Source organism: Paenibacillus chartarius (assembly GCF_042432825.1).
GTDB classification, from domain to species: domain Bacteria; phylum Bacillota; class Bacilli; order Paenibacillales; family NBRC-103111; genus Gordoniibacillus; species Gordoniibacillus chartarius.
In genome coordinates, this window is sequence record NZ_JBHLWN010000004.1 from 1 (window position 1) to 50,389 (window position 50,389).

58 protein-coding genes, 1 tRNA gene and 1 pseudogene are annotated in these 50,389 nt (G+C 52.4%); 46 read left to right on the top strand and 14 right to left on the bottom strand.

Annotated features, from left to right (window positions below; genetic code table 11):
• Positions 1–199 precede the first annotated feature (199 nt).
• The 12 genes from rpmH to ACFFK0_RS00495 all read left to right on the top strand — a co-directional run bounded on the left by rpmH (position 200) and on the right by ACFFK0_RS00495 (position 11,034).
• Complete coding sequence (gene rpmH / locus ACFFK0_RS00440) at positions 200–334, top strand: 50S ribosomal protein L34 (protein ID WP_377467513.1); 135 nt, start codon at positions 200–202, stop codon at positions 332–334.
• Between the two features lie 96 nt (positions 335–430).
• A complete protein-coding gene (gene rnpA / locus ACFFK0_RS00445; protein ID WP_377467515.1) occupies positions 431–775 on the top strand; it encodes a ribonuclease P protein component in 345 nt (114 codons plus the stop codon).
• Between the two features lie 107 nt (positions 776–882).
• The gene (gene yidC / locus ACFFK0_RS00450) at positions 883–1,644 is read left to right on the top strand and encodes a membrane protein insertase YidC (RefSeq protein ID WP_377467517.1); all 762 of its coding nucleotides are present in this window, start codon (positions 883–885) and stop codon (positions 1,642–1,644) included.
• Positions 1,641–2,258, top strand: coding sequence for an RNA-binding cell elongation regulator Jag/EloR (gene jag, locus ACFFK0_RS00455; protein ID WP_377467519.1), 618 nt, complete (start codon positions 1,641–1,643; stop codon positions 2,256–2,258). Before yidC ends, jag begins: the two co-directional genes overlap by 4 nt.
• 78 nt (positions 2,259–2,336) lie before the next feature.
• Positions 2,337–3,713, top strand: coding sequence for a tRNA uridine-5-carboxymethylaminomethyl(34) synthesis GTPase MnmE (gene mnmE, locus ACFFK0_RS00460; protein ID WP_377467521.1), 1,377 nt, complete (start codon positions 2,337–2,339; stop codon positions 3,711–3,713).
• A 10-nt stretch (positions 3,714–3,723) separates the two neighbouring features.
• Complete coding sequence (gene mnmG / locus ACFFK0_RS00465; protein WP_377467523.1) at positions 3,724–5,625, top strand: tRNA uridine-5-carboxymethylaminomethyl(34) synthesis enzyme MnmG; 1,902 nt, start codon at positions 3,724–3,726, stop codon at positions 5,623–5,625.
• The gene (rsmG, locus tag ACFFK0_RS00470) at positions 5,625–6,359 is read left to right on the top strand and encodes a 16S rRNA (guanine(527)-N(7))-methyltransferase RsmG (protein WP_377467525.1); all 735 of its coding nucleotides are present in this window, start codon (positions 5,625–5,627) and stop codon (positions 6,357–6,359) included. The genes mnmG and rsmG overlap by 1 nt, the downstream gene beginning before the upstream one ends.
• Positions 6,360–6,612: 253 nt before the next feature.
• Complete coding sequence (noc, locus tag ACFFK0_RS00475) at positions 6,613–7,440, top strand: nucleoid occlusion protein (protein ID WP_377467528.1); 828 nt, start codon at positions 6,613–6,615, stop codon at positions 7,438–7,440.
• A gap of 162 nt (positions 7,441–7,602) precedes the next feature.
• Complete coding sequence (locus ACFFK0_RS00480; RefSeq protein ID WP_377467530.1) at positions 7,603–8,361, top strand: ParA family protein; 759 nt, start codon at positions 7,603–7,605, stop codon at positions 8,359–8,361.
• Positions 8,358–9,221: a ParB/RepB/Spo0J family partition protein gene (locus ACFFK0_RS00485; protein ID WP_377467532.1), complete on the top strand. Its 864-nt coding sequence runs from the start codon at positions 8,358–8,360 to the stop codon at positions 9,219–9,221. The genes ACFFK0_RS00480 and ACFFK0_RS00485 overlap by 4 nt, the downstream gene beginning before the upstream one ends.
• Before the next feature lie 118 nt (positions 9,222–9,339).
• Entirely contained in the window at positions 9,340–10,515 is a 1,176-nt protein-coding gene (locus ACFFK0_RS00490) for an aminotransferase class V-fold PLP-dependent enzyme (RefSeq protein ID WP_377467534.1), read from the top strand.
• 18 nt (positions 10,516–10,533) lie between these two features.
• Entirely contained in the window at positions 10,534–11,034 is a 501-nt protein-coding gene (locus ACFFK0_RS00495; RefSeq protein WP_377467536.1) for a DUF4446 family protein, read from the top strand.
• On the opposite strand, the gene yyaC is transcribed toward ACFFK0_RS00495, so the two are convergent.
• Positions 11,003–11,620: a spore protease YyaC gene (gene yyaC / locus ACFFK0_RS00500; protein WP_377467538.1), complete on the bottom strand. Its 618-nt coding sequence runs from the start codon at positions 11,618–11,620 to the stop codon at positions 11,003–11,005. The genes ACFFK0_RS00495 and yyaC overlap by 32 nt on opposite strands.
• A gap of 184 nt (positions 11,621–11,804) precedes the next feature.
• Between yyaC and ACFFK0_RS00505 the strand changes: the two genes are divergently transcribed.
• The 5 genes from ACFFK0_RS00505 (at position 11,805) to ACFFK0_RS00525 (ending at position 14,848) form a co-directional block, all read left to right on the top strand.
• Positions 11,805–12,059 (top strand): putative Se/S carrier protein, encoded by a 255-nt coding sequence (locus tag ACFFK0_RS00505; RefSeq protein WP_377467540.1) that lies wholly within the window; start codon positions 11,805–11,807, stop codon positions 12,057–12,059.
• A 35-nt stretch (positions 12,060–12,094) separates the two neighbouring features.
• Entirely contained in the window at positions 12,095–12,970 is an 876-nt protein-coding gene (locus ACFFK0_RS00510; RefSeq protein WP_377467542.1) for a mechanosensitive ion channel family protein, read from the top strand.
• Positions 12,960–13,181 (top strand): DUF951 domain-containing protein, encoded by a 222-nt coding sequence (locus tag ACFFK0_RS00515; RefSeq protein WP_377467544.1) that lies wholly within the window; start codon positions 12,960–12,962, stop codon positions 13,179–13,181. The genes ACFFK0_RS00510 and ACFFK0_RS00515 overlap by 11 nt, the downstream gene beginning before the upstream one ends.
• 113 nt (positions 13,182–13,294) lie before the next feature.
• A tRNA-Ser gene (locus ACFFK0_RS00520) sits at positions 13,295–13,385 on the top strand.
• Between the two features lie 125 nt (positions 13,386–13,510).
• A complete protein-coding gene (locus tag ACFFK0_RS00525; RefSeq protein WP_377467546.1) occupies positions 13,511–14,848 on the top strand; it encodes a DUF2252 domain-containing protein in 1,338 nt (445 codons plus the stop codon).
• Positions 14,849–14,893: 45 nt separating this feature from the next.
• Here the strand turns inward: ACFFK0_RS00525 and ACFFK0_RS00530 are convergent, their stop codons facing one another.
• Both ACFFK0_RS00530 and ACFFK0_RS00535 read right to left on the bottom strand, forming a co-directional pair.
• On the bottom strand, positions 14,894–15,157 hold the full coding sequence (locus tag ACFFK0_RS00530) for a hypothetical protein (protein WP_377467548.1): 264 nt from the start codon (positions 15,155–15,157) through the stop codon (positions 14,894–14,896).
• 1 nt (position 15,158) lies between these two features.
• On the bottom strand, positions 15,159–15,341 hold the full coding sequence (locus ACFFK0_RS00535) for a YjzC family protein (protein ID WP_377467550.1): 183 nt from the start codon (positions 15,339–15,341) through the stop codon (positions 15,159–15,161).
• Positions 15,342–15,547: 206 nt separating this feature from the next.
• On the opposite strand from ACFFK0_RS00535, the gene rpsF reads away from it, so the two are divergent.
• The 13 genes from rpsF to ACFFK0_RS00600 all read left to right on the top strand — a co-directional run bounded on the left by rpsF (position 15,548) and on the right by ACFFK0_RS00600 (position 26,112).
• Positions 15,548–15,835: a 30S ribosomal protein S6 gene (gene rpsF / locus ACFFK0_RS00540; RefSeq protein ID WP_377467552.1), complete on the top strand. Its 288-nt coding sequence runs from the start codon at positions 15,548–15,550 to the stop codon at positions 15,833–15,835.
• A 52-nt stretch (positions 15,836–15,887) separates the two neighbouring features.
• The gene (ssb, locus tag ACFFK0_RS00545; protein ID WP_377467554.1) at positions 15,888–16,376 is read left to right on the top strand and encodes a single-stranded DNA-binding protein; all 489 of its coding nucleotides are present in this window, start codon (positions 15,888–15,890) and stop codon (positions 16,374–16,376) included.
• Between the two features lie 19 nt (positions 16,377–16,395).
• Entirely contained in the window at positions 16,396–16,677 is a 282-nt protein-coding gene (gene rpsR, locus ACFFK0_RS00550) for a 30S ribosomal protein S18 (RefSeq protein WP_377467556.1), read from the top strand.
• 67 nt (positions 16,678–16,744) lie between these two features.
• Positions 16,745–17,641 carry an alpha/beta fold hydrolase gene (locus tag ACFFK0_RS00555; protein WP_377467558.1) on the top strand — a complete coding sequence of 299 codons (897 nt, stop codon included), beginning with the start codon at positions 16,745–16,747 and terminating at the stop codon, positions 17,639–17,641.
• Positions 17,642–17,662: 21 nt separating this feature from the next.
• On the top strand, positions 17,663–17,785 hold the full coding sequence (locus ACFFK0_RS00560; RefSeq protein ID WP_377467560.1) for a hypothetical protein: 123 nt from the start codon (positions 17,663–17,665) through the stop codon (positions 17,783–17,785).
• A gap of 124 nt (positions 17,786–17,909) precedes the next feature.
• A complete protein-coding gene (locus ACFFK0_RS00565) occupies positions 17,910–18,212 on the top strand; it encodes a MazG-like family protein (protein ID WP_377467630.1) in 303 nt (100 codons plus the stop codon).
• A gap of 6 nt (positions 18,213–18,218) precedes the next feature.
• A complete protein-coding gene (locus ACFFK0_RS00570) occupies positions 18,219–19,142 on the top strand; it encodes a DUF2232 domain-containing protein (protein WP_377467562.1) in 924 nt (307 codons plus the stop codon).
• Positions 19,143–19,160: 18 nt separating this feature from the next.
• The gene (locus ACFFK0_RS00575; RefSeq protein WP_377467564.1) at positions 19,161–21,122 is read left to right on the top strand and encodes a DHH family phosphoesterase; all 1,962 of its coding nucleotides are present in this window, start codon (positions 19,161–19,163) and stop codon (positions 21,120–21,122) included.
• Positions 21,119–21,568 (top strand): 50S ribosomal protein L9, encoded by a 450-nt coding sequence (rplI, locus tag ACFFK0_RS00580; protein WP_377467566.1) that lies wholly within the window; start codon positions 21,119–21,121, stop codon positions 21,566–21,568. The genes ACFFK0_RS00575 and rplI overlap by 4 nt, the downstream gene beginning before the upstream one ends.
• A 110-nt stretch (positions 21,569–21,678) precedes the next feature.
• Positions 21,679–23,046 carry a replicative DNA helicase gene (gene dnaB / locus ACFFK0_RS00585; RefSeq protein ID WP_377467568.1) on the top strand — a complete coding sequence of 456 codons (1,368 nt, stop codon included), beginning with the start codon at positions 21,679–21,681 and terminating at the stop codon, positions 23,044–23,046.
• Positions 23,047–23,302: 256 nt separating this feature from the next.
• The gene (locus ACFFK0_RS00590) at positions 23,303–23,683 is read left to right on the top strand and encodes a hypothetical protein (RefSeq protein ID WP_377467570.1); all 381 of its coding nucleotides are present in this window, start codon (positions 23,303–23,305) and stop codon (positions 23,681–23,683) included.
• A gap of 182 nt (positions 23,684–23,865) precedes the next feature.
• The gene (locus ACFFK0_RS00595) at positions 23,866–25,152 is read left to right on the top strand and encodes an adenylosuccinate synthase (protein ID WP_377467572.1); all 1,287 of its coding nucleotides are present in this window, start codon (positions 23,866–23,868) and stop codon (positions 25,150–25,152) included.
• Positions 25,153–25,437: 285 nt separating this feature from the next.
• Positions 25,438–26,112 (top strand): hypothetical protein, encoded by a 675-nt coding sequence (locus ACFFK0_RS00600; RefSeq protein ID WP_377467574.1) that lies wholly within the window; start codon positions 25,438–25,440, stop codon positions 26,110–26,112.
• On the opposite strand, the gene ACFFK0_RS00605 is transcribed toward ACFFK0_RS00600, so the two are convergent.
• Positions 26,109–26,393, bottom strand: a complete 285-nt coding sequence (locus tag ACFFK0_RS00605; RefSeq protein ID WP_377467576.1) for a hypothetical protein — start codon at positions 26,391–26,393, stop codon at positions 26,109–26,111. The genes ACFFK0_RS00600 and ACFFK0_RS00605 overlap by 4 nt on opposite strands.
• Positions 26,394–26,600: 207 nt before the next feature.
• Between ACFFK0_RS00605 and ACFFK0_RS00610 the strand changes: the two genes are divergently transcribed.
• The 11 genes from ACFFK0_RS00610 (at position 26,601) to rlmH (ending at position 37,653) form a co-directional block, all read left to right on the top strand.
• Entirely contained in the window at positions 26,601–28,151 is a 1,551-nt protein-coding gene (locus ACFFK0_RS00610; protein WP_377467578.1) for a peptidoglycan DD-metalloendopeptidase family protein, read from the top strand.
• 273 nt (positions 28,152–28,424) lie between these two features.
• Entirely contained in the window at positions 28,425–29,165 is a 741-nt protein-coding gene (gene yycF, locus ACFFK0_RS00615; protein WP_377467580.1) for a response regulator YycF, read from the top strand.
• Positions 29,165–31,009, top strand: a complete 1,845-nt coding sequence (gene walK / locus ACFFK0_RS00620; protein WP_377467582.1) for a cell wall metabolism sensor histidine kinase WalK — start codon at positions 29,165–29,167, stop codon at positions 31,007–31,009. The genes yycF and walK overlap by 1 nt, the downstream gene beginning before the upstream one ends.
• Positions 31,006–32,298, top strand: a complete 1,293-nt coding sequence (locus tag ACFFK0_RS00625) for a YycH family regulatory protein (protein ID WP_377467584.1) — start codon at positions 31,006–31,008, stop codon at positions 32,296–32,298. Before walK ends, ACFFK0_RS00625 begins: the two co-directional genes overlap by 4 nt.
• 18 nt (positions 32,299–32,316) lie before the next feature.
• Complete coding sequence (yycI, locus tag ACFFK0_RS00630; RefSeq protein WP_377467586.1) at positions 32,317–33,072, top strand: two-component system regulatory protein YycI; 756 nt, start codon at positions 32,317–32,319, stop codon at positions 33,070–33,072.
• 54 nt (positions 33,073–33,126) lie between these two features.
• Positions 33,127–33,933 carry an MBL fold metallo-hydrolase gene (locus ACFFK0_RS00635; RefSeq protein ID WP_377467588.1) on the top strand — a complete coding sequence of 269 codons (807 nt, stop codon included), beginning with the start codon at positions 33,127–33,129 and terminating at the stop codon, positions 33,931–33,933.
• A gap of 112 nt (positions 33,934–34,045) precedes the next feature.
• Positions 34,046–34,288, top strand: coding sequence for a hypothetical protein (locus tag ACFFK0_RS00640; protein WP_377467591.1), 243 nt, complete (start codon positions 34,046–34,048; stop codon positions 34,286–34,288).
• Entirely contained in the window at positions 34,245–34,649 is a 405-nt protein-coding gene (locus ACFFK0_RS00645; protein ID WP_377467593.1) for a hypothetical protein, read from the top strand. Before ACFFK0_RS00640 ends, ACFFK0_RS00645 begins: the two co-directional genes overlap by 44 nt.
• 160 nt (positions 34,650–34,809) lie before the next feature.
• Entirely contained in the window at positions 34,810–36,114 is a 1,305-nt protein-coding gene (locus tag ACFFK0_RS00650) for a S1C family serine protease (protein ID WP_377467595.1), read from the top strand.
• A 422-nt stretch (positions 36,115–36,536) separates the two neighbouring features.
• Complete coding sequence (locus ACFFK0_RS00655) at positions 36,537–36,704, top strand: CxxH/CxxC protein (RefSeq protein WP_377467597.1); 168 nt, start codon at positions 36,537–36,539, stop codon at positions 36,702–36,704.
• Between the two features lie 469 nt (positions 36,705–37,173).
• Entirely contained in the window at positions 37,174–37,653 is a 480-nt protein-coding gene (rlmH, locus tag ACFFK0_RS00660; protein WP_377467599.1) for a 23S rRNA (pseudouridine(1915)-N(3))-methyltransferase RlmH, read from the top strand.
• Between the two features lie 642 nt (positions 37,654–38,295).
• Here rlmH and ACFFK0_RS00665 read toward each other — a convergent pair.
• A pseudogene (locus ACFFK0_RS00665) lies at positions 38,296–39,330 on the bottom strand (recombinase family protein); the annotation flags it as partial.
• A gap of 2 nt (positions 39,331–39,332) precedes the next feature.
• Complete coding sequence (locus ACFFK0_RS00670) at positions 39,333–39,986, bottom strand: helix-turn-helix transcriptional regulator (RefSeq protein ID WP_377467601.1); 654 nt, start codon at positions 39,984–39,986, stop codon at positions 39,333–39,335.
• A 111-nt stretch (positions 39,987–40,097) separates the two neighbouring features.
• Here ACFFK0_RS00670 and ACFFK0_RS00675 point away from each other — a divergent pair, with 111 nt between their 5' ends.
• Together ACFFK0_RS00675 and ACFFK0_RS00680 are read left to right on the top strand one after the other, a co-directional pair.
• Positions 40,098–40,241 (top strand): hypothetical protein, encoded by a 144-nt coding sequence (locus ACFFK0_RS00675; protein WP_377467604.1) that lies wholly within the window; start codon positions 40,098–40,100, stop codon positions 40,239–40,241.
• 95 nt (positions 40,242–40,336) lie between these two features.
• Positions 40,337–41,482: a hypothetical protein gene (locus ACFFK0_RS00680; RefSeq protein WP_377467606.1), complete on the top strand. Its 1,146-nt coding sequence runs from the start codon at positions 40,337–40,339 to the stop codon at positions 41,480–41,482.
• A 404-nt stretch (positions 41,483–41,886) separates the two neighbouring features.
• On the opposite strand, the gene ACFFK0_RS00685 is transcribed toward ACFFK0_RS00680, so the two are convergent.
• The 8 genes from ACFFK0_RS00685 to ACFFK0_RS00720 all read right to left on the bottom strand — a co-directional run bounded on the left by ACFFK0_RS00685 (position 41,887) and on the right by ACFFK0_RS00720 (position 45,972).
• Positions 41,887–42,594 carry a hypothetical protein gene (locus ACFFK0_RS00685; RefSeq protein WP_377467608.1) on the bottom strand — a complete coding sequence of 236 codons (708 nt, stop codon included), beginning with the start codon at positions 42,592–42,594 and terminating at the stop codon, positions 41,887–41,889.
• 34 nt (positions 42,595–42,628) lie between these two features.
• Positions 42,629–42,889 (bottom strand): hypothetical protein, encoded by a 261-nt coding sequence (locus ACFFK0_RS00690; protein WP_377467610.1) that lies wholly within the window; start codon positions 42,887–42,889, stop codon positions 42,629–42,631.
• Between the two features lie 104 nt (positions 42,890–42,993).
• Positions 42,994–43,599 (bottom strand): RadC family protein, encoded by a 606-nt coding sequence (radC, locus tag ACFFK0_RS00695; protein WP_124332268.1) that lies wholly within the window; start codon positions 43,597–43,599, stop codon positions 42,994–42,996.
• 143 nt (positions 43,600–43,742) lie between these two features.
• Positions 43,743–43,928, bottom strand: a complete 186-nt coding sequence (locus ACFFK0_RS00700; protein ID WP_377467612.1) for a hypothetical protein — start codon at positions 43,926–43,928, stop codon at positions 43,743–43,745.
• A gap of 60 nt (positions 43,929–43,988) precedes the next feature.
• On the bottom strand, positions 43,989–44,165 hold the full coding sequence (locus ACFFK0_RS00705) for a hypothetical protein (protein ID WP_377467614.1): 177 nt from the start codon (positions 44,163–44,165) through the stop codon (positions 43,989–43,991).
• Between the two features lie 384 nt (positions 44,166–44,549).
• Positions 44,550–45,044 carry an antirestriction protein ArdA gene (locus ACFFK0_RS00710; RefSeq protein ID WP_377467616.1) on the bottom strand — a complete coding sequence of 165 codons (495 nt, stop codon included), beginning with the start codon at positions 45,042–45,044 and terminating at the stop codon, positions 44,550–44,552.
• Positions 45,045–45,102: 58 nt separating this feature from the next.
• Positions 45,103–45,357, bottom strand: coding sequence for a hypothetical protein (locus ACFFK0_RS00715; RefSeq protein ID WP_377467618.1), 255 nt, complete (start codon positions 45,355–45,357; stop codon positions 45,103–45,105).
• Positions 45,358–45,609: 252 nt separating this feature from the next.
• Positions 45,610–45,972, bottom strand: coding sequence for a helix-turn-helix domain-containing protein (locus ACFFK0_RS00720; protein ID WP_377467620.1), 363 nt, complete (start codon positions 45,970–45,972; stop codon positions 45,610–45,612).
• Between the two features lie 240 nt (positions 45,973–46,212).
• On the opposite strand from ACFFK0_RS00720, the gene ACFFK0_RS00725 reads away from it, so the two are divergent.
• Genes ACFFK0_RS00725 through ACFFK0_RS00735 form a run of 3 tightly spaced genes read left to right on the top strand, consistent with a single transcriptional unit; the run spans position 46,213 to position 49,845 of the window.
• Complete coding sequence (locus ACFFK0_RS00725) at positions 46,213–47,937, top strand: S-layer homology domain-containing protein (protein ID WP_377467623.1); 1,725 nt, start codon at positions 46,213–46,215, stop codon at positions 47,935–47,937.
• 58 nt (positions 47,938–47,995) lie between these two features.
• A complete protein-coding gene (locus tag ACFFK0_RS00730) occupies positions 47,996–49,318 on the top strand; it encodes a hypothetical protein (protein ID WP_377467625.1) in 1,323 nt (440 codons plus the stop codon).
• Positions 49,315–49,845: a hypothetical protein gene (locus ACFFK0_RS00735; protein ID WP_377467627.1), complete on the top strand. Its 531-nt coding sequence runs from the start codon at positions 49,315–49,317 to the stop codon at positions 49,843–49,845. Before ACFFK0_RS00730 ends, ACFFK0_RS00735 begins: the two co-directional genes overlap by 4 nt.
• Positions 49,846–50,389 lie beyond the last annotated feature (544 nt).

The following is a 50,389-nucleotide window of genomic DNA, read 5'->3' on the forward strand; positions in this document are numbered from 1 at the left end:
TTCCTTCGGGGTTCGCGTTCCAGGCATCTTAAATGACTGCCCACGCTAGCTTGACACTGACGGATGTTGCTAGAGTGTTGACTTTTGTACTTCGAAGTGATTTAATATATGGGTACGAAATTGACCATTTGCCTATGCCGATGGACGGCTGTCCGTGCGGACAGCTTCTTTATAAGGAACGCAAGGAGGTGCTACGTTAATGAAACCGTCTTACAATCCGAATACGCGCAAGCATAAGAAAGTTCATGGCTTCCGCGCAAGAATGAGCACAAAGAACGGCCGCAAGGTATTGGCCGCTCGCCGTCAGAAGGGCCGCAAAGTCATCAGCGCGTAAAGCTCTAGACCACTTAGAGAAGTGGTCTTTTTTTTGTTTGAAATCCGCCGAAATGGTGAAAGCTAGCAGGTATTGAGCGGCAAGGAAGTGCCCGTCATGGAAAAAGAATATCGTCTCGCGAAGCGCGAGGATTTCAATAAAATATACCGGTATGGGAAATCGGCGGCGAATCATCAGTTCGTTCTCTATTATTATCCGCAGAAGGAGCTCGGCCACTTTCGGCTGGGCATTTCGACGAGCAAGAAAGTAGGGAACGCCGTCGTACGCAATTCGCTGCGGCGAAGGCTGAAGGAGATCGTGCGGCTGAACGCGGACAAGTTCCCGCCGAATTACGATTATATCCTCATAGTTAGGAAGCCAGCCGTCGAGATGGAATATGCCGAGCTGGAAAAGAGTCTGTTTCATGTCGTTCGGAAGGCCGGACTGCTTCCCAGAAAATAGCGCCCCGTGCATTTCCTTGTTATGCAGAGTTGTGGTATAGTTTTAGATGGAAAACACTGCTTGTCAGATGACCGTTCCCGCTGCGGGAACGATGGGAGGACTTCATTTTGAATCGTCGTTTATGGAAGCTTGCTCCGTTAGCCCTAATGCCGCTGCTGCTCGCCGCGTGTGGTAACACTACGCCTCAGCCGATCGATTTGGAAACGGCGGACTTCTTTACGAAATATTTCGTCTATCCGCTTTCGTTCACGCTCGATTGGTTCGCACAGCATCTGTGGGGGCAGTACGGACTTTCTATTTTAGTAGTAACGATCATCATTCGTTTCTTGATCCTGCCGCTGACGTTGAAGCAGTATAAGAGCTCCAAGCGTATGCAAGAGCTTCAGCCGGAGCTGAAGAAGATCAAGGATAAGTATAAGGACGATGCGAAGAAGCAGCAGGAAGAAACGATGAAGCTGTTCCAGGCGAACAACGTGAATCCGCTGGCCGGTTGTCTGCCGCTGATCGTGCAGATGCCGATTCTGATCGCCTTGTATCAAGCGATTATGCGGAATCCCGATATTCATACCCATACCTTCTTATGGTTGAATCTCGGCAAAGCCGATCCGTTCTATATTTTGCCGCTGCTTGCAGCCGCTACGACGTGGCTCCAGCAGAAGGTAATGTCTTCGCAAATGAACAATCCGCAGATGCAGAGCTTGATGTTTATCTTCCCGGTGCTGATTTTCGTCATGTCGATGAACTTCGCCGCTGCACTGCCGCTGTACTGGGTGTTCAGCAATATTTTCACCGTGGTGCAGTCGTATTTCATGTATGGCAGAAACAATAACCAGCCTAAACCTGCGGCCAAGGGGAGTTCATCTAAATGAACAAGGTCATCGTAACCGGTAAATCCATAGAAGACGCGGTTCAATCAGGGCTTCGGCAGCTGGGCGCGACGGAGGACCGGGTGCGTGTGACCGTGTTGGAGCAGCCCTCCAAAGGACTGTTCGGTATATTTGGCGTGAAGGAAGCGAAGGTCGAGCTGGAGCTGATTCCGGATCCGGTTGAAGAAGCGGCGTCTTTCCTAACGGAGATGTTCGGGGCGATGCAGCTGACGGTGAAGCTGGACATTGTGAGGACCAAAGAGGGAGCGGACATCAATCTGTCCGGTCCGGAGCTCGGGATCCTGATCGGTAAGCGCGGACAGACGCTGGATTCGATTCAGTATTTGGCGAACATTGTTGCGAACCGGTATTCGGATTCGCACTTGAAGATTAGCTTGGATGCAGAGCAGTTCCGCGAGCGGAGAAAGAAGACGCTGGCGGAGCTGGCCCACCGGCTTGCGGCACGTGTCGTGAAGACTCGTAAGGAAGTCGTGCTCGAGCCGATGCCTGCACCGGAGCGTAAGATAATTCATGCTGAGCTGCAAAACCATCCGAGCGTGAAGACGTTCAGCAAGGGCGATGACCCGAACCGGCGTATCGTCATTGCGCCCAAATGAACTATGCTGCAATGATCCGCTTATCCTGCGGTGTCATTGCTTTTTCTTTAGAATCGAAGGAATGGAGGTGCACACCGCATGTTGAATGATACGATTGCTGCGATTTCGACGCCGCTTGGCGAAGGGGGGATTGCGGTCATCCGCGTGAGCGGAGATGAAGCTGTCGCTCTGGCGGGCCGGTTGTTCCGCGGCCGGACGAAGCTGACGGATATGCCGACACATACGGTTCAATACGGTTCGATTGTTGATCCCGGTACCGGGGAGAAGCTGGAGGAAGCGCTCGTTACCGTGATGCGGGCGCCGCGCTCGTTCACTCGCGAGGATGTTGTCGAGGTTGGCTGTCACGGCGGTATTGTCGCAGTTAAGCGAGTGCTGGATGCACTGCTTGAGCAAGGAGTCCGGCTCGCCGAGCCCGGGGAATTTACGAAGCGGGCGTTCCTGAACGGGAGAATCGACTTGACGCAAGCCGAAGCGGTGATCGATTTGATCCGGGCGAAGTCCGACCGGGCGTTCAAGGTTGCGATGAAGCAGGTGGACGGCAAGCTGTCGAAGCGGATCGGTGCGCTGCGTTATCGTCTTATTGAGCTGATGGCGCACATTGAGGTGAATATCGACTACCCGGAGCATGACGTGGCGGAAATGACAAGCTCGATGATTGCCGATGTCGGCACATCGGTATCGGCGGAAATCGATGAACTGCTGCGGACGGCGGAACAGGGAAAGATTTTGCGGGAAGGGATATCGACGGCCATTATCGGGAAGCCCAATGTTGGGAAGTCGTCGCTGCTTAATGCACTGGCTCAGGATGAGAGAGCGATTGTGACGGATATCCCGGGAACGACGCGGGACGTGATCGAGGAGTATGTGAACGTCGGCGGCATTCCGCTCCGGCTGCTGGATACAGCCGGCATTCGCGAGACGACGGATGTAGTGGAGCAGATCGGTGTGGAGCGATCGAGGTCCGCTTTGGCGGATGCCGATCTGATCCTGCTCGTGCTGAATCGGAGCGAGACGCTGTCGGAGGAGGAGCGGGAGCTGCTTGCAGCGGTGAAGGACCGGCAGACGGTCGTCGTGCTGAACAAGACGGATTTGCCGCAGCGTCTGGAAATCGAAGAAGTACGGGAGCTGTTCTCTTCCGAGCGCATTGTAGAGACGTCGCTGCTTGAGGAGCGCGGGCTCGCCGATTTGGAGAAGGCGATTACGGCGTTATTTTTCCAGGGCGGTATCGATGCGAATGAAATGACGTATGTAAGTAATGCGCGGCATATTCATCTGTTTAAGCAGGCGAAGCGGTCGCTGCGGGATGCGCTTGACGCCAATGAGCAGGGTGTGCCGATCGATATGATTCAGATTGACCTGCGGGCTGCCTGGGAGCAGCTCGGCGAGATTATCGGCGATTCGGTAGCCGAGTCGTTGATCGATCAAATATTTTCGCAATTTTGCTTAGGGAAATGAGGGAAAGCGGATGACAGGATATACAGCTGGAGAATTTGAAGTCATCGTCATTGGAGCCGGTCATGCCGGCTGTGAGGCGGCGCTGGCTTCGGCGCGAATGGGCTGCAATACGCTGCTGCTCACGATTAACCTGGATATGGTGGCGTTCATGCCGTGCAACCCGTCTATCGGAGGGCCGGCGAAAGGGCACGTGGTACGGGAGATCGACGCATTAGGCGGCGAAATGGGACGCAATATCGATAAAACGTTCATCCAGATGCGGATGCTGAATACGGGCAAAGGTCCGGCCGTGCATGCGCTGCGTGCACAAGCGGATAAGTTCATGTACCAGCATACAATGAAGGAGACGATTGAGAGTACGCCGAATTTGACGCTCCGTCAAGGGATGGCGGAGGAGCTGATCGTGGAGGATGGCGTGGTTCGCGGCGTCATTACAAAGACGGGTGCCCGGTACATGGCCTCCGCTGTTGTGTTAACGACAGGGACATACCTGCGCGGCAAAATCATTATGGGCGAACTGATGTACGAGTCCGGCCCTAACAATCAGCAGCCTTCGGTGAAGCTGTCGGAGAGCCTGCGCGCACTCGGCTTCGAGCTCGTTCGTTTCAAGACCGGCACGCCGCCGCGGGTGCATAAGGATACGATCGATTTCTCGAAGACGGAAATTCAGCCTGGCGATGCGGAGCCGAAGTATTTCTCTTACGAAACCGGGAAGAGCGAGCGGGCGAACCAGCAGCTGCCTTGCTGGCTTACTTATACCTCGGAGAATACCCATCAAATCATTAACGACAATCTGCATCGCGCGCCGATGTTCTCGGGTGCGATCGAAGGAACGGGGCCGCGTTATTGCCCATCCATCGAGGATAAAATCGTGCGTTTCAGCGACAAGCCGAAGCACCAGATTTTCCTTGAGCCGGAAGGCCGTTACACGTCGGAATACTACGTGCAGGGGCTGTCGACAAGCATGCCTGAGGATGTGCAGCTGCAAATTTTGCGCTCGATTCCGGGCCTGGAGCAGGTGGAGATGATGCGCACCGGCTATGCCATTGAGTATGATGCGGTTGTGCCTACACAGCTGAAGCCTTCTCTTGAGACGAAGCTGGTGTCCGGATTGTTTACGGCAGGGCAAATTAACGGAACTTCCGGTTACGAAGAAGCGGCCGGTCAAGGGATTATGGCCGGTATTAATGCGGCTCGTAAGGTACAAGGTAAGGAACCTGTTATTTTGGATCGTTCTGAAGGGTATATCGGGGTGTTGATCGACGATCTGGTGACCAAAGGAACGAGTGAGCCTTACCGCCTGCTGACGTCGCGCGCCGAGTACCGGCTGCTGCTCCGTCATGATAATGCGGATCTCCGTTTGACCCCGATCGGCTATGACATCGGGTTGATTCCGGAGGAGAGATACCAGCTCTTCTTGCGGAAGAAGGAGCTGGTTGCCGAGGAGCTGCAGCGACTGAAAGCGACGAAGGTGAAGGCTGAGGAGCATGTGCAGGCTCTGCTGACCGAAGCCGGTACCGTAACGCTGACACAATCGACGGATCTGATTACGCTGCTGCGCCGCCCGGAGATTACTTACGCTCATATCGAGCGGCTTGCGCCACCTCCTCCGGAGCTGACGGAAGAGATGAAGGAGCAGGTGGAAATTCAAATTAAATACGAGGGATATATCGAGAAGCAGCTTGCTCAAGTAGAGCGTTTGCGTAAGATGGAGAAAAAGAAAATTCCGGACGACATTCGATATGAAGAGGTTCACGGGCTTGCTTCCGAAGCGAAGCAAAAGCTGGCGAAAATCCGTCCGGTGTCGATCGGGCAGGCGTCGCGTATTTCCGGCGTTACTCCGGCTGACATCTCGATCCTTCTTGTTTATTTGGAGCATTATAATCAAGTCACAGCGGCCAGAGGTTCCTGATGAGCACCGATGCACAACAACTGCTGGTGGATCTGCTCTCCGCGCAAGGCATTGTCTTGACGGAGAAGCAGCTCCTGCAATTTGATATTTATTATCGCACGCTGGTCGAGTGGAACGAGAAGATGAACTTGACCGGTATTACCGATCGCGAGCAAGTGTATTTGAAGCATTTTTACGATTCGCTTTCGCTTGCCTTCTTCCTGCCGATGGAGGAGGTTTCTAGACTTGCGGATATTGGCTCCGGCGCAGGCTTTCCCGGAATTCCGCTTAAAATCGTGTACCCGCATTTGAAGCTGACCATCGTAGATTCTCTTCAGAAGCGGATTCATTTCTTGGAACACTTGTCGAGTGAGTTAGGACTTACGGATGCGGCTTTTATTCATGGACGAGCAGAGGACATCGCCAGACTTCCGGACCATCGAGATCAATACGACCTCGTCACCGCAAGGGCGGTTGCACGACTCGCTGTTTTGAATGAATTTTGCTTGCCATTCGTTAAAACCAACGGCTTGTTTGTAGCGATGAAAGGGGCAAGCGGGGAAGAGGAGCTGTCGGAAGCTCGTTATAGCATGGACCAGTTGAAGGGAAGCCTGGAGCGGGCAGAAAAGTTCACCCTACCGATGGAAGAGTCCAGCCGCCAGCTTTTCTTTGTTCGAAAGAAGTCTCCGACTCCGCCGAAGTACCCGCGAAAGGCCGGTTTACCACTCAAGGAACCGTTGCTGCCACGGACTTAATGTTCCACGTGAAACATAATTCTCCAGCCAGTCACATGCTGAATGCTAAACAGCTGTCAATAGATTTACATAGTCTGTTGCACTGTTCAAGCAGGAAAATGACGTTCTTTGGAGAATATGTTTAGTAAGGGAATCCGATAATCGTGCAGCTTGATAGACAACACAGAAGGAGTCATTATCGGCACATCGTATCGGGGAACATTCACATATACATCTACAAATTCGGATGGAAGAGTTAGGTGGTATCGTTCCTATGAAAGAGCAATTATCGAAGTTCTTTGGGTTTAACGAGACACAGAGAAACAGTCCGGACGAAGTGAAAAACTTACCGGTACACGAAATCGTACCTAGTCCGTATCAACCTAGAACGGTGTTCGATGATGATCGAATTGAAGAGCTTATGCAGACAATCCGTACGCACGGTGTCATTCAACCGATTGTCGTTCGAGTCCGAAACAACAAATTCGAACTTATTGCAGGGGAACGGCGTCTCCGGGCAACTCGCAAATTAGGATTAGAAACGATCCCGGCGATCATTCGTGACTTTAATGATTCACAAGCAGCTTCAATCGCTCTCATTGAAAATCTTCAGCGTGAAGGACTGACTGCGATAGAAGAAGCTGCGGCTTATCAACAGCTGATTGAAATGCATGATCTAACCCAAGAAAGCTTGGCACAGCGACTTGGTAAGAGCCAATCTACGATTGCCAATAAAATCCGATTGCTGCATCTCAGCGAGCCTGTAAAGACAGCTTTGATGGAGCGCAAAATTACGGAACGGCATGCAAGAGCGCTCCTTTCTCTGGACCAGGAAGAACTGCAGCAGCAGGTGCTTGGAGAGATTATATCGAAGGAATTGAACGTGAAGCAAACGGAAGCGCGTGTTCAGTTCTTAAAAGAATCGACCAAGCTGAAGAAGGCTAGAAGGGTATCGTTTACGAAGGATGTTCGACTTGCGCTGAATACGATTCGGCAATCCGTTGAGATGGTTACGAATTCCGGTCTGAATATCGATACGCATGAACAAGATTATGAAGACCGATACGAAATCGTTATTCGAATTCCGAAAAACAAAGCTTGATATGGCTTGGCGAAAAGCGTTCACCGTCCCCGATGCGCATCGGGGTCTTTTTTCTTGTCAAGACAGGTAACGCATCTCGATTTGTGATATGATAGTCATACGACATTTTTTTCGTCTAGGAATGGATAGTTTTTAGTGATGCTAACACGAGGTGAAACGGATTTGTCTAAAATAATCGCCATTACGAACCAGAAGGGCGGCGTCGGGAAGACGACGACATCCGTCAATCTGGGCGCTTCTCTAGCATCTTTAGGGAAGAAAGTGCTGCTCATTGACATTGATCCCCAAGGAAATACAACTAGCGGCATAGGGATTAATAAGGCCGATGTTCAATATTGCATTTACGACGTACTGATCAACGATGTGCATCCGAAGGATGCGACAATGGATACGGCGCTGCCGAATCTGAAAATTATTCCGGCGACGATTCAACTGGCTGGAGCGGAAATTGAGTTGGTTCCGACGATCTCTCGCGAAGTGCGGCTGAAGAAGTCGCTTCAGCTTGTTAAAGACCAGTACGATTATGTGCTGATTGATTGCCCTCCTTCGCTCGGCATCCTGACCGTCAATTCATTAACCGCATCGGATTCCGTTATCATTCCTATTCAATGTGAATATTACGCTCTGGAAGGGTTGAGCCAGCTGCTCAACACTGTACGATTGGTTCAGAAGCATTTGAATACATCGCTGCAAATTGAAGGCGTACTTCTTACGATGTTTGATGCAAGGACGAATCTGGGAATTCAAGTCATCGAAGAAGTGAAAAAATACTTCCAACAAAAGGTGTACCAGACGATCATTCCGCGTAATGTGCGCTTGAGCGAGGCGCCGAGCCATGGCCAATCGATCATTACGTATGATCCGAAGTCGAAAGGCGCTGAGGTATATCTGGAGTTGGCGAAGGAAGTGATCTCACTATGACGAAGCGTTTAGGAAGAGGATTGGATGCGCTGATTCCATCGCTGCAAGTGAGTGAAGATGACAAGGTCGTTGAAATTCCATTAGCTCAGCTGCGGCCGAATCCGTATCAACCAAGAAAGCAGTTTAACGAAGAGAGCATTCAAGAGCTGGCCACTTCCATTAAGGAATATGGCGTCGTACAACCGATTATAGTTAGAACTGTGCTTAAAGGCTATGAGATTATCGCCGGGGAGAGACGCTTCCGCGCATCCCAGGTATGCGGCTTGGCAACGATTCCTGCCGTTGTCCGTAAGTTCTCAGATCAGCAAGTAATGGAGATCGCTCTTGTAGAAAACCTGCAGCGCGAGGACTTGAATGCCATGGAAGTTGCGGTAGCTTACCAGGCGATTATGGACCAGTTCTCTTTAACTCAAGAGGAGCTTTCGGCTAAGGTAGGGAAGAGTCGCTCGCATATCGCGAACTTTTTGCGGCTGCTTCAGCTGCCGGAGCAAATTAAACAATATGTTTCACGTGGAACATTATCAATGGGTCACGCAAGAGCAATCGCAGGCATTAAGGACGATAATGTGAAGAAAGAGCTGGCTGAGAAAAGTATCGCTCAACAATGGAGCGTCAGACAGCTGGAGGATGCGGTCAAAAATCTTGAGGATGATGCTGAGAAAGAGAAGACGGCGAAGCCTGTTGTGGAACAGAAGCGGAACCCGTTCATTCATCAAGCGGAAGATCAGCTCAGAGACTTGTTTAGGACGACCGTTAAGATTAAAGGCCAGAACAATAAAGGGAAGATTGAGTTCGCTTATTACTCGCAAGATGATTTGAACCGATTACTAGAGCTGCTGCAAGGCCGACTTTCCTCCTAGGCACATACAAAAAGATGGAATGCATGCCGAAGTTTGATTGCCTGGAAAAGGTGCAAACTAAGGGATGCATTCTTCGTGTGGGGGACCATATTTATTCATACACCGGAGGCGGTAAGACATGGTGAAGGAGAATACTCCGTACATTTACTTGGATCATGCCGCATCTTCGTGGCCGAAGCCGCCGGAGGTCGTTAAGGCGGTGACGGATGCGATTCAGCACCACACGGCGAATCCGGGGCGCGGTTCCCATCGTATGGCGCTTGAGGCGAGCAGAATTATTTTCGAAGCGAGGAAAGAAGTAGCAGGGTTGCTAGGTGTACGAAACCCGAACGATATTGCTTTCACTGCGAACACTACCGAAGCGTTGAACCTAGCGATCAAAGGCATTGTGAAGGAAGGCGATCACGTCATCTGTACGTCGGTCGAGCACAACTCCGTTCGAAGGCCGTTGGAATATTTGCGGAGGACAAAGAACGTACAGGTCAGCTACATTCGAACCGATGCATATGGGCAGTTAGAGGTGAAGGAAGTAGAGAAGGCGTGTCAAGCTAACACATCCCTGATTGTCTGTACGCATAGCTCGAATTTATTAGGGTCGATTCTTCCCGTTGCAGATATCGCGGAAGTGTGCAAGAGGAGAGGAATCCGGCTGCTGGTGGATGCCGCTCAGACGCTTGGTGCTTATCCGGTTCATGCAGGACGGCTGGGAGCGGATATGATCGCTTTCCCCGGGCATAAGGGATTATTGGGACCTCAGGGAACCGGAGGCCTTTACATTTCGCCGGAACTGCTGCTCGAGCCGCTGCTTCATGGGGGGACAGGGAGCCAATCGGAGGCGGTCGATCAACCGACCGTACGCCCGGACCGGTATGAAGCCGGTACGCAGAATGTCGTGGGGTTGGCGGGCTTGCGGGCCGGAGCGGCGTATGTAAGAAGCGTAGGGGTGGAAAATATTCATCGCCACGATATGGAGTTAACCCAGAGCTTAATGGCCGGTCTGTTGGAAATCGAAGGGGTTGCGGTACTCGGGCCTAAAATCGGACAAACTAAAACGGGGATCGTATCATTCCTGATAGAAGGAGTGGACAGCGCACAGGCTGCGTTTCAGTTGGATCGGGAGTTCGGTATCGCCGTCCGGGCAGGCTTTCATTGTACGCCGCTTGCGCATGAAACGATGGGGACGGGGCAAACAGGAGCGATACGGGCTAGCGTTGGATACAGCACGACGACGGAGGAGACGAGAGCGCTTCTGGAGGCAGTTGCCCATATTGCTCGTACATACCGGCTGAAGTAGATAGGGGAGAGAGACAAATTGGCAGAGGATTGGGTGTACACGGAAACCGGTATGATCGCGATAGCTGCTTTAGCAATCGCTGCAGTTTGTTTTATATTAGTCATCGTATTATCCGTATCTTTAGCAAAGGCAAAGAAAAGATACAAGAGATTGTCGGCCGGAAATGACGGAGCCAACATGGAGGGGCTGCTGCTGGACATACGAGACCAGCTTCAGGCGATCCGCAGCGAACAGCAAGTCCAGAAAGACACGATGAATACGATCCAGGCAAAAATAAAAACGATGAAATCCAAGGTCGGGATTCATCGTTATAACGCCTTCCATGCGGAGGGCAGCGACATGAGCTTCACCATTGCGATGCTGGATGAAGAGACGAACGGGATTGTCGTAACCGGAATTCACAGCCGGGACCAAACGTATGTGTACGCCAAGCCGATCGAGAACGGGCAATCCAAGTACAATCTGTCTCCGGAGGAGAAAGAGACGATTACTCGGACTTTGCGATCGTCGACGCAGTAAAGCGCTGTGATTGAAGCAAGGAGATGTAAAAGGCTCTAGCGATCACTTCGGCCATATTCATCACGAGGCTGAGCCGGGTATTTTGCAGAACGAAATATTCCATAAATCCGCCTACATTGACGATGCCGGTCACATGCATATCGCCCACGGCCGGCAGTTCCTTATTTACTCCCGCACCAGGCTTCAGAGGACCGTTCGCAACTTGAATGCAGCCGACACTGGTTAATTGACCGAGACAGGCATCTATGGCGATAATAAAAGGATTAGCAAACCGGGATTGAATATCGCTTACGGTGTCGGCCAAATTCATGGCATGAACCGGCTGCTCCAGCGTACCATAAAGGTGGTAACCGCCTACATGATATTTCGATAAATGGGTACCGACAAGCGGCCCGAGGGAATCACCCGTGGAACGATCCGTACCGACGCAAACGATGACGATAGGGCGATCATTCGGTAATGTGGCATAGATGTCGACAAGATGGCGGGATAACGTCTCCAAGGCGGTGGCATCGGTATGGGCGATTTTGAGGGGGGAGACAGGGTCTTTACCATGGCGTGAATCGAAGCTGAATGGAAATTTCATATATAGCCTCCTTGCCTTAGCGCCGTATTAAGCACAGATAAGCGGGACACCGTCCTAACAGGACTGCGCGTTTATCGATGCGGAATCAGCCGGGTTTTGAAACTAAGGATTGTTATCTAGTATATGGAAATGTAGAATCATTTATACATACTGCATTTAATAGATTCGGAAAGGGTGTCCAAGGGTGAGTGAGGACTGGCTACTGATTGCTTTCGACTCGACCCAGCAAGCGCTCAGAGCGGAGATGCTGCTGGAGTATGCCGATATCGACATCGATACATGTCCGACGCCGAAGTCGATCACGGCTGGCTGCGCGCTTTCGATTCAGTTTCCGCATGAACGCTTGGAGGATGTCAAAGCGATCATAAGAGACGAAAGTGTGGAGATTCGCGGCATTTATTTTAAAACCGGGGACGGATATGCTACCATAAATGAATGAAAGATGACGGAAAAGAGGCAGGAGGGATGGCCGCGATGCCGGTATGGAATTGGTATGAATGGACAGCCAATCTGTTTAGCGGGGAAAGGCTTGCCCACTACACTTGGGTTGTCGTCCTGGTCGTGCTTATTTATGTGATTTCGCGGATTGTGATCAAAATTGCCGATCGGACCTTGCAGCACATTATTGCTGCTAGAGACAAATCGCCTTTGAAGTTCGACGTTCGCCGCACGAACACGATGACGAAGCTCGTGCACAACCTGGTCTCATACACGGTTAATTTTATTACGATTCTACTTATCCTGGCACAGTTCGGCGTCAATCTGGGGCCGCTTCTGGCGGGCGCCGGCGTATTGGGTCTAGCGATCGGCTTTGGGGCGCAAAGCTTGGTGAAAGACATCATTACGGGATTTTTTATTATCTTTGAAGATCAATTCGCTGTAGGGGATACGGTTCAGATCGACCAGTTCAAAGGAACGGTCGAGGAGATCGGGATTCGCGTGACCCGGATCAAGAGCTGGACCGGCGAGGTTCATATTATTCCGAACGGCAACATCAAACAGGTGACGAACTTCTCCGTACATAACTCGATAGCGGTCATTGATATCAGTATTGCATATGAAGCGGACTTGAATAAGGCCAATGAAGTGCTGAAGGAGACGCTGGCGAAGTATTTCGAGAAAAGCACGAAGCTGGTGAAAATGCCGGATTTACTCGGCGTGCAGACGCTTGGTCCGTCGGAAGTGAAGCTGCGGATAACGGCGGAGTGCCTGCCAACGCTGCAGGGCGAAGTCCAGCGTGAGCTGCATGCCGAAATTAAAAGAACGTTCGATGAGCACGGAATCGAAATTCCGTATCCGAAAACCGTTACGTACCTAAAGGCGGAGAGGGCGGTAGAGCATGGAGCGTAAACAGTTTCAGCTGGGTGATATCGTACAAATGAAAAAGCCGCATCCTTGCGGCACGAACGAGATGGAAATCATCCGAATGGGGATGGATATCCGCATTAAGTGTGTAGGCTGCAAGCATAGCGTATTGGTGCCGCGGGCAAAATTCGAGAGCAAGCTGAAGAAGGTGCTGAGATCAGCACCGTCGCAAGAAGCCAATACAATGGTGGAGTAAGAGAAAGCGGATTCGTCGGCAGCCGGCAACGGCGCTTAACGAGAAACCCCATGTAGGGCTTGCCAATCCCATAATTGGTATGATACAATAAATTTCGTTCTGCTTCACAGGTTGGAGAGGTACCCAAGAGGCCCAAGGGGGCTGACTCGAAATCAGCTAGGCGGCTCGCGCCGTGCGTGGGTTCGAATCCCACCTTCTCCGCCATCCTTGAACATAAAGCTACAGCTAACATACAGACACGACATCGAATGAGAGTGCAATTTGCGCTCTCATTTTTATTTGTCGATTTATAAATGGGATTCTATCCAGACTAAGGAGAAGGTACATATATGGGACATAGTAGTTTAACCGATCGCGTAAGAAGCACGCAGCGTCTGCTCCGCAAGAACATGCTGAAGAGTGTACTGGATCAATTCGACGGCCAGCTCATGAAGCTGGATGAGGACAAACGCCGGGCCAAGTACAGCAAAATGACGGCGAGCCCGTTTTTATTTTACCGGGGGACCGCCTATTTGTTCTATTTCGATACGAGTCGGGAGTGGCTGCCGTATCATAGTGCGCCGGAGCGGCCTACCTGGATTCAAGGGGATTTGCACTTCGAGAATTTCGGAGCGTTTCGCAGCGAGAGCGGACGTATCGTATTTGATGTGAATGATTTTGATGAGGGATACTTGGGGTCCTATTTATATGACGTGCTGCGAATGGCGGTGAGCGTGTCGCTGATTAGCCGTATGATGGGGCTGGAGACAGAGGCCGAGGGCGAGGCGATCAAGCAGTACGCAGAGGCGTATTACCGGCAAATTCAGCGGTTTGCGAAGCGCAAGGAGGATCCGTGTGACTTGGTGTTTGATGAGGAGCATACGGACGGACCGATCCGCAAGCTGCTGCGGAAAGTGCAGAAGCGATCCACGAGCGACTTTCTGGAAGAAGTCACGACATTGTTACCGGAGAATAGGCGGTTTATCCGTTCGGCGGAGATCGTAGCCGTCACGGAGGAGGAACGTGCGCGACTGCTGGCGGCGTGGCCGGATTATATCGGAACGATCGAGCCGAAGACGAAACGGCCGGATGCCCATTACGGAATTAAGGATTTGGCGGTCAAGCATGGATCGGGCACGGCTTCGATCGGGTTGGACCGGTACTATGTGCTTATCGAGGCTGAGGGCGGCAATCAGGCACTGGATGACGTGGTGCTCGAGGTGAAGGAGGTACGTGTGCCGGTGCCTGCCTATTTCATGCCCTACTCGGAGACGTTCTGGAACTACTTCGGCCATCAGGGGAAGAGGGTGATCGTCACACAGCAGGCGATGCATCATGAGGCGGACCCGTATTTGGGCTATTTGACGATAGAGGACAGGCATTTCTACGTACGGGAGAGGTCTCCTTACAAGAAGAAGCTGAAGGTCGACAAGTTGGACGGAGCCGAGGAGCTTCTGGCAGCGCTGGAAACGATGGGCCAAATCACGGCAAAAATGCATGCCAGGGCCGACGTCGATGTGAAAGAAGGACTACTGGATTACCATAGCGAAGACGAAATTTACGCGGCGATGGGCGAGGATCGAGGGGCGTTTGCCGAATTTGTGGCGAATTGGGCGATGTCGTATGCCTATCAGGTAGAAGAAGACTATGTCTTGTTTAAGGAATGGGTGGAGGAGCGGAGTGCGTAAACAAGCGGCCTCCCGCGCCATAAGGCGAAGGAGGCTGCCGTTCGTTTATGCTGCACTGCGGCCCGACCTGATCCGGGCAATAGAGTAGTCAATGATGTAGCCGATGAGCGTGTACGTTGCGATGGTCAGCAAGTAAATGATGACAACAGTACTAATGCGGGTAACGTCGCCGAAGGCCGGCGCGATCCACGCCGGGACGCTTAGGCTGTAAAACAGCAAATAGATCGGATCATATTCATGACCGATGAAATGAACAAGGCAGAGCAAGGCGCCGAATACGGTAAGTCCGAGTGTGAAAGGTTTTCTCATATCAGTGCACCACTCGGACCCATTTGCGGTCCTCGTTTGTATTATTCGGGAATCGCTCCCCTTTCTTCAAGTGAATGATTTGGGGGTCTTCGATACCCATGTGGTGATCCCGATCGCCAACTTCTTTGTAAATCCCGTCGTTCGGAGCTTTCTGTCCTCTATTGAACTGTGTTTGCTCACCCATCGTTATCACCTCCCGTGTAGATAGGTTTAGGATGGCCACAGTTTTCGCCGGTCATGTGACGAACTCGGTGCCATCTTCAGGCAGTGATGACGGCTTGTGTTTTGTTATCGAGTCTGGTATAGTATTTGGGTGCGAGTTTTACTTTGAATTCTCGCTCCTTGCTCTCCCTGTGAGGGCCGTTTAGTCCAGAAGGAGGTGACCAAATCATGCGTAAATACGAAGTGATGTACATCATTCGTACAGATATTGAACAAGAACAGGTTCAATCTACTGTAGAGAAGCTTCAAGGCATCATCACCAATGGCGGTGGCGAGATTACGAAGCAAGATGTGATGGGCAAGCGCCGTTTAGCGTATGAGATCAACAAGTTCCGTGACGGGCATTACGTGCTCGTGCAATTCACAGCGACTCCTGAAGTTGTGAAGGAACTGGATCGGGTAATGAAGATTTCGGATGAAGTCATTCGTTTCCTCGTTACTAACGACGTAGCGTAAGACCAAGACAAGCATCTGCAAGTAGCAAGCCATAGTCTGGGGAGGATTCGCCATGCTTAACCGTGTTATTCTGATCGGGAGACTCACTCGAGACCCTGAATTGCGTTATACGCCTGCCGGTGTCGCCGTGACCCAGTTCACGCTGGCTGTTGATCGTCCGTTCTCGAATTCGCAAACGAAGGAGAGAGAGGCGGACTTCATTCCTGTCGTGACTTGGAGGCAGCTTGCCGAAACCTGCGCCAACTATTTGCGCAAAGGACGGCTCGCCGCGGTTGAAGGCCGTATGCAGGTTCGCAGCTACGACAACAACGAAGGGCGCAAAGTGTATGTAACGGAAGTCGTTGCCGACAATGTGCGCTTCTTGGAATCGGCCAGCAGCGTGAATCGCGAGGAAGGATCGGGAGGCAATCCGGGCGGAGGATACGGCGGAGGTGGCGGAGGCAGCCGCTACGGCGGCGGCGGCGGTTCCCGCGATATGCAGGATCCGTTCCAGGACGACGGGAAACCGATCGACATCTCGGATGATGATCTGCCATTCTAAGTAGAAAGGACTGAATGCAATGAGCTTCAAGAGAAATGAAGGCGGCGAAGACCGCGGCGAGCGTAAATTCTCGCCACGCGGCAAAGGCAAAGGCAAGCGCCGGAAAGTGTGCTACTTCACAGTCAATAAGATCACTCACATTGACTATAAAGATATCGAGACGCTGAAGAAGTTCATCAGCGAGCGCGGCAAGATTCTTCCTCGCCGTGTAACCGGTACTTCCGCGAAGTACCAGCGTGCTCTGACAATCGCGATTAAGCGCGCTCGTCAGGTAGCACTGCTGCCGTACACTACGGAGTAATCGAGATCGAGTCAACGACAGCCGGCCCTAGGGCCGGCTGTTTTTGCGTAGAGAGGGATTCAGCTTGATGAGATATCATACTATATATAAGTCGAAGCAGGGCAAGGCGATCCTTCATCAGCATTACGATAAGTACGTTGACTCCTTGGGAGTGGAAGTGGAGCGCAGATATGTCCCTACCCGATTTGGACGGACGCACGTGCTTCAGCTTGGGCCCGAAGGGGCAAAGCCATTGATGATTTTGCAGGGGGGGAACTGTGTGAATCCGATGACGCTGTCGTGGTTCGCACCGTTATTCCGGCAATATCGCATTTATGCTCCAGACACGATCGGACATCCCGGGTATAGTGATGAGACGAGGCTATCCGGCAAAGATCACAGCTTAGCCGTGTGGTTGTCCGATGTGATGGTTGAACTGGGCCTGACTCGGAGCGCGTGGATCGGACCTTCATTCGGCGCGGGAATGGTGCTGCGGTTGGCAGCCCACATGCCGGAGAAAATCGCCTGTGCCGCTCTGATTGCCCCTGCAGGGATTCGATTAGGCGATAAATCTGCGATGATCAGGCAGATTTTGCTGCCGCTAATCCGATACAGGCTGGGCGGCAATCCGAAGCACTTGAACCGAATTGCGGAAGCGATGTCCTTAGGCGGCATGAAGGAGACCGATAAGTCGATAATCGGCCATATCTTTCGGTATGTGAAGCTGGAGCAGGACATGCCCAAGCTAAGCGAGCTTGAGGAATTGACCGGATATCGAGCGCCTACACTGCTGATTGCAGGGAACCGGGATATTTTCTTTCCTGGGGATAGGGTAATCTCAAGAGCCAAAGATGTGATTCCGAATCTGATGGAGGCGAAGCTGCTCGATATGGGGCATTTTCCGTCAGATGAGATGCTTCGGTTGATGAACAAGGAAATACAGGTGTTTTTAGAACAAACGTACCTGCTCAACGAAGACAAGTAAACAAACCGAAGAAGCCCTGTCGTGAACAGGCGATATACGGGTACGAAGCGGGCGGCGTCTCAGCAGCAGCTGGAGCTGCACGCAAACGATGACGTTCACATCTCCGTCCGGTATCGGCGGTCGGCAACAAAAACAAGCAAATGAACGGAGAGTCGGTACACCGGTATACGGCAGCGCACTCGGGGCGAAACTGTGTAGTCAAACTGATTTGTGTTATAATCGGGGGAAAGAGCTTGTATGCTGTAAGGAGAGGGCGCTCGTGTCGCATATGGAGAAGGACGTTGATCTCGCACGAAGAGCCAAGGTCATCGAGTGGCTGAAGACGGAGGTCGTCGATCAAGTGGCGCACCTGCTCAAAGGCATTTGGGAGGGAAGCCACGCGAAGATGCTGGACGCACTGGCAAGTCTGGTGTCGTCGGGCTATATTTTGGGCCGGAGATTGGGGATTTCGTATCGCAGCTTGGATGAAGCCGTCCTGGATAAAATGAAAAAGCACCGTACGGAAGGCCACCAGCTGGAAGACTGGTACGGCGATATATCCGCGTTGGAAGAACATTTGCGTAAGAGGTGAACTCGGTTGGGTAATCGGCGTTTGTGGCCTTATTTGGTATGGAGTTTCGTATATATCCTTATGTTGTTGTCGCTGATCGTCCCACCGCTGCTGCTCCTGACGATGTGGTTTCTGATGGTGCCGGTGCTCGTGCTGTATGTGAAGCTCGACACGAAGCGGTTCGTGCTGTTTTACGGAGCCAGTCTCGCCGTCGTGTATGTGCTCACGGCGGGAATCGGGCCGCTGCTGCTGGCGATATCGCTATTTTTCCTGCCGCCTGTCATCGTGATGGGCAATTTGCATAAGAAGAAGTCAGCGGCGAAGACGGTGCTGACAGCCGGTATGGTGACGCTGCTTGCCGAGGCACTGCTGAGCTTGGTGATCGGTTACGCGGTCGGATTTGACCCAGTGTCGAAATTCCAGACATCCATGACGGAAACGATCGAGTCGTATCCGGAAGGCTTCATGGGCATGGTCAAGACGTACACGGACCAATATGTACAGGTAATTGTACAAATGATCCCGTTCTATCTCATTTTGTTCTCTTACGCGTTTACGGCTGTGAATCATACGATAGCGCGGCGCATTCTAAACCGGATGGGAGCCGAGCTGCCGGGGATGAAGCCGCTTCGCGAATGGCGCATGCCCAAGACATTCGTCGTGATCTACATTATTACGACCGTCTTGTACATGGCGCTGCCGGCGGGAGATACCTCGATGATGTCGACCCTGGTCTTGAATCTCCATCCGCTGTTGACGCTCGTGTTCGTCGCCCAGGGATTGTCCTTCCTGTTCTTTACGGCGCACGAGCGGGGCCGATCCAGAGCGCTGCCGATTGCAGCCGTCGTGCTGCTCGTGCTGCTGTTCCCGTTGTTAATGTACGTTTACAGCATTCTGGGCGTGATGGATGCGGCACTGCCGCTGCGGGAGCGATTCCGCAAAAATCGGTAGGAGAAGAGGCAAGCGGAGATGCCCAAATTTCTCTTGAAACGTTGGCATGGACTCCATATGGTGTGGACGTTCGTGCTGCTTGTTGCGCTGTCGTTCGGCCTGCTGGCCTATCAGTGGCTGCTCGGCAGCATCGGTCTGGTGTTGAGCGGGCTGCTGGCGTACTACACCATAAGGGCAGAGAAGGCATTCAGAAACGATCTTAGCGACTATATCGGCACGATTACGCACCGGGTGAAGAAGGCCGGCACCGAGGTCATGAACGAGCTGCCGCTCGGCATGCTGATCTATAACGAGGATCGGGTCATTGAATGGCATAATCCGTTCGTCGGCAAAATGGTCGGCCGCGACTCGATCATCGGCGAGACGATCGACGACATGTTTCCCGAGCTGAAGATGAAGAAGGAGCGGGAGGAGCGGCTCGACGTTTCGGTCGGCAAGCAGGTGTACCAGGTGTGGGTGCGTCCGGAAGAGCGCCTGTTATATTTTCGCGACAATACGGCTTATCATACGCTGCAGAAAAAATATGAAGAAGAGAAGCTGGCGCTCGGCATTGTGCTGATGGACAACCTCGAGGAGGCGACGCAAGGGCTCGAGGACCAGGCGCGCAGCATTCTGCTGGCGAAGGTGACCGGGGAAATTACGGAATGGGCCGCGAAGAACGGTATCTATATTCGCCGCACGGCGTCGGACCGCTTCCTGATTCTGATGGATCAGGTCGGGCTGAAGCAGCTGGAGCAGAGCCGCTTCGAGGTGCTTGACGATGTGCGTGACCTGACGATCGAGAACAAGCTGCCGCTGACGCTCAGTATCGGAATCGCCAGCGGCTTCAATACGCTGACGGAGCTTGGGCAGATGGCGCAGACATCGCTGGATATGTCGCTCGGAAGGGGCGGCGATCAAGTGACGGTTAAGGTCGGCCAGCGGTTGTCGTTCTACGGAGGCAAGACGAATGCGGTGGAGAAGCGCACGCGCGTTCGGGCGCGGGTCATCTCGCATGCGCTGCGGGATCTCATGAGAGAAAGCGACAAGGTCATCATTATGGGGCATAAGTACCCGGACATGGATGCGATCGGTGCAGCGGTCGGTATTCTGAAGGCGGTGCAGATCGTCGGCAAGGAAGGCTACATCGTGCTGGAGGGGGTCAATCCGTCCATTTCCCGGCTCATGGAGCAAATCTCCGAGGACGAGAAGCTGAACCGCTGGTTCGTGACGCCGGAGCAAGCGCTGCAAATTACGAACAGCCGGTCGCTGGCGGTCGTCCTGGACACGCATAAAGCGTCGATGGTAGCGGAGCCGAAGCTGCTGCAGCTGACGCACCGCATTGTCGTTGTCGATCACCATCGCCGCAGCGAGGAGTTCATTCAAGAAGCGATGCTGGTGTATATGGAGCCTTACGCATCGTCGACCTGCGAGCTTGTGACCGAGCTGCTGCAGTACATTCACGAACGGGTGTCGCTGGAGGTGCTGGAAGCTACGGCGCTTCTGGCCGGCATTGTCGTCGATACGAAGAGCTTCTCGCTCCGTACCGGGGCGCGCACGTTCGAAGCGGCCTCGTATTTGCGGCGCAACGGGGCCGATTCCGCGCTGATTCAGCGGCTGCTCAAGGAAGATCTGGATCATTACATCCAGAAGGCCGAGCTGATTCGCTGCACGGAAATTATGTATGATCATCTAGCGCTTGCTTACGGCGAGACGGCTCGCAAATATTCTCAGTTGATGATCGCTCAGGTAGCTGATACACTGCTGAATATGACGGATATTATGGCCTCTTTCGTCATCGCGGAGAGGCCGGACGGAAGAATCGGCATCAGCGCAAGGTCGCTCGGCCAGATGAACGTGCAGCTCGTAATGGAGCGGCTCGGCGGCGGCGGACATTTGACGAACGCGGCAACGCAGCTAGACGGAACGATCGAGGAAGCGAAGCTGAAGCTGAAAGCGGTGCTGCAGCAAATGCAGACAGAGGAGGGTTTGTTCCTATGAAAGTGATTTTCTTGAAAGATGTGAAGGGACAAGGCAAGAAGGGTGAAATCAAGGAAGTGTCCGAGGGCTACGCAGCGAACTTCCTGTTTAAGCAAGGTCTGGCTCAGCCGGCTTCGGAAGGCGCGGTCAAGACGCTCGATAATCAGAAGAAAGCGGAAGAACGCCGCAAGGAGCAGGAAAAGCAGGATGCCAAGGAGCTCGGCGTGAAGCTGGCGGAGCTGACGGTGCAGCTGCGGGCGAAGGCCGGCGAGGGCGGACGCCTGTTCGGAGCGGTTACGAATAAGCAAGTCGCGGACGAGCTGGAGAAGCAGCACAAGATTAAGCTGGACAAGCGCAAGATTGTGATGGATGATCCGGTGCGTACGCTCGGCGTGACGAAGGTGCCGGTGAAGCTGCACCCGGAAGTGACGTCGTCGCTCAACGTACATGTCGTGGAAGAAAAGTAATACGGGTTAGTTGCGGACGAGCCGGACACGGGTACCTGCGACACGGCGGCTCGCTGCTGTATCGGGGAACACGGTTCCGGCTCGTTTGAGCCTTGAGGAGGGTATTCGACATGAACGCAGATGTATTGCTGGAAAATCGCATACCGCCGCAAAATATCGAAGCCGAGCAAGCTGTCCTCGGCGCGATTTTGCTTGACACCGAAGCGCTGGTTACGGCGATGGAACGGATCAACGCCGACGACTTCTACCGCGGCTCGCACTCGCGAATCTTCGAAGCGATCGTTGAGCTGGCCGAGAAGGGCGAGCCGGTCGACCTGGTGACGCTGACGGCGAAGCTGCAGGATAAGGGCGAGCTCGAGGATGTCGGCGGGGTCAGCTATTTGGCTGAGCTGGCCAAATCGGTCCCGACGGCGGCCAACATCGATTACTACGCGCAGATCGTCGAAGAGAAGTCGATGCTGCGCCGCTTGATCCGGACGGCGACGCAAATCGTAGCTAGCGGCTATACCGCGGGCGAGGACGTCGGCGGACTGCTTGGCGATGCCGAGAAGAAAATTCTCGAGATCTCGCAGAGCCGTTCGTCCAGCGGGTTCGTCTCGATTCGCGAAGTGCTGATGGAAGTATTCGAGAAGGTCGAGTTTTTGTTTACGAATAAGGGCGGCGCGTCGGGCATTCCGTCCGGTTTCACGGATCTTGATAAAATGACGTCAGGCTTCCAGCGTTCCGACCTGATCATTCTCGCCGCGCGTCCTTCCGTAGGGAAGACGGCGTTCGCGCTGAACGTTGCGCAGAACGTCGGAGTGCGGGCGAAGGAAACCGTAGCGATCTTCTCGCTCGAGATGGGCGCCGCGCAGCTGGTTAACCGTATGGTGTGCGCGGAGGCCAATGTCGATGCGGGACGTCTGCGTACCGGTTACTTGGAGGGCGACGACTGGGAGAAGCTGACGATGGCGATGGGCGCCTTGTCCGAGGCAAACATCTACATCGACGATACGCCGACGATTACGGTGCAGGACATCCGCGCCAAGTGCCGCCGGCTGCAGCAGGAGAAGGGGCTCGGCATGATTCTGATCGATTATCTGCAGCTGATTGCCGGTCGCGGCAAGGGCGACAACCGCCAGCAGGAAGTATCGGAAATTTCGCGTACGCTCAAGCAGATTGCCCGTGAGCTGAACGTGCCGGTCATCGCCCTGTCGCAGCTAAGCCGCGGTGTCGAGCAGCGCCAGGACAAGCGGCCGATGATGTCGGACTTGCGTGAATCGGGCTCGATCGAGCAGGACGCCGACATCGTCGCGTTCCTGTACCGTGACGATTATTACGACAAAGAGTCGGAGAAGAAGAACATCATCGAAATTATTATCGCCAAGCAGCGTAACGGCCCGGTAGGGACGGTCGAGCTCGCGTTCTTGAAGCATTTCAACAAATTCGTCAATCTCGATCGGACGCATCAGGAAGTGGCAGCGGCGGCGGGGCATTAACGGCAGCTCAGCTTGTACTGCATCGTGCAGCCGCATTGTGTACGCCGGTTTGGGTCCGGGTACGCAGAAAAGTATGGTGAAAGAGGGTTTCTTGCGGCAGCATCGCAGCTTGCTGCGGGGACCCTTTTTGCCGTATAGCCCGGAAATGCTGCGACGGAGAGGCGGATATCATGAACGGACAAACGTACAAGCTTTGGCACCGGGGTTCGAATATGCTGGCAGTATCTTGTTGTTCCAATCCTTTGGAGGTGCTGTTATGCGGATTCTCGCTCAATCCCCGATTATGGCCGATCACATTACCCCTTATTATGGAAAGGCTATTGCTGCTGTATTGCCAAGCGGCGATGTTGTGTGCGGTATTGTGGACCGTGTCCATGAAGGCCATTTGTTCATGCGTCCAATCGAGAATGTGCCGGAAGCTTACGTGCTCAGTTTGAAGAAATCTCTAGGTGCGAAGTATAAAAATAAAGCGCAAGTGAAGGCTTTGGCCGGTGCCGGCGCGGCAGCAGGGGCGGGCTTCGGCGGCTTTCCGCTCGGCTGGGGATTCGGCAACTTCGGCTGGGGCGCAGGCTTGTGGTGGGTGTTCCCGCTGTTCCTGTTGGCCGCTCTGGCTGCGTTACCGTTCTTCTGGTGGTAAATCGAAGCTCCCCAACCTGTTAGTCTCGACAAATTCCCGAACATTCATACCTGCCCTATCGTAATTGTTCGCTTTTGATTTGACTTTATACACAGATATTGCTACACTAGAAGCGGCGAAACCGGTAAAACCGGATTTCGCCAATTTTAGGGTGGGGACGCCCGAGTGGGGGTAGGTGCGCCGTGTCAACCGTAGTCGTAGTTGGGACTCAGTGGGGCGACGAAGGCAAAGGCAAGATCACCGATTTCTTGGCGGAGAACGCTGAGGTGATCGCACGATATCAAGGCGGTAACAATGCCGGCCATACAATCATGATTGAGCAGAAGAAGTATAAGCTGACGATGATTCCGTCGGGCATATTCTATAACGATAAAATTTGTGTCATTGGCAACGGCATGGTCCTTAATCCGGCCGCTTTGCTCGAAGAGATTCAATATATTCACGACAACGGCTTCACGACCGATAACCTGCGCATCAGCGACCGCGCTCATGTTATTATGCCGTATCACCTCGTGATTGACGGATTGGAAGAGGACCGTAAGGGCGCCGACAAGATCGGCACAACCCGCAAGGGCATCGGTCCTTGCTATATGGATAAGGCGGCGCGCAACGGGATCCGGATCGCCGACCTGTTGGACGCCGAGGTGTTCGAGCCGAAGCTGCGCAAGCTGGTTGCCGATAAGAACCAGCTCATTGAGCAGGTATATGGCGGCAAGGGACTCGACGTTGAGCCGATTCTGAGCGAATACTTGGGCTATGCCGAGCGTCTGCGTCCGTATGTGACCGATACGTCGGTCGTGCTGAATGATGCGATTGACGCAGGCCGCCGGGTGTTGTTCGAAGGCGCTCAGGGCGTCATGCTCGACCTTGACCAGGGCACGTATCCGTTCGTAACCTCGTCCAACCCTACGGCTGGCGGCGTATGTAACGGTGCAGGCGTCGGCCCTACGAAGATCAATCACATCATCGGCGTTGCCAAGGCTTACACGACGCGCGTCGGCGATGGTCCGTTCCCGACGGAGCTGCATAATGAGATCGGCGACCGGATCCGCGAAATCGGCCATGAGTACGGCACGGTAACGGGCCGGCCGCGCCGTGTCGGCTGGTTCGACAGCGTCGTTGTCCGCCATGCGCGGCGCGTCAGCGGGATTACCGGCTTATCCCTGAACTCGCTGGATGTATTGACAGGACTGGAAACCGTGAAAATCTGTACCTCGTATCGTTACCGCGGCGAAGTAATCGAGCATTATCCGGCCAGCCTCAAGACGCTGGCCGAGTGCGAAGCGATCTACGAAGAGCTGCCGGGCTGGAGCGAGGACTTGTCGGAAGTGCGTTCGCTGGATCAGCTTCCGGCGAATGCGCGCCGATATCTGGAGCGGGTATCGGAGCTGACCGGCATTCCGATAACGATCTTTTCCGTCGGCCGCAATCGCGAGCAGACGAACCTGCTGCAGCCGCTGTACGTGTAAGCAGCTTACGCCACAGCAGCGAAACCAATTAAAGTCTACAGACATATAGCCCCCGGAGAGCCGCAAGTGTGCGGTGCCGGGGGTTTTTCAGCATGCGGACCTATCGCGGCGGCATCCGAGTCCCGAATGGAGGACACGCTCCGGTTTGGACCGCAGCGGTGCGAAACTTGTCGCGGGATTGTCACCATTTTCCATAAGGGGGGCGTTAAAGACGAGCATTTCCGGCAATACTGGAAGGGGAAACCACCCTGCGGGAAATGAAGTCGAAGGAGTAGGAGCAATCGCATGAAAATGTTGCTATGGCTGGCGAGGAAGCTTGTCGGCGCGGCGGTGATTAGCGTCTTATCGTTGTTCAGCGCCTGGTTCGTCGTCAATCTGTACGTGGAAGAAATGATGAAAACTTATCAAATTCCGCAACTAGGCAAGAAGGTCCAATTTACCGACGTGCTCGCAAGATTGGGAGAACAGTCGAATATAGTGGGATTGGGGACGACTGCCTCGTCAGGCCCCCGGGAAGCCGCGCAAGAAGATCTGCCGGCGGCGGCACGGCCGGAGTCCGAAGGGGGGAAGGATGTATCCAGCGGCGGCGGATCGACAAGCGGAAAGCCGTCGGAAACGGAGGAATACGTGCCGGAGGATGCAGTTGCGGTATCCGGAAGACTGAGCCAGAGCGGCGACGCGGCCGGCAGCGGAAGTGCCAATAGCAGCGGGGTGCTGAGCAGCTTGGTGATGTCGACGGAGGAATTCGCCAAGAAGAAGGCGGCCATGTCGAGCGAAGACAAGATGAAGCTGTTTTCCTTGCTGGTCGGCAAGCTCCCGCCGGATCAATTGCAGTCCATTTCCACGATGATAGAGGACGGCATTACAAGCGAGGAGCTGAAGCAGCTCGACGAGACGATGCAGAAGCATTTAACGCAAGAAGAGTACAAGCAGATCCTTGACATGGTTACGAAATATTAATTCGGCTCTGTCACGATCGTACCGCCGCAAGCGGCGATCGTATCTTCCGCTTGGCGGTAGCGCGAGCGCTCGACCGAGACAAGAAGGGTATGCGGACGCTGCTGCGCCGTCGTGTTCATCGCAGACGCCAGCGGCTCCAGGGCGAATTCGACATCGTCCGGCAGGGTGCTGCCGGTGTTCCCTTCCAGCCTCAAGTCGATGACGCCGTCGCGCTTCAACCGGGCAGCCGCCTTCTGCAATGCTGTCATGCTCACAAACGTAGCCCGTACCGTCTGTTCCATAGATCCTCCTTTATCGGCACCGATCTTCACCAAATGCTCACAAACAAGCTCGCCGGTCGAGATGCTTGTAGGAATTTGTTGAAACTGCGAGAGTCGGTGTGGTAAATTTAATGGGGTAGCGTGTACGTTGGTTATTGTGCCTAAAACAGGTGTTTTTATGCTGTTGATCGTCCAGATCGACGGAAAACAACGATTAGGGAGACGAACATGACAGGTTTCAGGGGAATTCGCTGGTTACGCGAGCTCCTCGCCAGGCGCAAAGAGGATGTTGTGCAAACGGCGGCGGAGGAAGCGGACCAGACACAAGCGTTGATCGGCTCGAGCGAGAGCCCGAAACAAGCGAAGAGCCCGTTGGGACTGCTTCGTAATTACAAATGGCCTATTGTACAGACCGTTAGCATTCTTGGCTTAACCGCTGCAATGGTAATAGGCGGTAATCGTTACGTAGAAGCGCATATGGTTGAAGTCTATCACGTGCTGGTAGACGGAACTGACATAGGAATCGTAGATAACAAGAGCGTCGTAGAGCAATATGTACAGAAGAAGCGCGAAGACACCACAAATCAATACCCCAACGTACATATGGAGCTCGTGCTCGGCGGGATCACCTACCAAACCGAAAGAGCTTTCAATAAGCAAACCGACAACAATGCGGTATTGGCCGCAATCGACGAGAAAGCGAAGCTGCAGGCCTATGGCGTAGAGCTTCGGATCGACGGCCAGCTGTTCGGACTCGTGAAGGATGAGGCGACGGCGGCGGATATTTTGAATAAGATCAAGGAGCCGTTCCTGCCGAAGGGCAAAGAAGCCGGACAGGTTCAGGCGCTTGCCGCAGCTGCGCCGAAGCCGAAAGAAGGCGAGCTTGAGAGTGCAGACTTCGTTCAGCAGGTACAGTTAAAAGAAATTCCGATCCAGCCGGAAGAACTGATGAATCCGGACGATGTGCTGAAGAAGCTCCAGACCGGCGATACGCAGCCGACGACGTATATCGTGCAGAAGGGCGACTGCGTCTCTTGTATCGCGAAGAAATTCGGTATTTCGAAGCAGTTCATCTATGAGAAGAACCCGTGGATTAACGACGACCGCATTAAAGTGGGCGACAAGCTGGATTTGACCGTGCTCAAGAGGCCGTTGTCCGTGAAGACGGAAGAAACGGTCGTGGAGAACCAAGAGGTGGCCTATGACACCGAGTACGTGAAGGACGACTCGCTTCGCGCCGGAGTCATTCAGCCGATCTCTCCCGGTAAGAACGGCCTGAAGAAAGTTACGTTCCACATTACCAAGGTCGACGGTATGATGGTGTCCGAGGAGATCACGGGAGAAGAAATGATCGAGCCGCCGGTAACGGCGAAGGCCAAGAAGGGCACGAAGGTCGTGCTAGGCGAAGGAACAGGCAAGTTCGCATGGCCGGTGCTGAGCGCATCCATCTCGAGTACGTACGGAATGCGTTGGGGCCGCCTGCACAAAGGCATCGACATTACCGGCAACAAAACGATTCTCGCAGCCGACAACGGCAAAGTCGTAGAAACAGGATACAAAGACGATTACGGCAATTATATTATTATTAATCATCAGAACGGCTACGAGACGCTGTACGGCCACTTAAGCTCGATCACGACGTCGGAGGGCAAGATCGTCGAGAAGGGCGAGAAGATCGGCGTGATGGGATCGACCGGAGATTCGACCGGCGTGCATCTGCATTTTGAGATTCATAAGAACGGGTCACTTGAGAACCCGCTGAAATATTTGAATAGATAGCAAAGGACGACCGTCGGCGCTTTGGTGCGCCGACGGTTTTCTGTTGTACGGGGAATAGGCGAAACGTTGAGGAAATGGACAATTTCACGAAACCAGCTGGAGAAATTCCGCTTAGCATTCGGGGGATTCCGACGAAGCGGTGAAACGTTTTCCTTTGAACGATAGGGCTCCGATGCGGTACAATGAAAGTTAGCCATGATCCGTAAGACAGTACTGTCCGAAGGGGGCGGCAAGCAGCCGGTTCCCAGGACCGACGATCAGGAGGACTGACGCATGTACGGTAAAATTTTAGTGGTGGATGACGAACAGCCGATTGCCGATATATTAAAATTCAACCTGGAGAAAGAAGGCTATCAGGTCATTTGCGCTTACGACGGCGGGAGTGCCGTAGAGCTCGCCTTCGCCGAGTCGCCGGACCTGATCCTGCTCGATTGGATGCTGCCGGTGAAGGACGGGATGGACGTATGCCGGGAGGTACGGGCGAAGTCCAATATCCCGATCATTATGCTGACGGCCAAAGACTCCGAGATCGACAAGGTGCTGGGTCTCGAGATGGGGGCGGACGATTACGTCACGAAGCCGTTCGGGACGCGCGAGCTGCTGGCCCGGGTGAAGGCGCACCTGCGGCGGCAGACGAAAGCGGCGGCGGCGGACAAGCAGGGACAGGACAGCCAGCAGCAGCCGCAAGGCCTTCGTCTGGGCGCCCTGTTCATCGATACGGATATGTTCGTCGTATTGAAGGACGGCGAACAGCTGGACCTGACGCATCGGGAGTTCGAGCTGATTCACTACTTGGCCAAGAACGCCGGCAAAGTAATGACGCGCGAGCACTTGCTGCAGGCGGTATGGGGCTTCGAATATTTCGGCGATGTGCGGACGGTCGATGTGACGATCCGGCGCCTCAGGGAGAAGCTCGAGGATGACCCGAGCAAGCCGGAATACATCACGACACGCCGCGGTCTCGGCTACATGATGAGGAGTCCGGGCACCAAGTTCGCCGGCGGTGGCTGGTAATGAAGAAGATCCGCTTGTTTCAATCGATTCAGGCGAAGCTGGTTACGATCTACGTCCTGCTCATCCTCATCGCGATGCAGCTGATCGGCGTTTACTTCGTGAGGACGCTGGAAAGTTATTTTACGAACGAGTTTCTCGTATCGACGGATACGCAAGCGAGCCTGCTCGCCAATTTCGTCGCGGAAAGCCTGGCCCCGGCGCCTTCGACGGAGCCTAAGCCCGGCACACCGGATGAGAAGCCGAATGCCGATTTGAACGAGGTTATGAACCTGTTCGCGCTCAGCAGCTCCGAGGTGCAGATCATCGATGCCAGCGGCATTGTGCTCGCCTCCTCCCAGCCGAACGGGCAAGCGCTCGTCGGGCAGAAGACGACTCAGATCGAAGTCATCCATGCGCTGCAGGGAATTAAGGACAATCAACGGATGTTTACGGACATCGACAATATACGCAAAATGGTGCTTGCCAAGCCGATTGCTTACGGCTCCAAAGTCGTCGGTGCGGTATACGTCGTCGCGAAGATGCAGACCATCTACGACACGATGAGCCGCATTAACAATATCCTGATTTCCGGTACGCTGATCGCGCTCGGATTAACGGCGGTGCTCGGTGTCGTGCTTACCGGCACGATAACGAAGCCGATTCAGGAAATTACGAGGCAGGCGACGGCGATCGCGGAGGGCAATTTCTCCTGGAAGCTGCGCGTGCGCGGGCAAGACGAGATCGGCCAGCTCAGCCATACGTTCAACTTCATGATGAGCCGGCTGCGCGAGGCGCTCTCGCTGCATGAGGAAGAGAAGGAGAAGCTGGCCTCGATTCTCGCCAACATGAACGACGGCGTCATCGCCACGAACGAGAAGGGCCATATCATTCTCATGAATCCCCGGGCGGAGCAGATAATCGGCAGGAAGGAGCAGGAGACCGTAGGGAGCGGGCTGTTCGAGCTGCTTGGTATCTCCGAGGACGAGGCGGACCGTTACCAGGAGCGGGGCTCCGGCTCGACGCTGCTGGAGATCGATCAGGGCGACGAGGAGCCGCTCCACGTCCGCGTCACGTTTACATCGCCGCATCACCGGGAGGACGGCTTATCCGGCACGATCGCGGTGCTTCAGGACGTGACGGAGCAGGAGAAGCTGGAGCGTTCCCGGCGCGAATTCGTGGCGAACGTATCGCATGAGCTGCGCACGCCGCTGACGACGATCAAGAGCTATTTGGAGGCTCTTGACGATGGTGCTGTGGACGACCCGCAGCTGGCGCACCGGTTCATCAACGTAACGCGCAACGAAACCGAGCGGATGATCCGGCTCGTCACCGACCTGCTGCACTTGTCGCGCCTCGATTCCAAGCAGGCGATGCTCAGCAAGGAGGAGACGAACGTGCCGGAGATGCTGGAGGAGGTCGCCGACCGGTTCTCCTTCCAGCTGCAGCAGAAGGATATCGAAATCGATATCGCGATTGAGGACGGCGTCAGTCATGTCATGCTTGACCGGGATAAAATCGATCAAGTGCTCGACAACCTTGTTTCCAACGCGATCAAATATACGCCGGAGCATGGCTCGATCCGCATCGAAGCACGCCAATCGGCAAAATCGTCGGCTTTGGAAGTATCGGTTAAAGACACGGGGATCGGGATTCCGAAGAAGGATCTGGCGCGGATATTCGAACGATTTTACCGGGTGGATAAGGCAAGATCGCGCAACATGGGCGGCACGGGGCTAGGTTTGTCGATTGCCCGGGAAATAATCAAGGCGCACGGCGGGACGATCTACCTAGAGTCGGAGCTGAATCAAGGGACAAAGGTGACGTTTACGTTGCCGGTAAAGGATGAGGAGCGTGTGGCCGGATGATCGAGAAGGTAAAATCGTTCCTGCTGGTCGCCCTCGTCGTGACAAGCCTGCTGCAAACGTACCTGTTAACCTTTAGCAATCCGCAGTTCGAGCCGTTCACTCAAAATGAATACGTACAGGCGGAAAAGCCGCTCGGCACGAAGCTGGAGCTGGAGGAGCTGCTGTTCCCGGACCAGGTCGTGCTCCATTTTGGTGCTGCGCACCATAGCGTGCTGTATCCGGGCGATTTATTTTACCCGACGATTCTGGAGAAGGTGAAGCAGCGGTATTTCGAAGGCTTCCGCAAAATCAATCCGTTCGCCGCAGGAGTCGACTGGGACGATCCGAAGGGCAAGCAGCAGGGCCTGGAAATCCGGTTCGGCCACGGCGTGCCGTTCAGCGTACTGAAGGACGTGCTGCAGTTTAAGGGCGAGCTTCCAAGCGATACCGACGTCATTACCCGCATTTGGATCACGATTAGCGAAAGCAAGGAAAGCGTACGCACGTATTTTCTAACGGACAACTTGAACACCATGTATGAGGTTATGAAGGCGGATTTTACAGCTAAGGATTTAGACGAGTATTTGGCGCAGGTCGATTATCCGCAGTATCATCTTGTGCCTGGAAGCGATTTCTATTTGCCGAATCAGGATGTGTCGGTGAACGCATATACGTTCAGCTTCACGGAGTTGACCCCGGAGCAGCTGAAGATGAGTCTGTTCGTCGATCCGGGGGTAACGCGGAATTTGCGGGAGAAGGACGGGTCGGTCATTTATACGGATGCCAAACGGGGTCTGCAGCTGAGTCCGGACTTGCACTGGATGAGCTATACGGACCCGGTGGCCCCTGCGGATACGGCGACCAATGTGCGGGACGATCTGCTGTCGGCCATCCAATTCGTCAATCAGCACGGAGGCTGGAACGGGAAGTTCATGCTCGCGAATACGTCGAACCGTTCGCTGGACGGGGCGGGTGTGACGTTCTCGTTCCGGCAATATTTGGATCGGCATCCGATCGTCGGAACTCGCCCGGAAAGCATCGGCTCCATGCAGCTGACGACACAGAAGGGGACGGTCTCCAAGTACGAACGCTCCACGATGAGCCTGGATCAGTCTTTGGGTTCAAGGGTGGTGACACTGGACGGCGGGGAAAAGCTGGATAACCGCTGGAAGGCGTATCCGAAGCGTAGCAGCATCTTGTCCATGTACCCCGCCTACAGGCCGGTGGTCCAGGTCCAGGAGCAGCGAATTGAGCTGCGTCCGGTATGGGCGGTAGAGCTTCGCGACGGTACGATCGAGTATTTGCCATAGCGGTCAGGAGGAGCAACGATGGACTGGAGTCGGGCCAAAACGATACTGCTCGCCGCGTTTCTCATGCTGAACGTCGTACTGGGTTATCAGCTGTGGACGAGCCGCTCAAGCCAATTTCAGCTTGGGATCGATACGACGGGCATGGTTGAAGAGACGAAGCGGCTGCTGCAGCAGCGGGGCATCCAATTCCCCGAAGATATTCCGACGGAGACGCCGAAGCTGAAGGGCATTACCGTGAAGCTCGACGAGACGGTGCCGGGGACGAGAACGCCGCTTCAGAATCGATTCAAGTTCAATACGGCGCTCAACAAAAATCAATACCGCGACATTACGGCCCGCTCGGAAATCCGGCGGATGAACGAATATTTATACGACCCGTCGATGAGCGTTTCGGGGGTGTACACGCTCAATCAGCTGTATGCGTCGCAGTATCCGATGTTCGATGTGAAGCTGGAATTGTATGAGGAGAACGGCGTGATCGTCGCGTACCGGCAAAAGTATGCTGAGCTCGATACGGCGGCGGGCGGCGACCAGAAGGAACAGCGCGTGCTGCCGGCTTATGTGGTGCTTCGCTCGCTGGTGGATAACTACCCGCTGGACGGGACGACGATTACGAATATCCGGCTCGGCTACCACGGGCAGATGTTCGATGCGCAGCCGCGGTACATGGTGCCGACGTGGCGCATTACGCTGAAGGACGGCAAAGTGTTCTATGTACACGGATTTAACGGTGCGGTAGAGGGCGCTCAGGAGGAGCAGAATGATCGCCCGTGAAGAAGTAAGGACGGTGCGGTTTTGAGGCGGATTTTGGGAAGCGGGGGTTAGACAGTGGGGTTACGGTTTAGCGTATTGGCAAGCGGATCAACAGGGAACTCCCTGGTGGTGGATAACGGCGAGAGGAAGGTGCTCGTGGATGCGGGCCTTAGCATGAAGAAGATCGAGCAGCTGCTCAAGGAGCGGGATGTCGACGGCTCGGAGCTGGAGGCGCTGTTCGTGACGCATGAGCATTCCGACCATATCAAGGGACTCGGCGCGCTGGCGCGGAAATATGATTTGCCGGTGTATGCCAACGAAAAGACGTGGGAGGCGCTCGACAAGCACATCGGGAAAATCGCGGAGGAAAAACGGGTCGTGCTGGGTACGGGAGAAGCCGTCGAATTCGGCACGCTGCGAGTGGAGTCGTACGGGATTTCGCACGATGCGGCGGAGCCGGTCGGCTATTGCTTCTACGACGGGGACCATAAGCTCGGGCTGGCGACGGACCTCGGGTATATGAGCTCGAAGGTGAAGGAGCAGCTGCAGGACTGCGATGCGATTATTTTGGAGACGAATCACGACGTGGAGATGCTGCGTATGGGGCATTACCCGTGGAGCATCAAGCGCCGCATCCTGAGCGACCTCGGACACTTGTCCAACGAAGCGGCGGGCGAGGCGCTTACGGATCTTGTGAGCGACAAGCTGAAGCGCGTGTATATGGCGCACTTGAGCCAGGATCACAACTTGATGGATTTGGCCAGGCTCACCGTGAATAATGTAGTAGAGGACCGCGGCGTGGTGCTGAAAGATTGCAGGGTTGAGCTTCGCGATACGTATTTCGACCGCGCCACGGAGTGGGACGATCTCGATCAGGAATAAGGCTGCTCGGCGGGCGTCTCGACGGCGGCAGTGAGGCTGGCCGGGGAGATGGCTGCGATGTCTTCTTCTGCTGCCGTGGCAGGGTCATGGGTGTCCGGTTGGATGCGGTACGATGGCGATGGAGCTAGGGAGTCTGCGTCCTTGGGCGCTCTTGTGTGCAGGACGGCGGGAGCGGGTGCCGGTGATTGGGGTATTGCCGGTTTTGAAGCGGATGCCGGCTTTGCTGCTGCCGGCGGTTCGGGTGTATCTTGGTGTGCGTGTATTGGAACGTGCGGGCTGGTTTGTCCGGCTGCTGCCGGTGCTGCTTCTGCTTGAGAATCGGACGGACTGGCTGCGCCGCCGGAAGTGTTGTTGAATTTGGCTTTGGTATTGGGCTGCTTGGTACGTGCGTCGGAGCTGGCTGCGGCTTGTGCGGCTGCGCGGACCGGTGCAGCTTGTCCGGCTTGTCCGGCAGCAGGCGCAGACGCGGATTGTCCAGCAGCACGGGCTGGGGAGGCGCCGGAGGCGTACATCGCGTCCAGGCGGGCGGCCTTGTCCCGAATTTCGTCACGGGTAATGAAGCCTTTCTCTATCAGGAGCTCCGTGACGGCGCTGAGCAGCAGCGAAGTTTGGTAGTGGTCGTCCTTCAGATCGGCGAGCTTGGCGATAAGGTGCAGTTCGTCGATGGGAGAGTGGATTCGGTTCTTCATTGGAGAATCTCCTTTTTTGTGAGATAATAGAGTTATAGCTTCGTTACTATTGTAGGCGGCAGGGTGTGAAAACATTCCTGTAACATATATTTATTTCCCCGGAGTGCGGAGGCTGCAGCCGCAGTTGCTGTTTCAGCTGTTGCGGCATAGACGCGCTGTGCGCTGGGAGCGGGGGAGGGAACCGGCGATGAGTTTGTTTGAGGACGATTTCTATTCAACGAAAGTAAGCCGTAAGGTTGTGGTTGAACGAGGTTCCCGACGATTCCGCGGTAGCCGGCGGTCCGCCGAGGGCTTTGCGCGGGGCTGGAGCAGCGGCTGGCTGGAGCTGGCCGGCAGGCCGGTTACGCTGGCGGTGTCGTCGGCGGTTGCCGGGGCTCTGGTTGTGATGTTTTTGTTTCTCGTGTTTGGCGGCGGCAGTTCAAGCGGGGGATTGGCTAGCGGCGGCGCCGGCACGGCTGGCGGCGGCAGTGCGGGTGGATCGGCATCAGGCATCCCCGGGGATGTGCATCAGACGGCGGGCGATTTGGTCGTTCGGGCGGCGGAGAAAGTACGGCCGACGATCGTTAGCGTCGTCAGTACGCGGAAGGACGAGAATGCTGCGGTCGAATTGAACGGTGTGGGGATCGGCTCGGGCGTTATTTTTCAGCGGAGCGGGGATAAGGTTCGGGTTCTGACCAACAATCACGTTGTGGACGGCGCCTCGTCCTTTGAGCTGGTCCTGGCGACCGGGGAGAAGCGTAAAGGGACGCTGATTGGCAAAGATTACATTACGGACCTTGCTGTGCTGGAGATGGATGGCGCGGGTATTAAGGCGGTTGCGGAATTCGGCGACTCGGAAGCGCTGCGTCTCGGCGAGGCGGTTATTGCACTAGGCAATCCGCTCGGATTAGGCTCGTCGCCGACGGTAACGTGGGGCATCGTCTCATCGCCGCGCCGGACCATTCCCGTGTCGCTCAGCGGCGACGGCGAGTACGACTGGCAGATGGACGTGATCCAGACGGATGCGGCCATCAACGAGGGCAACAGCGGCGGCGCTCTGGTGAACATGGAAGGCAAGGTCATCGGCATTAACACGATGAAGATCGCCGATATCGGCGTCGAAGGACTCGGGTTTGCGATTCCGATCAAGGACGTGCAGCCGATTGTCGACAGCCTGATCAAATATCACAAGGTGAAGCGCCCGCAGCTCGGCGTCAGGCTTGTCGACCTGGCTTCGTTCAAGGGCGGCGTGGAGAGTTTAAAGCTGCCGGAGGACGTCAAGACTGGAGTTATCGTGCTTGAAGCGTCAGGACCGGCTGCGGCTGCAGGCTTGAAAAGCCAGGACGTCATCGTCGAGCTGGACGGCAAGCCTGTCGGCAGCGCGTTCGAGCTTCGTAAATATTTGTACACAAGCAAGGGAATCGGGGATAAAATCACGATCAGCTACTATCGCGGCGGCAAGAAGAGCACCGCGACGGCGGTGCTGATCGAGACGCCGGATCCGGAGAAGTAACGAGTTAATGTGGTATGTGGCTCGTTGCGTCGGTGCTTGGGGCTTGGTTGGATGTTTGCTGGCGGTGGCTTAGAGGCTGCTAGTGGTTTGTTGCTAAGTCAGGCTGTTGGTGATTGCTGCTACTGACAGGCAGCCGGTGGTTGTGGCTGGCAATGGCTGGCGGCCGATGGTTGTGGAGTAAATAACGGTTTGTGAAGTGCTTATTTGTTGAGTTGAGCCGGTTCGCGGTGGAATAGCAGATTTTCAGGGTGTTATGATGGTGGATTGTGGGCGAAATCGGTGGGATTTCCGGTTTTGCTTCGAAATAGCTCCTTGAGAATCCGTTATTTTGCCGAAGTCTGGCGGTAACATTGAAATAAGACCTTCGTGGAACGCTAATCGATAACGTCATCGTTACTACAGAATAGGGGACACTCGCGCAGATGTTTGTCGTATGCAAAGAGCATGTAGAGATCGCGATCGACGAATTCGTCGACGAATATGAAGACGCACCGGACCTGGTCGACTTGACCGAGGTTCGGTTCACCGCTTGGGAGCCGCCGGCTTGCTGCCAATTTTGCTCGGAGTCGCCGCGGTTCTTGATTGTGTAAGATGTGATGGGGAGGCCGGTCGGGTTTGCTGCCTTGGGAGTTGGAGGCGGCGGGTCCGGTGGGCCTTCTTTTGTGTGTTTGGGGCGTGGTGAAGTGTACCCTAATCCTTCAATGTTCCCTTTCTCCAAGTGCCAGCGGTATTACCTGCGCATCTGCTATCCCTGCGTCAGGACTCGATGCCTACAGGGCAGTATTTAGCGCCGGAACATTGGGAATAGCAAAATAAAGGTACACTGTAGCAGTTGCGCAGTTGCAGGGGTATGGCATCAGGAGTGCTAAGGCAAGGACAAGAGGATGAGACTAGCTTAATGGCGCGGTACATACGGTATCGGGGCGATTGAGCCGTGTGCCAGCACCGCGCGCCGGGAGTCCCGCGCGGCTTTGGTACGGTAGCAGTAGCATTAGGGCATGGGTATGAAGGAATGCCAAACAGCTGCGGAATGGTTACATAAGAGAGGGGATATCATAGATGCAAATTCAAATCGTATCGGTAGGCAAGCTCAAGGAGAAATACTTGGTCGACGGTATAGCGGAATATGCGAAGCGGCTTGCACCGTACGCGAGGCTGCAGCTAGTCGAGGTGCCGGACGAGAAGGCACCGGAGACGATGAGCTTGGCCGAGGCGGAGCAGGTCAAGCATCGCGAGGGCGAGCGCATATTGGCGGCGCTGCGCCCGGACACGTACGTCGTGGCCATGGCCATCGACGGGGAGCTGTGGTCGAGCGAGCAGCTCGCACGCTCGCTCGACCAGCTGGCCACCTATGGGCGGAGCCAGGTGGCCTTCGTCATCGGGGGCTCGCTGGGCCTCAGCGAGCCCGTGCTGCGCCGCGCCGACCAGCGGTTCTCGCTGGGGCGGCTGACCCTGCCGCACCAGCTGGCGCGGCTGGTGCTGGTGGAGCAGGTGTACCGGGCGTTTAAGATTAATCGGGGTGAACCGTATCATCGCTAAAGGTAAAATAGAAAGGGACTTCATCAAGTCCCCGAGTTTTTCTTCTGTAATTTTATTCAGGCTATCCAGCACAGTTGGTTCCAACGGAGTAATGAAATCGCTTTGTTGTGTCAACGCGAGGCGAGAAAGTAAAAATGCTGAATCCTTTTGCAATGCGTTGATGGTAAAATCAAAATGGAGGTTGATCTTGGTGATTTGCCGACCGACCCTTTTGGGGGATTCTTTGGTGATATGGATGCTTTCGACCATCGTTTGTAACAATACTTTTTGTTCATCTTCATCTGCTTGAAGTAATGCCTTCTGAATCAAATTTAGTAAGTTATGCAGAGAATCGAAGTCAATCGGTTTGTTCATTTGTCCGTCCAGTTCAGCTTCAATGGCCTCCAGACGCTTTTGAAGCTGTTCTTGTCTGGCATGCGTCTCCTTTAGATCATCTTTGAAAATTAAAGCCAACTCAGGGTCACTCAATATGTTGTCTTTGATTTTTTGCAGTTTCTTACTGTTGTTGCTCAATTCAGCGACAAGGGCTTTCTTTTCCGCTAATATCGGTGCGTCAGCACTTGAACGAATGACATTAATTTTATCAACCAGTTTTCGCAGGATGTCTGGCCGCGATGCCACTTTGACTAGCTCCTGAAATAATTGTGCCTCGGCAACATCGGCTCGTATCATATTTGAGCGGCAAACCGTTTTTCCCTTGTTATGAAACTGTTGGCACTGATAGTATCGGTATGATTTTCCCCCACCTCCTTTGGAGCGGGCTGGAACCATTCCATAACCGCAAACAGGGCATTTGAGCAGACCGCTAAGAATGTATGGCTGGTGGGAGCGGGAAGGCTTGTAAGAACGCTGTCCGAGCTTCTGATGAACGCTTTCCCATAGCTCATGAGTGATTATCGGTTCATGCGTTCCATCAACAAGCAAGTAGTCGGGATTTTTTCCTTTACGACGTTTCTCCGACCAGTTTTCAAGCTGTTTATACCGTATCTTTCCGATGTAGACGGGATTGTTAAGGATCGTTTTGATACCGCAGACATTAAATGGTTTATCCTTTTTGGAACGGTAGCCCGCTTCGTTTAGACGACGGGTTATTGCTTTGAAGCCAAGGCCCTGATTGGCATAATCAAAGATTTTACGGACAATGACGGCTTCATATTCATTGATAACAAGTTCTTTGTCAATGTTATCGTACCCTAGCACCCTGCCTCCGTTAAACTTACCCTCTTTTGCTCTTTGCTCCATTCCCAGCTTTACTCGCTCAACGATGTTATTGCGTTCAAGCTCGGCAAATGAACAGATCATCTGGAATGCCGTTCTTCCGAAAGCTGTTGTTGTATCAAACTTTTCATTAAGACTAATGAGATTGACGTTGTTTCTCTCAAGTGTTTCGCTGATTTCCAAAGCATCCTTTAATTTGCGGGCAAGCCGGTCGATTTTATAAACGATGACGACTCCAAACTTCTTCAGATTGGCATCTTTCAGGAGGCGTTTCATCTGAGGACGGCCTGCAATGCTTTTGCCGCTTGCACCCTCATCTACATATTCATCGACAATTTCGAGGCCGTTTTGCTCCGCATACCTCCTGATTTCAGCGATTTGGGCGGCGATGCTATAACCCTCTTTGGCTTGTTCCTCCGTACTCACACGGGCATACAGGGCGGCTTTTAATCGGGTCATTTTTAATCTTCTCCTTTGTTCTCATATTTTTTGATCAAGACATCCTGATGCTCATTCCAAGCTGAACGCGGAAAAACAGGAAATGCTTTGGGATACTTGTCCATCTCATTGAACAGGGTTGCGGCCTTTACCATCGGGTGCGGTTGTTGAAACAATTCATCGGGATTTTTACATGATTCGTACTCGCCAATGATTCTGCCTAGCGTTGTGATAAACTCCTCCTTATCAAGTGGGCGGGAGGATTGGAAGTCATGAATAAACCGCATCATCCCGTCCGTGAAAAGTTGATACACGATTGAACCGAAGTATGACAATGGAACTTCATCAGTAAAGGTTGATGAGGATTCGGTCGGCTCTCCGATGGGGATCAAACGTACTTCCCCTTGATAAAATTCATCTGTTAAGGCTTCGAACGGGATTCCTAAATCCTGAGTGATTTTGTAAATGAGTTGATAAGCGGGTTTCTTGGAATCACCGCGTTCAATGGAGATGATGGTTTGGTGGCTGACACCAACACGCTCACTCATTGCTGTGGTCGTAAAGGACTTGCTGGAGTGAAGTTTTCCAACCTCTTTCCGAAAAAACTTCAATCGTTCCCCAAGCTCAGACGTTCTCAAGTATTCAAATTCATTCGGCGTTATCGTTCGTCGTGGCATGTGCAGTCACCCTTTCTGTTTAATCAGGTTTACAGTGATTATAAAACCTGCTAAGATAAAATGCAAATATATAAATATTAAAACTTATATATAAGTATTCGGGAGGTTACTATGGACATCATTCGTGAAATCGGCGTTGATTTGCAAGAACTTGATGATGCTTTAGAGATCGTAAAGGATAAGAAAGAAAAGGAAAATCAATTTATTGAGATGCTTGCTCTAACACTCAATAAACTCTTATCTGAGAAAGATTAGTATAACTATAACTATCCCCGAAGTGAGACAACAAAAGTGGGACGAGCCTTAGAGCCGCAAGGGTTTGAGGCTCTTAAATACATGGAGGTATTACAATGTTTAAGAGGTTCGACACTAAGGCCGTCACTTCCGCATTGGAAGCAGACTTTCGTTTTAAGAGTATAATGCGAAGAATCAAGGAAAACGGCTCACTCCTGTGTCCCTACGACGGTATCAGCATCTGCTTTGATGGCCCGCCGTCATCGTACTTTCTGCGGATTGTAATGCCCGCCGTTCGCAATGATCGTCATATCATAGGCAAGCGACGGGTCTACAAATACTTGCTAAAACACCCGCTGTTTATTGTCCGTTGGGAGCCGCTTACCATGTTTGGCCCGGCACCTTACACGAGCATTAAAATAAATCCTGACCGCAACAACATCACTCCTTCCCAGCTATTGGACTTAATCAAGTTCATCATGGGCGACTACTTTACTGCATCCGTCTCAATGTTTGATGAGAAAGTGGACATTGAAGACTACACTCCAATGTCAGTTGCAGAGCGTTTGTATGTTGCCCATAAGCGGAATATCGTAGACTACAAACAGAAGCGGCAGACATACTACATTGGCTCACGCAAAGGAATGCAGGTAAAAGTGTACGACAAGGCCAAGCTACTAAAGCTCAAAAACAAAAAACTCACTCGAATCGAGCGTACAGTAAAATACAGCAGATTATTTCGGCCAACCATTACGTATTTTTTGCTAAGCCCCCGTACCGACATGTTTGATGGTGTTGTGATGGTTGACATCAATAAGCTAGACGGTCGCTTGAAAATCATGAAGTTGCTTAAGCAGAAAGGCATTTTCATGGCGGCATACAAAAAGCTTTCACCTTCGGAACGAACAGCATTGAAACGACATCATGCGTTTATCCATCCACGTATCAATCTTCGTAAGTTGGCATCAGACGATTTGGAGCAATGGTTGCGTTCATCTCCGAATTTGCCCATAAAGATTGCTATTGAGACTTGCTACAAGCATCATCTGCACCAACTCCTATCAATGACGCCGGTCAGCAATGGAAGCAAATACAAATTGCAACCCCAAGTTTACAACGGCATTAGACAATGGGGAGAGAGTCGTGCGATTAGGATTCTTAGAAATAGCTTGCATGTATCTTTTCCGTCACCTGCAACAAATTTTTATGGATTACAGTCCGATGTGGTTGATGCTATGGAATTAATAGCACTAATACGGTGACTTAAACGCACACAAGTAAGCCAGTCAAGATCGGCGTAAGCCGCCGGAGGGAAATCTTGACGGGCGGTGCCTCCGCACTCACGCTCTTGTATTGCCCGCCAACTTGTTTGGCGGGTTCGCCACGCGGCAGGCGAAACACGGGGTGCAGGGGGAGTGCTCCCTGCGTTTCCCCGGGATCGGGGACGGAAGGGGCGATCTTTTTGCTTTGAGAATCACCGTTTTCCGTAAGACTCACATATCGTTTAGCGTATGGCAGGGGGCGGCGAGCGAGCCGCCCGACTTCCCTCTGTCAGCATTGTCTTTTCGGCTTCTTGCAAAATTAGTTGTACTCAAATAGAATTTCTGTCCCAAGCCCTGTTGCTTGCAATATATCGGGAGGCAAAGCGACCAGATATGAGCCTTCCTCAACGTTGCGGCAACCTTATAAGCATAGAAGGGCAGTGTAACCAAAGACCGCGATGAATCCATCGGCGGCGGCTCGCTGAGATGCAAAGCTCCGTGTCTGTCGCTGTGACTCGCATCGTCCACTCGCTGGCAGTTAGAATAAAGTCTGGCGGGAACAGCAACCCTTTCTCACTCGCTACGAGGACGATATAGGCGTTATCACTAGCCGATTGACTCTTTACACTTTGCGGCACGGTAAACCCATCTACGGTCGATTTTACGCTCTTTAATGCAATACCGATCATCTCCGGCAATCTGCCGATCAGCTTCATCAGAGAACGGTAAGGCATCCGCAATACATCCGCATTGATTAAAAGCATCCTTCGGACACGGTCGATCATCAAGCTGGTGGTTGAACCGAATGATTGAAAGAATTGCACACGCCATCCGCCGCACAGTTTTTCAATGAACCGTTGAAAGAACTTAAACTTGCGTTGTCCGCCGCCATCTGCAATAGCATCAGACAGCAAGGTAATCTCGAATCGTTCGTCGGTAACTTCGTAGACGCATTCTATCGTTTGCATCACTTTTGCTGATACATTCCGGCGTGAATCTTCACGAATGCGTACGACAATGATAATCTGCGGTTGAATCCTGACGATAACGCTATCTGCTTCTGCCCGTTGCACCATCGTCAGTAAAAACTGCTGTTCGTCATTTTTGTTCATGTAGATCGTCCTCCAATGTGTGATTTGATGATGCTTAATGAAATGGATGAAGCCCATCGATAAACCGGGCGAGAATCGCTTTTTGTAGTTGGAGGCGACAATACCTCTGCATCACGTCGGCCTGAATCTCCGCCAACACTTGAATCAAAATGCGGGCCTCATGGTCATCATGCTCGCCGCGATATACATCAACCAGCAGTTTATCAATCAGCCGTCCGCACGAATCCATGCGATGATGCAGATCATCGGCGGCGACCACCAAACTCTCGTACTCTTCCAACCATTGTTTACGCATATCTGTTGCCTCACTTTCATTGTGAAATGAAAACAGCGGCCCGCCGATAAGAGCGAACCGCTGTTGATAATGCGGATGATGAAAAATGACGATGAATTGTTTCGTTACAGAAGGCCGCGTTCCTTAAGACTTGTATAATCTGAACCGCTGACAATGACGTGATCCAGAAGTTCGATACCGATGATTTCACCAGCTTCAGCAAGTCGTTTGGTTAGCTGAATATCTTCTGGGCTAGGAAGCGTACATATTTGAGAAGGGTGATTATGCGAAACGATGATGGAACATGCAGAACGGCGAATGGCCGCTTTATAGACCTCTCTAGGATGGACAATTGCACTATTCAAGCTTCCAATGCTGATCGTCTCTTTTCCAATGATGTGATTCTTAGTCGAAAGAAAGATCACGATGAAGTGTTCTTTCTGCTCATAACCGATTTCCCAACGGAGGTACTCGAAAACATCCCGAGGACTGCGAATGATTGTCGGCTCTGTTTTCGGTACATTCATCATCTTAGCAAGTTGGATGGCGGCAACGATCTGCTTCGCTTTCACTTTACCGATACCACGAATGCTCAACAATTCTTGCTCGGTTACGTCCAGTAGTTGTTGCGGAGAATTAAAATGAGAAACGATTTTTTCTACCAGATAGCTGTTGGCGGATTCACGAAGCGTCTCAGCAAGAAGAGATTTGAATGTATGGTTAATGTTCATGTGTTTAACCTCCATAAAATGCAAAAGGAGAAGCCGCGGCGGCCTCTCCCATTGCGTGATGTAATTAAATCCGCTAAGATTAGTACAGGTCATTTTTCTTTGTCGCTCCGTTATAGACGGGCGGCTTTTTCTTTGTCGCTCCGTTATAGACGGGCGGCTTTTTCTTTGCCCTCGATCTCTTCGATCTCCAGTTCAATAAGCACCAATTTCGTCAGCACGCGGGCGTATTGAAATCCTTCCTCGGTATGCATCGGGGCATCTTTGTCCAGCGTGCGTTTCACCGACATCCAGAATTGTTTTTGCTTCTGAAGTGTTTGCAGACGATTCATGCGTATCACCTCCTTCCCAAGTAATAAAAAATCCGTCCATCGTTGCCCATCAAAGCAACATCAGACGGATGCTTCGTACTTCACGCGGTACATGATCAAGACTTCAACTTGCCCGTTCTTCAGGGCAACGACAGCGTATTTGTCACTGTCGATCTGCACGCTGTATACAAAGCCCTTCAGTTCACAGTAGCCGAGATATTCCTTCTGGCTGTTGCGTTTGAACGCCTGATAATCCATCTTCGTTTCACCTCCTTGCCTTAATCTGGAACCGGCGATCACTTTGCACCTGCATGTTTCCGGTGAGACTGGAGTTGACGGCTGAAATACTTTTCAAAGTATCGCCGCATGTAATAGGCCGCTGTCTCATCGTCCAGTTCCCAACAGCGTCTGAACCATGCGTACAGCAAAGTGCCCGCGATTCGCACACTGCCGTTGGCGACCAGTTGCTTCAATAAAGTCTGTAATTCCTCTGGCAATCCCCTGCGTACAACCATTTGCGTTCACCTCCCTTCCATGTTCCGGCACTCTCACTACCGGCTTTTCACTGTCAAATCCCCACGACAAATAACCCGCTTTGATACAAGCAGGCAAATCAAAGATATTGAGTTAAATGTCAGGCTGTTAGGACTGCAACCGCACGGCAATCCGCAACTGACGGCTCAAATACCATCCGTCATGCTGTAAATCCCGGGCGATCTTGCCGTAGTCCAGATATGGCATCAGCGACGGCGGCACATGGCCGAACAGTCCTTCCTCCGCCATCTGCTCCGCAACGTCGGTCAAATCATCGATGTCGTAGTAAACGATGAACTCCCCGGCCTGCAAGGCCTGAATCACCTCGTCACGATTGCCTAGAAATTCACACAGTGCCGCGACCAGCCTGTCGTCGTAACGGTTTAATATCTCCATGTCATCATTTATGGCAAACACATCCTCATATTCGCCAATGGCAAAGGGAGATTCATAATCATGAATCGCGTATTCTTCGTCTTTGCCAAGCACATCCCGGATGCATTGCTCCAGTTCATGCCGTTCCATCGGCAATGTGACCCAACGGCCAACTAACTTACCCTCGTTGTACTTCGCCAGATTGGCGATATACACGTTGATCAACATTCTGCATCTTCCTTTCTTATTGTTTTTTCAACATAAAGCCATCAATTTCAGTTAGTGTTCAGCGGCGGGACAAAAGCTTGTCGTACTTCACATAGCACTCACTGCATACCACTCTGGATTCGGGCACGGAATAAACAAATGCATCAACAAAGATGTCCTCGCCCTCCTGCACATCCAAAACCTTTCCGCAGTCATCACAATTCACTTTGCGGCTGTCATATGATTGGGCATTGATTGGACTTCGCTGATCGCCCTCGTTAAGGCTTTTTCCCAAAACGGCAATTCTGATTAGCGATAATCGCTTCCGAAACATGGTAGCACCTCCTTTCTTTGTGATTTGGCAAGCCTCTCACCTTGCCGCTGTGTCCTCGCTGTCAAAACGGTTTTTATTGCCTGAAAAACAAAAAAGGACTGCTATCTGCCAAATGAGCAGACAACAGTCCTATGCAACCGGGTAGGGCATGAAACGGAAGGCCACCCCCTTGTCATAAAAGCAGGGTGGTGCCTCCGGAAAATGTATATATTTTCGCCTATATAGGGCCGATCTTGCCGCCGCTACTAACCGTCAACGCTTCTTTCGATCCATCGTGTTCAGGAATTCGCGGGTCACTTTGATTACAAAATCCACTTCATCTTCATGACGCTGGCTGAGCATCGCATTCAATTCCTCAATCTTTGTGTGGATCTCGTCACTGCCATAATGAATCGGCAACTTTTCAATATCCTCAAACAGTTGAACAGGCTTAACACCTAGTGCACTGATGATTTTTCCCAAAGATTCCAGCGATATATTACGGGTACCCCGTTCTACGTCGCTAATATAGCTGAAGCTTAGACCGGATCGCTCCGCCAGCCGCTCTTGCGTCATGCCTTTGAGCTTCCGTATCTTGCGAATTTGATCGCCAACAATATGGATGAACTCTGCCATGCCATCACCTCTACCTCAGATTAGTAGAGTGAGGCCAAGACTTTTATCCTATGATAGTGATACTAATAATCTTAACTTATAAGGGTAATTTGTTATATAATAGGCCTGTCTGGCTTTTGCCAAGATTCTACAATTTGCATCGGCGAGAGGGAGGGCATCACCAACAAAATATTTAGTGAAAATCTTGTTTTCGTCCAAGGCCACCTATTTCAATGACAACCAACAGGAGGAGAAGAGCCTATGTCAGTGAAAAAAATTACTTCTTTATTCATCACAGCATTAATATTGTTCAGTATGTTCGGAACGGCATCGGCGGCATTGCCTGGGTACGGCGAAGAATTGCAGAATGCACCATCCAGTACATCGACCGTTACCTTTACAGACGTACCGACTACGCATTGGGCGAGCAAATACATATCGGAAATGGCATCCCGGAAAGTCCTCGAAGGTTACCCGGATGGCAAGTTCAGACCGGAAAATCAGGTATCCAGAGCGGAATTTGCCACAATTATTGTTAAAGCATCGGGATTACAGGCGAAGAAAGTAAACTATTCTTCGTTTTCGGATGTCAAAACGACGGATTGGTACTCTCCATTTATTGAGGCTGTTAAAGATTATATGACGGGTTATCGTACCGCCGACGGGAGCTACATTTTCAACCCGACAGCCCCGGCATTACGTGAAGATATCACGGTCGCACTTGTAAAACTCAAGGGCTACGACGTTTCCCGCCTTGCGAACCGGAGTATTATTGAGGCCATGTTCAAAGACTATGCAGGTATTTCCGAAGCCGCCAAGGATTACGTTGCTGTTGCTGTTGAAAATGGGCTCGTATCCGGTTATCAGGACGAAACATTCCGTCCGCAGGCTTCGATAACCCGTGCTGAGGCAGCTACACTGCTCTGGCGGGCTTATCAGTTTGGAAATGACAATAAAGGCGTGGGCGGCGGCGAACCATCAACTACTACAACCCCTGTACCGCCGGTGACGCAACCGACTTCACCGACAACGCAACAACCACCCCTGCCGGTGAAGTTTAGCGTGGATACCTTGGTGGGCGGACTCGGGAAAGGCCAAATCGATGGGCCAGTCAGACAAGCAAAAATTTCCGAAGTTCAAAGTATGGTTATCGATAAGGATAACAACATTTTCTTTCTTGATGGGGACGACAGAAACTTTTTGAAAATACGCAAATTCAACAATGCCAATGGTACGGTGGAAACAAAGACCATTGACCGGACATTCGATTGGGATTATGCCGCCGATGATAAAACAGTAACGCATCTGGATTACAGCAAGTTCAAACCGCAAAAGCTGGCATACAACGGAGCCAGCAATAAAGTTTATTTGGGTGGTACTAACAATATCGACATCATCTACGAACTGTCTCCCGTTGTTCAAGTAGCCACATATAGCAGTGATAGCAATGGCAAGTTTGACTTTATCGGGTTTGATAATCATCAATCGTTGACGTTCGGCGTGAGCTATTATGGCAATGGCAGCACAAAGATATTTCAGGGAGAGAAAGGTGGACAAGCTTCCTCTTTAGCGAATAGCAAAGAATCGACAGGCGTTGATCTCTTGCCTCGTTCCATAGATGACCTGTATCGAACCATGTCAGATGCGATCATTGCAGAACAGGCAATCTATACAATGAACACCTATAACAAATCCCTCTCAAAGGTTCAGCTTTATCCTCGTAAAGTCGAAACCATTGCGACTTTCAACAATATCGAGTTTGACTGTCTGGTCGCACATGAAGGCAAATTCTATGTAGCCAGCGGAACTACTATTTATGAAATCGGACTGGACGGCAGCCGCTCGGTTTACGTAGACGGAAAAGACCTGACGTACAACGACGGGAACCCGATCAACAAAATCAGTCAATTGGGTTTTGACAAATTCGGAAACGTAATTGTCTACGACGACGACAACAAGGCAATCCGCCGAATTAATCTCGTGTGACAGCAGGGAGCCGCGTGCTCCCTTCCCCTTTTCATACGATGCAAGAGGAGGGAACTACTTGAGTAACAGCTATTATTGCAAGAAGTGCCGAGCTGACCACGAAATAATGAGCCAAGTTGGCGTCCGGCATCTTCATCATACCCTTTCCGAAAAAGATGTCGCCAACTTCGTTAATTTAGCTACAACCGTACCGACTTACGAGGTAATCAGTAATGGTATTCCGGGGGTATTTGAAGGGACTGATGCGTTTGTCCGTGAAGTTACAATCGCACAGACGCTTCAGCAGAAGTTTCCGAATGTCGATGCTTTCAAGACGGATGAAGGCTTGAAGGAATGGTTGACGGAGCAGTTGCAGGGAAGCAACAACGCCGCCGCCAATGCACTGAGCCGCATTCAGGGTGACGCGGCGGGCGAAGTAGATTTCATCCGCGAAATGCAGGGCAATCTCCGCAATCTCTTCACGAAAATCGATTTCCCGCGTAATGCGGACGGCAGGATTGTCAGCAATAATCCCGGCATTGATGCTATTGAGATTAACCGTTTCACCGGAGATATTGTAAGGGAATATCAAGTCAAGACACTCCGTTCCGCAGACAGCATCAACGAGACGCTAAAGGATTTTCTGAACAACGATCACTACAAGCCTACAACCGTGCTTGTCGGGCCGCAGGAATTGATAGATCGTGCCCACGAAATGGGTATCCCGAATCCGACAAAGGCAATGGGGACGCTTCAAGACAATATGGATTCCGCACATGAATTAAGCAACAAGATCATGCATGGGCAACTTGCAGTCGGCATGACACCAGTTTCCGTGGCAGGGGAAATGTTGAGCGGTGCGGTAATCGGAGCAGTCGTCTCAGTCACCGTCTCTGGCCTCATTACTTATATGCAATACAAGTCCGGAAAGATTACCTTTGACCAGATGAAAACGAAAATTGCAAAAGATAGTTTGAAAGGAGCAATCACCGGAGGGGCACTGGCTGGCTTATCACTGTTCATTCCGGGCGGCATCATTGGCGTTGGCGTCGGTTTCGTTGTCGGCACAACGCTTCGCCGGTTGCTGGATGAAGCTTATGGCGATGGCATGTTTGGCGGTGTTCTGGAGACGACCAAGGCCGTGCATGCTAACGTGAAGCTGTTAAACAGCGGTACGGTTTACATAGCACAACTTACGGAGATGAACGGGCAGACTTTGGCAAGGGCCGTTTCAACGGTGGATGACATGATTGCCGACCGCATTCAGGCCGACAATATCTATACCAAACTGGAGCGGGTTACCGACAACGGCTTGCGGATTAATTACAGTAGAGACGCAGACAGTATTTTATCCCGACTGGATATGTTGCGAGACCGAATGCAGGGTGGGAATAACGTATGACTCAAACAGACGTAAATACAGTAAATCTTCCGAGTAAACGGCAAGTAGACGAAGCGATTAGAGAAAATCCCCGGCTTGTCGATCAAAATCAGGTAAAGGCTATTGTACAACAATCCCTTTCTCAGCTTTCATCCATTGAGCACCGACTGGATCGGCTCGAAAATCAGGGAGTGATCGGGCGTGTCATTGGCTCTATAACCGGTTCCACGAACAAAGAAATGATTTCTCTTATGAGAGACTTGACACAGGCCCAGCAGACGACGATCAAGCTTGTCCTTACGTTGGCAATCTACCACGCCCAAAACGTAACCGTCATGGATGAAATCTTGGGCGAGTTGGACAAGGCTAAGGGCGTACATACCCGGACAGCATCACACATCGAATTCCTCTATGATCAAGTGCAGATGATTCGAGACACGCATCGACCGAAGAATAAGCAGTTGGCCGGAAGGCTGGTTATGTTGGCCGCAGGATTTCTCGCAGCGGTGTCCGTGATGACATATCTGTTTTGGAACCAATTCCATTAAGTTGTCCCGTTTGATCAAAAAGCCAAGGAGATGAAAACGTGTTTTGCCAAATTGCGGACACAAGTATCGCGAAGATGAAAACTTCTGTGCTCAATATGTGGAAAACCTGTAAACAAACTATCGTCAACAATAAATATCTTCTACAATTCGCCAAAGAATCTGGATTAACGGAGATAGTTGATTTGTTAGAGAATGCTGGAGCAAAAGAGAGCATACGAGGTTAGATAATACGATAAATATGGCTGGGTTTTACATTACGGGCTGAACTTGATGGTTCGGCTTTTTCTGTGTTATGTTACAATTTATCAATATTGACGATATATAAAATATTGATCACCCGACATTAACCATTCTCAGATTGGAATCTCGGCGTATGACTAATATCTATAAGGATTTCAGCCAATGTTAAGTGGTACTGAGCCAGAAAATTGCGATTTTGGTAAACCTACTCCCAATCCAAGTTACATAATCTATGTCTGAAATATGAGCATTTTGCATAAACCAGAGCCCTTGCTAGACAAAGGTTTTTGAACATAAAAAAGGG

Bases quoted from the DNA above. Each gene is read 5' to 3' on its own strand.
- ACFFK0_RS00515 (WP_377467544.1), top strand. From the start codon at position 12,960: ATGGAGCGTAAACAGTTTCAGCTGGGTGATATCGTACAAATGAAAAAG.
- ACFFK0_RS00700 (WP_377467612.1), bottom strand. From the start codon at position 43,928: ATGAATCGTCTGCAAACACTTCAGAAGCAAAAACAATTCTGGATGTCG.
- ACFFK0_RS00530 (WP_377467548.1), bottom strand. From the start codon at position 15,157: ATGAGAAAACCTTTCACACTCGGACTTACCGTATTCGGCGCCTTGCTC.
- noc (WP_377467528.1), top strand. From the start codon at position 6,613: ATGAAAGAGCAATTATCGAAGTTCTTTGGGTTTAACGAGACACAGAGA.
- ACFFK0_RS00675 (WP_377467604.1), top strand. From the start codon at position 40,098: ATGGACATCATTCGTGAAATCGGCGTTGATTTGCAAGAACTTGATGAT.
- ACFFK0_RS00510 (WP_377467542.1), top strand. From the start codon at position 12,095: ATGCCGGTATGGAATTGGTATGAATGGACAGCCAATCTGTTTAGCGGG.
- yycF (WP_377467580.1), top strand. From the start codon at position 28,425: ATGTACGGTAAAATTTTAGTGGTGGATGACGAACAGCCGATTGCCGAT.
- ACFFK0_RS00670 (WP_377467601.1), bottom strand. From the start codon at position 39,986: ATGCCACGACGAACGATAACGCCGAATGAATTTGAATACTTGAGAACG.
- yycI (WP_377467586.1), top strand. From the start codon at position 32,317: ATGGACTGGAGTCGGGCCAAAACGATACTGCTCGCCGCGTTTCTCATG.
- ACFFK0_RS00490 (WP_377467534.1), top strand. From the start codon at position 9,340: ATGGTGAAGGAGAATACTCCGTACATTTACTTGGATCATGCCGCATCT.
- ACFFK0_RS00720 (WP_377467620.1), bottom strand. From the start codon at position 45,972: ATGGCAGAGTTCATCCATATTGTTGGCGATCAAATTCGCAAGATACGG.
- rplI (WP_377467566.1), top strand. From the start codon at position 21,119: ATGAAAGTGATTTTCTTGAAAGATGTGAAGGGACAAGGCAAGAAGGGT.
- rsmG (WP_377467525.1), top strand. From the start codon at position 5,625: ATGAGCACCGATGCACAACAACTGCTGGTGGATCTGCTCTCCGCGCAA.
- ACFFK0_RS00710 (WP_377467616.1), bottom strand. From the start codon at position 45,044: ATGTTGATCAACGTGTATATCGCCAATCTGGCGAAGTACAACGAGGGT.
- ACFFK0_RS00535 (WP_377467550.1), bottom strand. From the start codon at position 15,341: ATGGGTGAGCAAACACAGTTCAATAGAGGACAGAAAGCTCCGAACGAC.
- jag (WP_377467519.1), top strand. From the start codon at position 1,641: ATGAACAAGGTCATCGTAACCGGTAAATCCATAGAAGACGCGGTTCAA.
- ACFFK0_RS00605 (WP_377467576.1), bottom strand. From the start codon at position 26,393: ATGGAACAGACGGTACGGGCTACGTTTGTGAGCATGACAGCATTGCAG.
- ACFFK0_RS00575 (WP_377467564.1), top strand. From the start codon at position 19,161: ATGCCCAAATTTCTCTTGAAACGTTGGCATGGACTCCATATGGTGTGG.
- mnmE (WP_377467521.1), top strand. From the start codon at position 2,337: ATGTTGAATGATACGATTGCTGCGATTTCGACGCCGCTTGGCGAAGGG.
- rlmH (WP_377467599.1), top strand. From the start codon at position 37,174: ATGCAAATTCAAATCGTATCGGTAGGCAAGCTCAAGGAGAAATACTTG.
- ssb (WP_377467554.1), top strand. From the start codon at position 15,888: ATGCTTAACCGTGTTATTCTGATCGGGAGACTCACTCGAGACCCTGAA.
- rpsR (WP_377467556.1), top strand. From the start codon at position 16,396: ATGAGCTTCAAGAGAAATGAAGGCGGCGAAGACCGCGGCGAGCGTAAA.
- ACFFK0_RS00565 (WP_377467630.1), top strand. From the start codon at position 17,910: ATGGAGAAGGACGTTGATCTCGCACGAAGAGCCAAGGTCATCGAGTGG.
- ACFFK0_RS00655 (WP_377467597.1), top strand. From the start codon at position 36,537: ATGTTTGTCGTATGCAAAGAGCATGTAGAGATCGCGATCGACGAATTC.
- ACFFK0_RS00690 (WP_377467610.1), bottom strand. From the start codon at position 42,889: ATGCGTAAACAATGGTTGGAAGAGTACGAGAGTTTGGTGGTCGCCGCC.
- radC (WP_124332268.1), bottom strand. From the start codon at position 43,599: ATGAACATTAACCATACATTCAAATCTCTTCTTGCTGAGACGCTTCGT.
- ACFFK0_RS00735 (WP_377467627.1), top strand. From the start codon at position 49,315: ATGACTCAAACAGACGTAAATACAGTAAATCTTCCGAGTAAACGGCAA.
- ACFFK0_RS00625 (WP_377467584.1), top strand. From the start codon at position 31,006: ATGATCGAGAAGGTAAAATCGTTCCTGCTGGTCGCCCTCGTCGTGACA.
- rnpA (WP_377467515.1), top strand. From the start codon at position 431: ATGGAAAAAGAATATCGTCTCGCGAAGCGCGAGGATTTCAATAAAATA.
- ACFFK0_RS00600 (WP_377467574.1), top strand. From the start codon at position 25,438: ATGAAAATGTTGCTATGGCTGGCGAGGAAGCTTGTCGGCGCGGCGGTG.
- ACFFK0_RS00610 (WP_377467578.1), top strand. From the start codon at position 26,601: ATGACAGGTTTCAGGGGAATTCGCTGGTTACGCGAGCTCCTCGCCAGG.
- yyaC (WP_377467538.1), bottom strand. From the start codon at position 11,620: ATGAAATTTCCATTCAGCTTCGATTCACGCCATGGTAAAGACCCTGTC.
- ACFFK0_RS00680 (WP_377467606.1), top strand. From the start codon at position 40,337: ATGTTTAAGAGGTTCGACACTAAGGCCGTCACTTCCGCATTGGAAGCA.
- ACFFK0_RS00590 (WP_377467570.1), top strand. From the start codon at position 23,303: ATGCGGATTCTCGCTCAATCCCCGATTATGGCCGATCACATTACCCCT.
- ACFFK0_RS00725 (WP_377467623.1), top strand. From the start codon at position 46,213: ATGTCAGTGAAAAAAATTACTTCTTTATTCATCACAGCATTAATATTG.
- ACFFK0_RS00685 (WP_377467608.1), bottom strand. From the start codon at position 42,594: ATGAACAAAAATGACGAACAGCAGTTTTTACTGACGATGGTGCAACGG.
- ACFFK0_RS00640 (WP_377467591.1), top strand. From the start codon at position 34,046: ATGGCGATGGAGCTAGGGAGTCTGCGTCCTTGGGCGCTCTTGTGTGCA.
- ACFFK0_RS00525 (WP_377467546.1), top strand. From the start codon at position 13,511: ATGGGACATAGTAGTTTAACCGATCGCGTAAGAAGCACGCAGCGTCTG.
- ACFFK0_RS00650 (WP_377467595.1), top strand. From the start codon at position 34,810: ATGAGTTTGTTTGAGGACGATTTCTATTCAACGAAAGTAAGCCGTAAG.
- ACFFK0_RS00705 (WP_377467614.1), bottom strand. From the start codon at position 44,165: ATGGATTATCAGGCGTTCAAACGCAACAGCCAGAAGGAATATCTCGGC.
- ACFFK0_RS00555 (WP_377467558.1), top strand. From the start codon at position 16,745: ATGAGATATCATACTATATATAAGTCGAAGCAGGGCAAGGCGATCCTT.
- ACFFK0_RS00485 (WP_377467532.1), top strand. From the start codon at position 8,358: ATGACGAAGCGTTTAGGAAGAGGATTGGATGCGCTGATTCCATCGCTG.
- dnaB (WP_377467568.1), top strand. From the start codon at position 21,679: ATGAACGCAGATGTATTGCTGGAAAATCGCATACCGCCGCAAAATATC.
- walK (WP_377467582.1), top strand. From the start codon at position 29,165: ATGAAGAAGATCCGCTTGTTTCAATCGATTCAGGCGAAGCTGGTTACG.
- mnmG (WP_377467523.1), top strand. From the start codon at position 3,724: ATGACAGGATATACAGCTGGAGAATTTGAAGTCATCGTCATTGGAGCC.
- ACFFK0_RS00715 (WP_377467618.1), bottom strand. From the start codon at position 45,357: ATGTTTCGGAAGCGATTATCGCTAATCAGAATTGCCGTTTTGGGAAAA.
- rpmH (WP_377467513.1), top strand. From the start codon at position 200: ATGAAACCGTCTTACAATCCGAATACGCGCAAGCATAAGAAAGTTCAT.
- rpsF (WP_377467552.1), top strand. From the start codon at position 15,548: ATGCGTAAATACGAAGTGATGTACATCATTCGTACAGATATTGAACAA.